43 protein-coding genes and 1 pseudogene (1 of these 44 running past the window's edge) are annotated in these 57671 nt (G+C 62.4%); 29 read left to right on the top strand and 15 right to left on the bottom strand.

Annotated features, from left to right (window positions below; translation table 11 throughout):
• The 7 genes in view from M0D66_RS33610 to M0D66_RS33580 are tightly spaced (at most 43 nt apart) and all read left to right on the top strand, a layout consistent with a single transcriptional unit that may run on beyond the window.
• A protein-coding gene (locus M0D66_RS33610) for an ABC transporter permease (RefSeq protein WP_093647174.1) crosses the window boundary here: on the top strand, window positions 1–755 show its 3' portion. Its footprint begins 361 nt before the window's first position; the window shows 755 of its 1116 coding nt (coding positions 362–1116); its start codon lies beyond the left edge, outside the window; the stop codon is at window positions 753–755.
• A complete protein-coding gene (locus M0D66_RS33605) occupies window positions 752–2413 on the top strand; it encodes an ABC transporter ATP-binding protein (protein ID WP_200621583.1) in 1662 nt (553 codons plus the stop codon). The genes M0D66_RS33610 and M0D66_RS33605 overlap by 4 nt, the downstream gene beginning before the upstream one ends.
• Window positions 2406–3842, top strand: a complete 1437-nt coding sequence (locus tag M0D66_RS33600; protein WP_200653225.1) for a TldD/PmbA family protein — start codon at window positions 2406–2408, stop codon at window positions 3840–3842. Before M0D66_RS33605 ends, M0D66_RS33600 begins: the two co-directional genes overlap by 8 nt.
• On the top strand, window positions 3842–5203 hold the full coding sequence (locus M0D66_RS33595) for a TldD/PmbA family protein (RefSeq protein WP_200653224.1): 1362 nt from the start codon (window positions 3842–3844) through the stop codon (window positions 5201–5203). The genes M0D66_RS33600 and M0D66_RS33595 overlap by 1 nt, the downstream gene beginning before the upstream one ends.
• A gap of 43 nt (window positions 5204–5246) precedes the next feature.
• Window positions 5247–5789 (top strand): GNAT family N-acetyltransferase, encoded by a 543-nt coding sequence (locus M0D66_RS33590; protein ID WP_307850281.1) that lies wholly within the window; start codon window positions 5247–5249, stop codon window positions 5787–5789.
• A 4-nt stretch (window positions 5790–5793) separates the two neighbouring features.
• Window positions 5794–6342 carry a GNAT family N-acetyltransferase gene (locus M0D66_RS33585; RefSeq protein ID WP_200653223.1) on the top strand — a complete coding sequence of 183 codons (549 nt, stop codon included), beginning with the start codon at window positions 5794–5796 and terminating at the stop codon, window positions 6340–6342.
• A gap of 13 nt (window positions 6343–6355) precedes the next feature.
• The gene (locus tag M0D66_RS33580; RefSeq protein ID WP_200653221.1) at window positions 6356–9556 is read left to right on the top strand and encodes a multidrug efflux RND transporter permease subunit; all 3201 of its coding nucleotides are present in this window, start codon (window positions 6356–6358) and stop codon (window positions 9554–9556) included.
• 57 nt (window positions 9557–9613) lie between these two features.
• On the opposite strand, the gene M0D66_RS33575 is transcribed toward M0D66_RS33580, so the two are convergent.
• Window positions 9614–9964, bottom strand: a complete 351-nt coding sequence (locus tag M0D66_RS33575; protein ID WP_200621589.1) for a DUF4148 domain-containing protein — start codon at window positions 9962–9964, stop codon at window positions 9614–9616.
• Between the two features lie 360 nt (window positions 9965–10324).
• Here M0D66_RS33575 and M0D66_RS33570 point away from each other — a divergent pair, with 360 nt between their 5' ends.
• The 4 genes from M0D66_RS33570 to M0D66_RS33555 all read left to right on the top strand — a co-directional run bounded on the left by M0D66_RS33570 (window position 10325) and on the right by M0D66_RS33555 (window position 15211).
• Entirely contained in the window at window positions 10325–11002 is a 678-nt protein-coding gene (locus tag M0D66_RS33570; protein ID WP_200621590.1) for a response regulator transcription factor, read from the top strand.
• A gap of 13 nt (window positions 11003–11015) precedes the next feature.
• Complete coding sequence (locus tag M0D66_RS33565) at window positions 11016–12413, top strand: HAMP domain-containing sensor histidine kinase (protein WP_200653219.1); 1398 nt, start codon at window positions 11016–11018, stop codon at window positions 12411–12413.
• Between the two features lie 35 nt (window positions 12414–12448).
• Entirely contained in the window at window positions 12449–13147 is a 699-nt protein-coding gene (locus M0D66_RS33560) for a response regulator transcription factor (RefSeq protein WP_093647190.1), read from the top strand.
• A 966-nt stretch (window positions 13148–14113) separates the two neighbouring features.
• On the top strand, window positions 14114–15211 hold the full coding sequence (locus M0D66_RS33555; protein ID WP_200653229.1) for a porin: 1098 nt from the start codon (window positions 14114–14116) through the stop codon (window positions 15209–15211).
• A 263-nt stretch (window positions 15212–15474) separates the two neighbouring features.
• On the opposite strand, the gene M0D66_RS33550 is transcribed toward M0D66_RS33555, so the two are convergent.
• Entirely contained in the window at window positions 15475–15756 is a 282-nt protein-coding gene (locus M0D66_RS33550) for a DUF4148 domain-containing protein (RefSeq protein WP_200653218.1), read from the bottom strand.
• Between the two features lie 326 nt (window positions 15757–16082).
• Between M0D66_RS33550 and M0D66_RS33545 the strand changes: the two genes are divergently transcribed.
• Complete coding sequence (locus M0D66_RS33545) at window positions 16083–17261, top strand: porin (protein WP_200653217.1); 1179 nt, start codon at window positions 16083–16085, stop codon at window positions 17259–17261.
• Between the two features lie 122 nt (window positions 17262–17383).
• On the opposite strand, the gene M0D66_RS33540 is transcribed toward M0D66_RS33545, so the two are convergent.
• The 6 genes from M0D66_RS33540 to M0D66_RS33515 form a co-directional block, all read right to left on the bottom strand.
• Entirely contained in the window at window positions 17384–18868 is a 1485-nt protein-coding gene (locus tag M0D66_RS33540; protein ID WP_200653216.1) for an efflux transporter outer membrane subunit, read from the bottom strand.
• Window positions 18861–20075 (bottom strand): efflux RND transporter periplasmic adaptor subunit, encoded by a 1215-nt coding sequence (locus tag M0D66_RS33535; RefSeq protein ID WP_200653215.1) that lies wholly within the window; start codon window positions 20073–20075, stop codon window positions 18861–18863. The genes M0D66_RS33540 and M0D66_RS33535 overlap by 8 nt, the downstream gene beginning before the upstream one ends.
• Entirely contained in the window at window positions 20065–23346 is a 3282-nt protein-coding gene (locus tag M0D66_RS33530; RefSeq protein WP_200653214.1) for an efflux RND transporter permease subunit, read from the bottom strand. The genes M0D66_RS33535 and M0D66_RS33530 overlap by 11 nt, the downstream gene beginning before the upstream one ends.
• A 248-nt stretch (window positions 23347–23594) precedes the next feature.
• The gene (locus M0D66_RS33525; RefSeq protein ID WP_200653213.1) at window positions 23595–24269 is read right to left on the bottom strand and encodes a response regulator transcription factor; all 675 of its coding nucleotides are present in this window, start codon (window positions 24267–24269) and stop codon (window positions 23595–23597) included.
• Window positions 24270–24285: 16 nt separating this feature from the next.
• Window positions 24286–25209: a LysR family transcriptional regulator gene (locus tag M0D66_RS33520; protein WP_093647019.1), complete on the bottom strand. Its 924-nt coding sequence runs from the start codon at window positions 25207–25209 to the stop codon at window positions 24286–24288.
• A 363-nt stretch (window positions 25210–25572) separates the two neighbouring features.
• The gene (locus tag M0D66_RS33515) at window positions 25573–25947 is read right to left on the bottom strand and encodes a hypothetical protein (RefSeq protein ID WP_093647021.1); all 375 of its coding nucleotides are present in this window, start codon (window positions 25945–25947) and stop codon (window positions 25573–25575) included.
• A gap of 764 nt (window positions 25948–26711) precedes the next feature.
• On the opposite strand from M0D66_RS33515, the gene M0D66_RS33510 reads away from it, so the two are divergent.
• Together M0D66_RS33510 and rfbC are read left to right on the top strand one after the other, a co-directional pair.
• On the top strand, window positions 26712–27707 hold the full coding sequence (locus M0D66_RS33510; protein WP_093647069.1) for a GlxA family transcriptional regulator: 996 nt from the start codon (window positions 26712–26714) through the stop codon (window positions 27705–27707).
• 151 nt (window positions 27708–27858) lie between these two features.
• Complete coding sequence (gene rfbC, locus M0D66_RS33505; protein WP_093647023.1) at window positions 27859–28410, top strand: dTDP-4-dehydrorhamnose 3,5-epimerase; 552 nt, start codon at window positions 27859–27861, stop codon at window positions 28408–28410.
• 55 nt (window positions 28411–28465) lie between these two features.
• Here the strand turns inward: rfbC and M0D66_RS33500 are convergent, their stop codons facing one another.
• The gene (locus M0D66_RS33500; protein WP_200652175.1) at window positions 28466–29362 is read right to left on the bottom strand and encodes a DMT family transporter; all 897 of its coding nucleotides are present in this window, start codon (window positions 29360–29362) and stop codon (window positions 28466–28468) included.
• Window positions 29363–29464: 102 nt separating this feature from the next.
• On the opposite strand from M0D66_RS33500, the gene M0D66_RS33495 reads away from it, so the two are divergent.
• Both M0D66_RS33495 and M0D66_RS33490 read left to right on the top strand, forming a co-directional pair.
• Window positions 29465–30367, top strand: coding sequence for a LysR substrate-binding domain-containing protein (locus M0D66_RS33495; RefSeq protein ID WP_234487764.1), 903 nt, complete (start codon window positions 29465–29467; stop codon window positions 30365–30367).
• A gap of 141 nt (window positions 30368–30508) precedes the next feature.
• The gene (locus M0D66_RS33490; RefSeq protein WP_200621567.1) at window positions 30509–31138 is read left to right on the top strand and encodes a GNAT family N-acetyltransferase; all 630 of its coding nucleotides are present in this window, start codon (window positions 30509–30511) and stop codon (window positions 31136–31138) included.
• A gap of 130 nt (window positions 31139–31268) precedes the next feature.
• On the opposite strand, the gene M0D66_RS33485 is transcribed toward M0D66_RS33490, so the two are convergent.
• The gene (locus tag M0D66_RS33485) at window positions 31269–31430 is read right to left on the bottom strand and encodes a DUF1328 domain-containing protein (RefSeq protein WP_042324250.1); all 162 of its coding nucleotides are present in this window, start codon (window positions 31428–31430) and stop codon (window positions 31269–31271) included.
• Between the two features lie 993 nt (window positions 31431–32423).
• On the opposite strand from M0D66_RS33485, the gene wecB reads away from it, so the two are divergent.
• The 5 genes from wecB to M0D66_RS33460 all read left to right on the top strand — a co-directional run bounded on the left by wecB (window position 32424) and on the right by M0D66_RS33460 (window position 41873).
• Entirely contained in the window at window positions 32424–33620 is a 1197-nt protein-coding gene (gene wecB / locus M0D66_RS33480) for a non-hydrolyzing UDP-N-acetylglucosamine 2-epimerase (protein ID WP_200652172.1), read from the top strand.
• A gap of 83 nt (window positions 33621–33703) precedes the next feature.
• Window positions 33704–35905, top strand: a complete 2202-nt coding sequence (locus M0D66_RS33475; RefSeq protein ID WP_244869549.1) for a cellulose biosynthesis cyclic di-GMP-binding regulatory protein BcsB — start codon at window positions 33704–33706, stop codon at window positions 35903–35905.
• Entirely contained in the window at window positions 35902–38121 is a 2220-nt protein-coding gene (locus tag M0D66_RS33470) for a glycosyl transferase family protein (protein WP_200652171.1), read from the top strand. Before M0D66_RS33475 ends, M0D66_RS33470 begins: the two co-directional genes overlap by 4 nt.
• A complete protein-coding gene (locus M0D66_RS33465; RefSeq protein WP_200652170.1) occupies window positions 38118–40820 on the top strand; it encodes a tetratricopeptide repeat protein in 2703 nt (900 codons plus the stop codon). The genes M0D66_RS33470 and M0D66_RS33465 overlap by 4 nt, the downstream gene beginning before the upstream one ends.
• A 153-nt stretch (window positions 40821–40973) precedes the next feature.
• Window positions 40974–41873, top strand: coding sequence for a hypothetical protein (locus M0D66_RS33460; RefSeq protein ID WP_200652179.1), 900 nt, complete (start codon window positions 40974–40976; stop codon window positions 41871–41873).
• A 15-nt stretch (window positions 41874–41888) separates the two neighbouring features.
• On the opposite strand, the gene M0D66_RS33455 is transcribed toward M0D66_RS33460, so the two are convergent.
• Complete coding sequence (locus tag M0D66_RS33455; RefSeq protein ID WP_093647040.1) at window positions 41889–42515, bottom strand: LysE/ArgO family amino acid transporter; 627 nt, start codon at window positions 42513–42515, stop codon at window positions 41889–41891.
• Window positions 42516–42612: 97 nt separating this feature from the next.
• Between M0D66_RS33455 and M0D66_RS33450 the strand changes: the two genes are divergently transcribed.
• The gene (locus tag M0D66_RS33450) at window positions 42613–43506 is read left to right on the top strand and encodes a LysR family transcriptional regulator ArgP (protein ID WP_093647042.1); all 894 of its coding nucleotides are present in this window, start codon (window positions 42613–42615) and stop codon (window positions 43504–43506) included.
• 65 nt (window positions 43507–43571) lie between these two features.
• On the opposite strand, the gene M0D66_RS33445 is transcribed toward M0D66_RS33450, so the two are convergent.
• Window positions 43572–44963: an NAD(P)/FAD-dependent oxidoreductase gene (locus M0D66_RS33445; RefSeq protein WP_234487763.1), complete on the bottom strand. Its 1392-nt coding sequence runs from the start codon at window positions 44961–44963 to the stop codon at window positions 43572–43574.
• A 155-nt stretch (window positions 44964–45118) separates the two neighbouring features.
• Here M0D66_RS33445 and M0D66_RS33440 point away from each other — a divergent pair, with 155 nt between their 5' ends.
• The 3 genes and pseudogenes from M0D66_RS33440 (at window position 45119) to M0D66_RS33430 (ending at window position 49534) form a co-directional block, all read left to right on the top strand.
• A complete protein-coding gene (locus tag M0D66_RS33440) occupies window positions 45119–46099 on the top strand; it encodes a LysR family transcriptional regulator (protein ID WP_093647048.1) in 981 nt (326 codons plus the stop codon).
• A gap of 267 nt (window positions 46100–46366) precedes the next feature.
• Window positions 46367–47983 carry a cytosine permease gene (locus tag M0D66_RS33435; RefSeq protein WP_234487762.1) on the top strand — a complete coding sequence of 539 codons (1617 nt, stop codon included), beginning with the start codon at window positions 46367–46369 and terminating at the stop codon, window positions 47981–47983.
• A 159-nt stretch (window positions 47984–48142) separates the two neighbouring features.
• A pseudogene (locus tag M0D66_RS33430) lies at window positions 48143–49534 on the top strand (NAD(P)/FAD-dependent oxidoreductase).
• A gap of 114 nt (window positions 49535–49648) precedes the next feature.
• On the opposite strand, the gene M0D66_RS33425 reads toward M0D66_RS33430, so the two are convergent.
• A complete protein-coding gene (locus M0D66_RS33425) occupies window positions 49649–50020 on the bottom strand; it encodes a cupin domain-containing protein (protein WP_200621573.1) in 372 nt (123 codons plus the stop codon).
• Window positions 50021–50226: 206 nt separating this feature from the next.
• Here M0D66_RS33425 and M0D66_RS33420 point away from each other — a divergent pair, with 206 nt between their 5' ends.
• Entirely contained in the window at window positions 50227–51663 is a 1437-nt protein-coding gene (locus M0D66_RS33420; RefSeq protein WP_266212606.1) for an aldehyde dehydrogenase family protein, read from the top strand.
• A gap of 129 nt (window positions 51664–51792) precedes the next feature.
• Window positions 51793–52251, top strand: coding sequence for a hypothetical protein (locus M0D66_RS33415; protein ID WP_200652167.1), 459 nt, complete (start codon window positions 51793–51795; stop codon window positions 52249–52251).
• A gap of 23 nt (window positions 52252–52274) precedes the next feature.
• Here M0D66_RS33415 and M0D66_RS33410 read toward each other — a convergent pair whose 3' ends face one another.
• On the bottom strand, window positions 52275–53651 hold the full coding sequence (locus tag M0D66_RS33410; protein ID WP_200652166.1) for a RimK family alpha-L-glutamate ligase: 1377 nt from the start codon (window positions 53649–53651) through the stop codon (window positions 52275–52277).
• Between the two features lie 108 nt (window positions 53652–53759).
• Entirely contained in the window at window positions 53760–54710 is a 951-nt protein-coding gene (locus M0D66_RS33405) for a LysR family transcriptional regulator (RefSeq protein ID WP_200566504.1), read from the bottom strand.
• 118 nt (window positions 54711–54828) lie between these two features.
• Here M0D66_RS33405 and M0D66_RS33400 point away from each other — a divergent pair, with 118 nt between their 5' ends.
• Both M0D66_RS33400 and M0D66_RS33395 read left to right on the top strand, forming a co-directional pair.
• Entirely contained in the window at window positions 54829–56001 is a 1173-nt protein-coding gene (locus tag M0D66_RS33400) for a M20 aminoacylase family protein (RefSeq protein WP_093647064.1), read from the top strand.
• 164 nt (window positions 56002–56165) lie between these two features.
• Entirely contained in the window at window positions 56166–57521 is a 1356-nt protein-coding gene (locus M0D66_RS33395) for an MFS transporter (RefSeq protein ID WP_200652165.1), read from the top strand.
• Window positions 57522–57671: the final 150 nt, after the last annotated feature.

Here is a 57671-nt window from a genome sequence, read left to right as displayed (position 1 = left end):
ATTTCCATTACGACACGATCGACTACTTCGCCGCCCATCCATATCCGGCGCCGCCCACCCGAAGCAACTGGCTCGGCACGGATCAGTACGGCCGCGATGTGCTTGCGCGGCTGCTGTACGGTTTCCGGCTCTCGGTGTTGATGGCGCTCGCGCTCACGGTGTCCGGCGTTCTGATCGGCGTATTGACCGGCGCGGTGCAGGGCTTCTACGGCGGCCGCACCGATCTGATCGGCCAGCGTCTGATCGAGATATGGAGTTCGATGCCTGACCTGTACCTGCTGATCATCTTCGCGTCGATCTTCGAGCCCACGCTATGGCTGCTCTTTATTCTTCTCTCGATGTTCGGCTGGCTCGTGCTCTCAGACTATGTGCGCGCGGAGTTTTTGCGCAACCGTTCACTGGACTACGTGAGGGCGGCACGCACCATGGGTCTCTCGAACTGGCAGATCATGTGGCGCCATGTGCTGCCGAATAGCCTGACGCCGGTGATTACCTTTCTACCGTTTCGCATGAGCGCGGCGATTCTGTCGCTGACCAGTCTCGACTTCCTTGGGTTGGGTGTGCCGCCGCCTACGCCGAGCCTCGGCGAACTGCTTCAGGAAGGCAAAAACAACCTCGACGCCTGGTGGATTTCGGTTTCGGCTTTCGCCGCGCTGGTGATCACGCTCCTGCTGTTGACCTTCATGGGCGACGCATTACGCAATGCGCTCGATACGCGCAAACGCGGTTCGGCCTTCGGCGGAGGCCCGCGATGAGCGACGTCAAACCAAACCGGCCGTTGCTGGAAATCGACCGCTTCTCCGTACGTTTCGGCGACAAGATCGCCGTGCATGAACTCAGCCTCTCGATCGCGCGCGGAGAGCGCGTCGCCCTGGTCGGCGAATCGGGCTCCGGCAAGAGCGTCACTGCATTGTCGATTCTGCGTCTTGTCGAGCATGCTGATCTCAGCGGCCGCATGCTGCTCGACGGTGAAGATCTGCTGCAGAAGACCGAGCAGCAAATGCGCGGTCTGCGCGGTGCCGACGTGGCGATGGTGTTTCAGGAGCCGATGACGGCGCTCAATCCGCTCTTCACGATCGGCAAGCAGATCGCCGAAAGTTTGCGCCTGCACGAAGGCTTGCGGCCGAACGCGGCGCGCAAGCGCGGCATCGAGTTGCTCAGGCGCACGGGCATTCCCGAGCCGGAACGGCGCATCGACAGTTTTCCGCATCAACTGTCCGGCGGCCAGCGGCAGCGCGCGATGATCGCCATGGCGCTGGCGTGCCGGCCACGTCTGCTGCTTGCGGACGAACCGACCACCGCGCTCGACGTCACCGTGCGTCAGCAGATCGTCGATCTGTTGATCGCGTTGCAGGAACAGGAAGCGGCCGAGCGTGGCATGGCCGTGCTGCTGATTACGCATGACCTGAATCTGGTGAAGCGTTTCGCGCAGCGCGTCGCGGTGATGGAAAAGGGTGTACTGGTCGAAACCAATACGACTGAAGCGTTGTTCTCCAACCCCCAGCATCCCTACACGAAGCGCCTGCTGGACAGCGAGCCGCAACGTGCGGTGGAGCCCGTCGAGCCCGATGCGCGGCGTTTGCTCGAAGTGCAAGGGCTCGCCGTCGACTACAGCACCTCCGCGAAAGGCTGGCGCTCCATGTTCGGCCGCTCCACGTTCCGCGCAGTGCACGACGTGGACCTGAGCGTGCGGCGCGGTGAAACGCTCGGCATCGTCGGCGAATCGGGGTCGGGAAAATCGACGCTGGCGGCCACCGTGCTCGGTCTGCAGCGACCGGCCGCTGGCCATATCCATATCGACGGTTTGCCGCTTGCCTCGCTGAAAACCGCGCGCTCCCGCCGCGAGTTGTATTCGCGCATGCAGGTTGTGTTTCAGGACCCGTTCGGCTCCTTGTCGCCACGTATGACGGTGGAGCAGATCATCGGCGAAGGCCTGACCATGCATCAGCCCGACATGGACGCCAAGGCGCGGCGCGCACGCGTGGGTAGCCTGCTGGAAGAAGTGGGCATGCCCGCGGACGCCATGTTGCGCTACCCGCATGAGTTTTCCGGCGGCCAGCGCCAGCGTATAGCGATTGCGCGTGCGCTCGCGGTCGAGCCTGAGTTGCTGGTGCTCGATGAGCCGACCAGTGCGCTCGATGTATCCATCCAGAAACAGGTGCTGAATCTGCTGACAAATCTGCAGAAAAAGTACAAGCTAAGCTATTTGTTCATTACGCACGATCTGGCGGTGATGCGAGCCATGGCGCATCGCGTGATCGTGATGAAGTCAGGACGCATCGTCGAAGCCGGCGACACACTCGATGTGTTGCACGCGCCGTCGCATCCTTATACCCAGTCGCTGCTCGCGTCGTCGCTGATCGTGTCGCCGGCGGGCGCAGCGAACACTCCTACGGGAACCGTTAATGATTGACGAACGTTGGGCGCAAGCGGCCCAGTCGCTTACGAGCCGCGCGGCGTTCTGGTCGCTGCGCATTGTCGACGAGCAGATCGACGATCACGAGATCCGCAACGACGTTGCGCAACCCATGCGCACGGTGCGCGATCGTGGCGCGATGCTGATCGCATGGGTGGGCGCGGGTGCAGGCTATGCGGCTACCGCGAATCTGAGTGCAACGGGTCTGCAGGAAGCGCTGGATCTCGCCACGGCTCGCGCCGAAGCGAGTGCGGCCTTGTCGCTGATCGACCATCGCGAGGTAGTGCGTCCTGCGATGAGCGGCCACTATGTGTCGCCGAACGCGCAGCTTGCGTTGCCGGGCCGCACCGAATGGTTGGACCGCTTGAGCGTGGAGTGCGCGGGTGCGAATCTCGATGCACGCATTGTCGAGCGTGTCGCGGCCGTGCAGATCACGCTAACCGATCAGCTCTACATCACCAGCGATGGCGTGCGCATCGATCAGCAGTTCCAGTTCGTGATGCCGCAATTGAGCGTGGCTGCCCACGCGGATGGCGATACGCAGGTGCGCACCCTCGGCGGCAACTACGGCACCCTGGGGCAGGGCGGCATGGAAGTGCTGACACGCTTCGGCTTCGACGGCTCGGGCGCGCGTGTCGCCAATGAAGCGCTGCAATTGCTGGCCGCGCCGAATTGCCCGTCAGGCAAGCGCGATTTGCTGCTGATGCCCGATCAGATGATGCTGCAGATTCACGAATCGATCGGCCATCCGCTCGAACTCGACCGCATTCTCGGCGACGAGCGCAACTTCGCCGGCTGGAGCTTCGTCAAGAAAGAAATGTTCGGCTCGTATCGCTACGGTTCGGAACTGCTGAACGTGACCTTCGACCCGGAACTGCGCGAGGAAGCCGCCACGTACGCATTCGACGACGACGGCACTGAAGCGAAAAAGCAGTATCTGATCCGCGACGGCGTGCTCGAACGTCCGCTCGGCGGCGCACTTTCGCAGCAACGCGCGCATATGGCGGGCGTGGCGAATTCACGCGCGTCGAACTGGAACCGGCCGCCGATCGACCGGATGGCGAATCTGAACATCGAGCCCGGCGAGAGTTCTCTGGAGCAGATGATCGGCAACATCGAGCACGGCATTCTGATGCGCACCAACACGTCCTGGTCGATCGACGACCATCGCAACAAATTCCAGTTCGGCTGCGAGTTCGGTCAACTGATCGAAAACGGCAAGCTCACCCAGGTTGTCAAACAGCCGAATTATCGCGGCATCTCGGCGAATTTCTGGCGCAGCCTGAGCGCGGTGGGGAACGCGGAAACGCGCGAGGTGTACGGTACGTCCATGTGCGGCAAGGGCGAACCGGCACAGATCATTCGCGTGGGCCACGCCTCGCCGGCTTGCGTGTTCAGCAATATCGACGTGTTCGGAGGCGCTTGATGAGCCAATTCATCTCCTCGCGCACCGGTCCTTCGATCGACTGGCAGCAGCATTTCACGTCGCTGGCCGATGCTATCGAACGCCTGCAGCAAGGTGCGGAAATCACGCTGAGTTCATTTGCCGGCGAGCAGTCCGACTTTATCCGCTTCAACTCGGGCAAGGTGCGGCAGATCGGCAGTGTCTCGCAAGGCAAGCTGACTTTGCGTTTGATCGACGGTGCGCGCCAGGCCTATTCGACGCTGACCGTCTGCGGCGATCTGCAACAGGATCTGGACGATGTGAGCGCGGCGCTCGCCACCTTGCGTGAAAGCCTGCGCGGTGCGGCGGACGATCCGCATCTGCTGTTCGACACCTCGCAATGGCAGCGCGCCACGCAGCGTTCGGGCAAGCTGCCGGAGCCGGGCGGCCTGTTGCGCACCGTTGCCGAATGCGCGCAAGGGCTGGATTTCGTCGGCTTTTACGCGGGCGGCACGATTGTGCGCGGTTTTGCGTCCACGAACGGCAGCCGCGGCTGGTACGAAGTCGACAACTTCAATTTCAGCTGGTCGCTATACGACCCGAGTGGCCGCGCGATCAAAACCACTTACGCGGGCGACGACTGGAGCGACGCTGTTTTCGCGCACAAGGTCGAGCAGGCCGCAACGCGTCTCTCGGTGCTCGCGCGCACACCGCGCACCTTGGCGCCGGGGCGTTATCGTTCATATCTGGCGCCCGCGGCTCTTGCGGAACTGCTTGGCGTGGCGGCATGGAGCGGTTTTTCCGCACGCGCCCAGGCCACGTCGCGCAGCGAGTTGTACAAGCTGCATGTGGGAGAAATCGTAGTCGACCCGCGCGTCACGATCAGCGAAGATCTGAACCTCGGCATCACACCCGGCTTCAACGACGACGGCTATTTGCGCGAGAGCGTCCCGCTGATCCAGGCCGGCCGCAGTGCCGAACGCCTGACCAATGCGCGTAGCGCGCGCGAATATGGTTTGACGCCCAACGGTGCGCTGGCGAACGAGTCGCCAGCGGCGCTCTCGATGGAAGCGGGCGATCTGCTGGAAGAGGATGTGCTGGGCAAGCTCGATACCGGTCTCTACATCGGCAATCTCTGGTACGTGAATTTCTCGGACCGGATGAATTGCCGCCTGACCGGCATGACGCGCTTCGCAACCTTCTGGGTCGAGAACGGGCAGATCGTCGCGCCGCTTGAAGCCATGCGATTCGACGATAGCCTGTACCGTGTGCTCGGCAGTGAACTTGAACAACTCGGCGCGCAAGCGGAATTGTTGTTGAGCGATTCGACATGGGGTGAGCGCGCCACCGGCGGCATGCAATTACCCGGCATTCTGACGAGGTCATTCGAATTGACGTTATGAGCCTATGAATCAAGAGATAAGAACAAAATCTAATTCTGGGAGCTTGCCTGAGGGCCTGACGCTGCGCGCGTTGCGCGTGGCCGACGTGGAGCAATACCACGCATTGCTGCAGTTGCCGGCGGTCGTGAACGGCAATCCACACGTGCCGTTTCAGACGATTGCCAGTACGCGCGAATACCTTGAAGAACTCGCGGCCCCCGAAATCGCGATCGCGGCGATGGTCGGCGACACACTGGTCGGTCAAGCGGAGCTCACGCCTTTCAAAGGGCGCCGCGCACATGCCGCGTCACTCGGCATTGGTGTACACGACGCATGGCACCGGCGCGGCATCGGCAATGCGCTGATGACTGAACTGATCGATCTTGCCGACAACTGGCTGGGTCTGCGCCGCCTCGAGTTGTTCGTCTTCGCCGATAACCATGCGGCTTTTGCGCTCTATCGCAAGTTCGGCTTCGAGATCGAAGTGCATCAGCGTGGCGCCGTGTTGCGGCGTGGCGTGCTGATCGACTGTTATTTCATGGCGCGGTTGCGTGAGCCTGCACCGTTGATGTCGGCGCCTTCAGCACTCAATGTCGCAACGGATTAAAGCCATGAAAGAAGAAACGTTGCAAAGCGACGCGGCGCTTGAGAATCGCATCACGGTGCGAGCGCTTGAATCGTCCGACATGGAGGCGTTTGCCGAGATCATGAGCCTGCCGGGCGTGCGGCGCGGCACACTCTCAGTTGGCTATCGCCACATTGAACAGCTCCGCGCGTGGCACGCGAAGCAACTCAAGCGCGGTGTGAGTGTGTGCGCGTGTCTCGACGGTCGCATGGTGGGGCACGCCGGGTTGGAGATTTACCGTCCGAGCCGTGCGCATGGCGCGCATTTAGGAGTGGCTGTGCACGATGCGTATCATGGGCGCGGTGTCGGCTCGGCCCTCCTGCGGGCGCTGACTGAATGCGCCGATGCGTCGCTCGGTTTGCGCCGCATCGAACTCTCGGTGTTCTGCGACAACGCGTCGGCGATCGCGCTGTACCGCAAGTTCGGCTTTGTCGAAGAAGGCCGCTCGCGCGGTTATGCAATGCGCGACGGCGTACTGGCCGACGTACTGCATATGGCTCGCCTCGTTGACGCGCCACGTCTCCAGACAATCTGAACGGATTTTTTGCGTGCCATTTTTCTTCATCGACCGCCCGGTTTTCGCATGGATTGTTGCGCTCGCCATTGTCGTGGCGGGCGCGCTTGCCATTCCGCAGCTGCCGGTCGCGCAGTATCCGCGTCTTGCGCCGCCGCGCATCGTGATCAGCGCCACCTATCCGGGGGCCGCCACTGAAGTGGTCGATGCCAACGTCGGCAGCATCATCGAGGAGAGTCTCGATGGCGCCGACAATATGCTGTACTACGAAACGACCAGCGACAACCTCGGCGATCTCGAGATCGACGCGACCTTTGCGCCAGGCACCAATCCGGATCTCGCACTGGTCGACATCCAGAACCGTCTCAAGCAGGTCGAGCCGCGCTTGCCGCAACAGGTCGTACAGCAGGGCATCACCGTTTTCAAGGCGGCCAATACGTTTCTGATGCTGGTTGCGCTGACCTCCACGGATGGCTCGCGCGATTCCGCGCAATTGGGCGACTACCTGAGCCGCTACGTGTTGCGCGAACTGAAGCGCGCGCCGGGCGTGGGCGCGGCGGAGTTGTGGGACGCGGACGAAGCGTTGCGCATCTGGCTCGATCCGATGAAGCTGCGCGAGTACGGCCTCGGCGCCGCGGAAGTGAACGCCGCGATCGCCGCGCAAAACGCCACGGTAACGGCGGGTACGCTGGGCGACGCACCGTTCGTTCCAGGGCAGCAATTGACGGCCTCAGTGAGCGTGAAAGGGCAACTGATCTCGCCCGCCGAATTCGGACAGATCGTGCTGAAGGCGCTGCCCGACGGCTCGGCGGTGCGCTTGCGGGACGTCGCGCGAGTTGAACTGGGACGCGACAATTACTCGTTCTACTCTCGCCTGAACGGCAAGGCCGCGGCGACCGTCGGTATTCAACTCGGACCGCGCGGCAATGCACTCGAGACGTCCAACGCGATCCGCGCGCGGCTTGCCGAACTATCGAAAGGCTTGCCGCCGGGTGTTGCCGTCGAAATTCCGTTCGACAACGCGCATTTCGTGAAGATCGCGATTCGTGAGGTGCTCGTCACGCTGGCTGAGGCGGTGGTGCTGGTGTTCTTCGTGATGTGGCTGTTCCTGCGAGATCTACGCTACACGCTGGTGCCGACGGTGGTGATTCCGGTCACGCTGATGGGGGCGTTTCTCGCGATGTACGCCTGCGGCCTGTCGATCAATGTGTTCACGATGTTCGGCCTGGTGCTGGCCATCGGGATTCTCGTTGACGACGCGATCGTGGTGGTGGAGAGCGTGCATCGCGTGATGGAAGAGGAGGGCCTGCCGCCGCGCGAGGCCACCCGTAAGGCGATGACGCAGATCGGCGGCGCGATCGTCGGCGTGACGGCGGTGCTGACTGCCGTGTTCGTGCCGATGGCGTTCTTTCCGGGCGGCGTCGGCGGTATTTACCGGCAATTCGCGGTGTCGATGATCGCGTCGATGCTGGTGTCATCGTTTATGGCCTTGTCGTTGACGCCCGCGCTATGCGCGAATCTGCTGAAAGCGCACAAGCGCCCGGTGAGTCAACGCGATGCCCGTCGTGGCCTGCTCGGCTTCGCGGCGCGAGCGGCGAGCCGCTTCACGACCGGCTTCGATCGGGCCGCGAGTGGCTATCGCGGGCTGACCGCGCGTACGCTGCGCCGTATCGGCCCGATGCTGGCGATCTATGCCGTGCTGGTCGGCGCGTGCGTCGCGCTCTATTGGCAGATGCCTGGTGGTTTTTTGCCGAGCGAAGATGAAGGCCAGTTGCAGGTGATGGTGCAATTGCCGGCCGGTGCGACGCAGGCGCGTACGCTCGCGGTGGTCCAACGCATGGAAACGATCCTGCACGCCGAACCGGCGGTCGCGCACGTCACCAGTGTGATCGGCTGGAGTTTTACCGGCAGCGGTCAGAACGTGGCGATGGGCTTTGTCGAACTGAAAGACTGGGGCAAGCGCGACATCGATGCGATGGCCTTGCGCGAACGGCTCAACGAGAAGTTCGACAAGATTCTCGACGGCAACGTGGAGGCGCAATTGCCGCCTTCCGTGCCGGGACTCGGGCATTCGGACGGTTTCGTGTTCCGGCTTGAAGATCGCGGCGGAGTCGGGCTGGATGCGCTGAAGGCAGCGCGCGAGCACCTGTTCGCGCAGGCCAAGGCGAGCCCGGTGCTGGCCTCGGTGCATTCGGAGGATCTGCCGGATGCGCCGCGCGTTGAACTTGTTATCGATCGTGCGAAAGCGTATGCGCTCGGCGTGCCGTTCGACCGGATCACCGACGTGCTGGGCAGCACCTTCGGCTCGACCTATATCGACGACTTTCCCGCCGGTGGCCGGATGCGCCGTGTGATGATTTCCGCCGACGCCGCCACGCGGATGACCGAGGACGATCTGATGGCGCTCGCCGTGCCGAACTCGTCCGGCGGCATGGTGCCGTTGTCCGCGATTGCGTCGCGTCATTGGAGCATCGGTCCGGTGATGCTGACGCGCTATAACGGCTACCCGTCACTCGACGTGAGCGGCCACGCGGCGCCCGGCTACAGTTCGGGCGCTGCGATGGCGGAGATGGAGCGGCTTGCGGCTTCGTTGCCGGTCGGGGTCTCGTATGACTGGGTCGACGCGGCGCGTGAAGAAACCGCGGCGGCGCAGCTCACGCCGTTGCTGATCGGCCTGTCGCTGCTGGCCGTGTTCATGGCGCTGGCTGCCTTGTACGAAAGCTGGACGATTCCGCTTGCCGTGCTGATGGTGGTGCCGCTCGGCGTGATCGGCGCAATCGCCGCGATGCTGCTGCGGGGCATGCCAAACGACGTGTACTTCAAGGTCGGCATGATTACGGTGATCGGCCTCGCGGCGAAAAACGCGATTCTGATCGTGCAGTTCGCACGCGATCTGTATCGCCGCGGCCTGCCGTTGACGCGCGCCGTGACCGAAGCCGCCGCCGCGCGCTTCCGGCCGATCGTGATGACATCGGCAGCATTCCTGCTGGGCGTCGTGCCGCTGGTGGTGTCGAGCGGGGCGGGTGCGGAAAGCCGTCGCTCGATCGGCACCGGTGTGTTCGGCGGGGTGCTGGCGGCCACACTGTTCGGCCTCGTATTCGCACCGGTCGCGTTTCATGCGGTCGCCTCGCTAACGTATAGCAAACGGCGACTTGCCGAGTTGCGCCGTAAGCGTGACGAGCGGCGCGCACCGCGGCAACCGAACGAAAGCGGCCGGTTGACGAATGGCCGGTGACGTGACGGCGGCCACGTTGCGCCTGGGCGCGGCCGCCGTCTGAGTCGAGCACGGCGTTTAGCCGGCCGGCTGATTCACCGCTTGCGCGGGCGCCGCACCGGCCGGCATTTGCGTAGCGGTTGTCGACGCATGCGCGGCCGGCAAGCAGTCCGCACGATACTCGGCTTGCAGCTTTTGCTCTGCCTGCTGCAGATCGCTGGGGTATTCGTCGTCGTCGTTGTTGGGGCTGTAGCCGACCGCTTCCAGCTCGCCAAGCTCGTTCATCAACTGCTTGTGCGTCACTTCGCCCTTGAGCGGTTTGAACGGGTAGTCATTGCATTGCTGCTGCGTGAGCGCCGGCGACGCCATCGCCGATGCGCTGCCGATCAGCAGAAGGGTGGTGACGAGGGTTCTGGTTGCGAGCTTCATTTTCATACCATCCACGATAAGGTTCGAATCGGACCGCAAAGAAAACGGCGGGATGGCATTAGGCTAGTGGAGGCGACCTACCGGAGCGGCGTCGGGAAAATGAAATTTGTTTTATCGTTCCGTCGTCAGTTTTAGCCGCCCTGTGGCGAACTTAAATTTTTCTTCATGAAGCGGATATTCATCCGCTATGCAACTGCGCGTAGCCTGCTGGCAGGCACTTTGGCAAAGCGGCGACACCCGTCGAATCGCACGCCCGTGCTCTGAACGCGCAAGCCGAATATGGCATCATGTCCTTCTACTGATAACCGGTCGCGCCCGCCGCTTGCATCGGTAGAGCTGGCGGTGGCGCATGCAATGATCATGTCGCGAGTACTGACGATCGAAGACGATGAAATTACCGCGAATGAAATTGTCGGTGAGCTGAAAAGCCGTGGTTTTACCGTGGATTGGGTGGCCAATGGCCGCGACGGCATGGCGCGCGCGATCAGCGAAGACTACGACGTGATCACGCTCGACCGCATGCTGCCGGGCGTGGACGGCCTCACGATTCTCACCACCATGCGCAGTATCGGCATTCAAACGCCGGTGCTGATGTTGAGCGCGTTGGGCGATGTGGATGAACGAGTTCGCGGCCTGCGCGCCGGTGGCGACGACTACCTGACCAAGCCGTTCGACCCCGAAGAAATGACCGCGCGTCTCGAGGTGCTGTTGCGCCGCAGTCAAACTCCGGCAGCACCGCTCGAAACCCATTTGCGGGTCGGCCCGCTCGAACTCGATCTGATTTCCCGCAAGGTTCAGCGCGACGGAGAAGAGATCGTCTTGCTGCCCACCGAATATCGCGTGCTCGAATTCATGATGCGGCATGCGGGGCAAACCATCACGCGCACCATGCTGTTCGAAGCGGTGTGGGGTTATCACTTCGACCCGGGCACCAATCTGATCGACGTGCACATGGGCCGGCTGCGCAAAAAAATCGACCCGCCCGGCGTCACGCCAATGATCCAGACCGTGCGGGGCTCGGGTTATATCCTCGCATGAGCAGGGCATTTTGATGGACACAACCTTCCCGGCTCAATCAGCGCTCGGGCGGCGCTGGCATTCCACGACCTTTCGCCTGCTTTCGGTTTACGCCGTCATCTTTTCGCTTTCGGTGATGCTGCTGCTGGGCTATATCGGCTGGGCCGTGACCGGCGACATGGAGCGCGAGACCGATGTGGTGATGGACTGGCAACTGGTCTACTTCGATTCGTTGCCCGACTCCGGCCTTGCCGACGCGATTCACCGCCGTATCGAACATGAGCGCATGCACACCAATTACTACGGCCTGTTCGGGGCCGACGGCAGTCTGCTGGCTGGGGACGTGCTGGTGTATCCGTCGCAACTGCCTATCAATCGTACTGGCAAGACGCTCGATCTCGTGCTCTCGATGGCGCGCAACGACGAGGCGCCGGTGGTCCGCGCCATGGCCGAGCGGCGCAAGGACGGCTCGACGCTCGTCATCGCGCGTGATCTGACGCACATCCTGCGGATTCGCGAGACCATCATCAACGCGCTGGTGGGCGGCGGGATCGTGTGCCTGCTTGCAGGCGTGGCAGGTGGACTGGCGCTGAGCGTGCGGCAGATGCGCCGGCTGAAAGCGATCCGGCGCGTCACGCAGCGTATTGCGCAGGGCGATCTCGCGCAGCGCTTGCCGATCGGTGGACGCGACGAAGTGGATATGCTCGCGCATCTGGTGAACCATATGCTCGCGGAGGTCGAACGCCTTATGAATGAGGTGAAGGGTGCCTGCGACGGTATCGCGCACGATCTACGCACGCCGCTCGCACATGTGCGAACCTTGCTGGCGCATGTGGCGGAGCGCACCGATACGCTCGACGACGCCGCGCTGTCGCAGTTGGTTGAGCGCGCGCGTATCGAGACCGATGCATTGCTCGACCGGTTTCGCGCGATGTTGCGTATCTCCGAGATCGGCACGCTGCAGCGGCGCGGTGGATTCGGCGAAATGCAGTTGGAGACGCTGATGCAGGAAGTCGGTGAACTATATGAACCGCTCGCCGAAAGCCGCTCGATTCAGCTGTCTGTGCATGTACAGACGGTCGATGCGGTTCATGGTGATCGTGCCTTGCTGTTCGAGGCGTTGAGCAATCTGGTGGATAACGCAATCAAGTTCACGCCCGAAGGTGGCGCGGTGCGCATGGAACTTCGACAGACGTCGGCAGGGCCTCAAGTAGACATTGTCGATAACGGGCCCGGCATCGCCGCGGATGAACGCGATGCGGTTCTGCAGCGGTTTTATCGCGGGGAGAGTACGCGGCATCTGGCCGGATCAGGGCTGGGATTGAGCATCGTGTCGGCGGTGATGCGGGTGCATGACTTCGCGATGAAAATCGGCAATGCGCAGCCCGGCACCAGGATTTCCATCGAATGCTGGTCGAGGACGCTCGCATGAAGGTGGTTTATTTCTTTGCTCTGGCAGGGTGGTGAATGCGCGTCCTGTTCGTTGGACCTTCTCATCCGGAAGCGGCGTGGCTGTTCAAGGCGTTGCAGGAGAGCGCCCATAGTCTGCAACGGGCCGACGATCTGCGGGATGGGGTTTTTCTTGCCTCGCAGGAACCGTTCGATGCGATTGTTTTGATGGTGCTCGAAGTTGGGTCTTATTCTGCGTTGCATGGGTTCATTGGGGAGTTTGCTACTGCCGGGAGCGGGGCGGCGATTGTTGCTGTGCTCGGTGCGGCGACCGCTCAGGATCGCACGAAGGTTTTGCGCGCCGGCGCGGATGCGTGCTTTTGCCAGCCTTATTCGTTTATTGAAATGCATGAGCGGATGGCTGCTTTGCAGCGGGTTGGGGGTGGTGGTTTTGCTTCTGCTGTCGCTTCTGTTTTACCGGCTGTGGGTGGGCCATCTTTGGATGCGGCTACCCGGGAGCTTGTTTGTGGCGCCCGGCGTGTTGGCGTGACGCGGCGGGAGTTTCTTCTGCTTGAGTGTTTGCTGAGGCAGGTTAATGCGCCGGTGGCCAGGGATCAGCTGATCCGCTATGCCTGGCCTGAGAAGGAGGACGTCGATCCTTCGAGTGTCAATCTTGTTGTGTCACGGTTGCGGCGCAAGCTTTCGGATGATGTGCCGGAGGTTCGGATTGAGACTGTTAGCCGGTTTGGGTATCAAGTTTCGGTTTTGTGTTTTTGAGGTTTTTTGCCTGCGCGGCGCTTTTGTCTGTGTTCCTGGGGCTTTGGCCTTTCCTTGATTTGTTAGTGGTTTATTAGCGTTGCCCCTGTGCGGGGCGGCACTTACTTTCTTTGCCGCCGCAAAGAAAGATAAGCAAAGAAAGCTAGAAGCCCCTGCTAAGCGGGCACCGTGGTCTGCTGCGGGTAGTGGTGCATCTGGAATCTGTGTTCGTGCCCGTGCATAGGTTTGTGACAAGGGCGTCATACTTCCGGCGGCGCTACGCGCGCCGAAGAGCCGTTCTTAAAACCGATCACTACGTTTTCGCGCTCACGCCTCGCGACCGGGCCGTGGCTCGTCACTGCGCCTACATATCGCGTTGAGGCGGGGTTCCCGCGCGGGTACAGAAGCGCCTCGCCGAGGCGAAGCCGACGGCCCCACAAACCTTAACCGAAGCCGGTGGTTTCCCCTGCATACCCGTCCGCGACGCACGTAGTGCGGAGTGGGAGCTGATGACTCCTTTGTCACTAACGCGGAACGTGGGAGAGCACGGATTCCAGTCGCACCACTACCCGCAGCAGACTACGGCGCCCACTTAGCATTAGCGGTTTGAGCTGCTTTCTCTTGCCTACTTCTCTTTGCAGCCGGCAAAGAGAAGTAGGTGCCGCCCCGCACAGGGGCAACGCTAATAGACCACTAACAATGCAAGGAAAGGCCAAAGCCCCAGGAACACTGACAAAAAGCGCCGCGCAGGCAAAAAAAACTCAAGCAAATCCCAACACCGTAGACAAACAGACAACACCCCGCTCCGCAAGTCAGGTCAACGGCTCGCTCATGAAAACCCTACAAAAAAACTGAAAGTCTGTATTGCAGACGCGGCGATTTCTGACCTCGATATATTCGTCCAGTGGTCACACTGCATAAAAAGTCTCCACAGCTATCAGGCATCCTCAATTAAATGAAAGGTGATTCATGAATCAGAAGATGAAGCTGACCCACTTGGTCGTGGCACTACTGTGCGTCGGCGCAGTCTCCACCGCCCATGCGCAAAGCAGCGTCACCCTCTACGGGCTGCTCGACACGGGTATCGACTTCGCCAGTAACGTGAACGGCAACCATCTCTATCAAATGGCCAGCGGCGTCAGCGCAGGTAGTCGCTGGGGCCTCAGAGGCAAGGAATATCTCGGCGCCGGGCTCTCCGCTGTGTTCGACCTGGAAAGCGGCTTCAATTCGACTAACGGCAGCTTGGGAAGTGGTCTGGCTTTTTCCCGTAATGCGTACGTTGGCCTCGCCAGTCAGACGGCCGGTACGGTCACTCTCGGGCGGCAGTGGGATCCGATCGTCGATCTCATCGAGCCGTTCTCGCTCAACGATAGCTACGGCGGCTGGTATTTTTCCCACCCCAATGACATGGACAACCTCGATAACGGCTTCGCCATCAGTAATTCGGTGAAGTACACGAGCCCCACCATCGGGGGCTTTACGGGCGAAGCCCTTTATTCGTTCGGCGGCCAGGCCGGGCAGTTCTCGAATGACTCCGCCTATAGCGCGGCAGCGTCCTATACGAACGGACAGTTCTCGATGGGGGCGGGCTATCTGCGCGTCAACGATCCGGAGACGGCAATCCAGAGCTATCAGAACGGCTCGGGCTTTACCAACGCGGTGTACGGCAACTATCTGGCCAATGCCCGCAGTCAAGGCATCTTTGCCGCGGGTGCGTCCTATCAGATCGGCAAGTTCAAGGTGATGGGCAACTTCACGAACGTGAATTTCCAGCAGGGCGATGCAGGACAGGACGTCAAATTCCAGAACTATGAAATTGCCGGTACCTTCGCGGCAACCGGTCAGCTGAATCTCGCAGCAGGCTACACCTACACGGATGGCCGCGATCACGCGACCAATCAGGAACCGAAGTATCAGCAGCTCAACCTGAGCGCAGAGTACGAATTGTCGAAGCGCACGGCGGTCTATGCGCTCGCCGCACTACAGAAAGCCAGTGGCGGCGCCGTCGCGCAGATCGCCGGCTTCGATCCGTCGTCTGACGGCAAGCAGGTAGTGGGACGCGTGGGCATTCGACACTCGTTCTAAAGCATCAGAATCAGGTGAAAGAGCGCGCTGCCCGAAGGGGTAGCGCGCTCTTTTTTGTTCACGAACCAAAATAGATATTGCAGTAACTCGGTGGCCCGACACAGTTGTCGGCGCTGGTGGAGGGCGACGTTGTCGCGCATCCGGATAACAGGAATCCGGCTGCAGCAGCGGCAACGGCAAACGAGGCCGTTCGTTTGATCGCGGTGCGAAGAGTCATTGATGTCAGGGCAGGAAATGCAGCGTGCTGCGTTTAGTGATAGATCTCAGTGTGCGTAAAGCGTCGAGTTCAAATAGGCGAGCTGTCCGTCCTTCTCCGCATGAACGAGTTCCTGATAAACCTGCGCACGCGTCTTCTCGCCGGTCGCCTGGCCGTAAGGCGGCATCCACGACCCAGCCGCGTTGACCGCGGCGGTGCTGGTCGCTGCTACCTGCATGGTCGGTGCGGCGTTCTGTTGCGCCGGCGAAGGCGCCGTGGTCGATTGAGCGAAAGCGGAGGCCGTTGCGGTTGCACCGATGAAAGCGATGGCGAGCGTCAGAGATTTCATGTTCGTAATCCTCACAAATCAAATTGGATGGAACCGATGCGCGAACCGCAATGCATTCGTGGATCGGTTGATAAGAAGGATAGTGACCTGGCGTTAGCGGATCGGCGGTGTGCGCATGAAAAGATATTTATCCGTTGGAGCGCCGGCGATCCGATGATTCTTGGGCTTGTCCGGTACATGTCATGAACATAAAAAACGTTTCATGAATCGACCGGTTTTGATCACGGGTATGTCACCACGCAAATCTACATTGCGGCTACCCGCACGGTGTGCGGGATCGGTCCGTCAATGCGCGGATCGGCGCCTTCTCTTACCCGGAATCAAACATGAACAAAGCATTGGCAACCACACTCGTCGCGCTGGCCGGCACCTTCGGCGCGGCGGCGCACGCACAAAGCAGCGTCACGCTCTACGGCACACTCGATACCGGCATCGACTACATCAGCAATCAGAAAACGGCTTCAGGCGGCAAAAGCAACTGGATGATGGAAAGCGGCAATATCAGCACCGACCGCTGGGGTCTGCGCGGTAACGAGGACCTGGGCGGGGGCTTAAGCGCGGTCTTCGATCTGGAGAACGGCTTTAATATCGACAGCGGCAAATTTTCCAACGGCGGCGATGAATTCGGCCGGCAGGCATGGGTCGGCATCGCGAGTAAGCAGTGGGGCACGGTGACCATGGGGCGGCAATACGACTTCCTGGTCGATTTCGTCGCGCCGCTTTCGGCCACAGGTTCGGGCTTCGGCGGCAATATCGCCGATCATCCGTTCGATAACGACAACCTCAACAACGATCTGCGCATGAACAACGCGCTGAAATTCCGCAGCGCGACTTATGACGGCTTCACAGTCGGCGGCGCTTATGCGTTCAGCAATGCGGCCGGTGGCTTCAGCAATAACAACGCCTATAGCCTCGGTGCGCAATGGGCGGGCGGTCCGTTCAATCTGGCGCTCGCGTACCTGCAGGTGAACCAGCCGGGCGGCGTCAATCAACCCGCCAACACCGGCGGCGCGGTGAGCAGCAGCGATGGCGACGCGACCTTCACCGGCGTGCGCCAGCGCATCCTCGGCGCGGCAGGGCGCTATACATTCGGCGCGGCGACCGTCGGTCTAGTTTTCACGCGGACCATGCTCGACGACCCGCATCAGATCACGCAGGGTGGCGCGTATGCCACGCTCAACGGCGATATGCTGACCTTCAATAACTACGAACTGAACGCGCGCTATGCCATCACGCCGGCGTTCACGCTGGGCGGCTCGTACACGTTCACCGACGGACATTTCAGCGACGACGGCAGGAGCGTCGCACCGAAGTGGAATCAGTTCATGCTGCAGGCGGATTACGCCCTGTCACGCCGAACCGATCTGTATCTGGAGGGCGTCTATCAACATGTGTCGGGGGCGGACGGTATTGCGGTGCTCGGTAATGCGTCGATCTATTCGCTAGCGGCTTCGTCGAGCGATCGGCAGGCGGTTGTGGCGGTGGGGATACGGCATAAGTTCTGAGCACCGCACACGCACTGAAAGGAAATCGTAATCGCGCCTGGAAGGCAAACGTCGCCGGTGAAGAACCGGCGACGTTTTTTAACGGCATGGGTGGATTCAACTGAAAGATTCAACCCGCAGTTTCACTCAGCGGACGCGAGCACCTTCGGATGCACCGCTTGCGCACTTGCTGCCTGAACGGCAGGCGAGCCCTTAGCGCCGTCCGCTGACCAACCGCCGCCCAAGGCCTCAATCAGCCCCACCGAGGCCAGCAGGCGCCGCGTATTGAGGTTCAATGCGTCGATCTGGGTCGTGAGTTCGGTAGTCTGCGCGGTCACGACATCCAGATAGCTGACCACGCCGTCGCGATAGCGCGACATCGAGAGTGTCAACGTGCGTTGCGCGGCGACCAGCGCCTCGTTCTGCTGCGTGGCTTCGTCGCCGAGATGATGCAATTGCGCGAGGTTGTCTTCGACCTGCTGGAAGGCGAGCAGCACGGCGGCCTTGTACTTCGCGCCGTTCTCGGCGAGGTTCGCGCGCGCCTGCTGCGTGATTGCCTCACGGCGGCCGCCGTCGAATAGCGTGAGCATCAGGCTCGGTCCGACCGACCAGATTTCGTTCGGCGCCATCAGCCACGGCGAAAGCGTGTCGCTCTGATAGCCACCGTCGAGGCCGAGCGAAATGTCCGGGAAGAAGGCGGCCTTGGCCACGCCGATTTGCGCATTGGCCTCGGCAACGCGCCGCTCGGCCGCCGCGATGTCGGGACGCCGTTGCAGCAGTGCTGCGGGTACGCCGGTTGGAATCGACGGCAGGTACGTCGTTTCGATTTCCGGCGCGAGTGTGAAATTCGACGCGGGCGCGCCGGTCAGGCTGGCGATCGCATGCTCGTACAGCGCGCGGCGTGCGGCGATGTCGTCGGCGGAAGCGCGTGCGGTGTCGAGCTGCGTCTGCGCACGCGAGACGTCGAGGTCGGATGCAATGCCACCCGCGTGACGGCTTAACGTGAGTTTGAGCGCGTGCTGGTAGGTGTCGATCGTATCGTTGAGCAGTTGCTGCTGTTCGTCCAGTCCGCGCAGATTGAAGTACGCGCTTGCAAGATTCGCCTGCAGGCTCAAACGTACCGACTCGAGATCGGCCTCGCTCGCCTGCAGCGCCGAGCGTCCCGCCGACACCTCGTTGCGGATCTTGCCCCACAGGTCGAGGTCATAGCCGATGCCGACGTCGACCGTATTCGCGCCGTACACCGCGGGCTGACCCACGCCACGCAGCGGGCGGTTGTCCGATTGCCTTTGGCGTTCGACCGACGCTTCGGCGCCGATGGTCGGAAACAAGCCCGAGCGGGCTTGCGACAGATAGGCGGTGGCCTCGTCGTGGCGCGCCATCGCCGCGGCCACGTCCGGGTTGGCGGCGGCCACCTTAACCTCGAGATGGTCGAGTACCGGATCGCGATACACCGTCCACCACGCGTCGCGCGGCACGCGGTCGGCGGGTCGGGCGAGCTGCCATGCGCCACCTTCCTTGAACGTCGTTGGGATGCTGGTGGCCGGCGCCTGGTAGGTCGGCGCGAACGAGCAGCCGCTCATCAGCGCCGCGGCCGCCAACGCGATGCAGATGCGGCGTTTATCCATGAGCGCTCTCCGCCGGCCGACGCGCGGCGAGCGACGTGTCCGTCGCACCGGCCGGATTGCCCGCGAGCCGCACTTCATCGCCCGAGGCAAGCGAGTCGGGCGGATTGTCGATGACACGGTCGGCTGGATTCAGACCTGAGGCGATCTCGACGTGCGTACCGAGATCGGTGGCGATCGATACCGATTTGAGCACCGCGCGGTTGTCGTGGCCGACCACGGCGACCTGCAAACCGTTCTGCCGGAAGATGAGCGAGCTGGCCGGGATCGACAAGGCATGCGAGTTGGTCGGCAGCGCAAAATGCACCTCGGTGTATTCGCCGGGGATCAGCAAACCGTTTTGATTGCCGACCGCGAGTTGCACCAGCAGCGTGCCGGAGGAGGGCGTGATCGCATCGTCGGTGTCGACGAGTTTGGCGTTGAACTTCACGCCGGGGCGTTCGGGCACGGTGAGCGTGGCGGTCATGCCGGGTTTGATGGCGGCCGCCTCGTCCTGCGGCACGCTCACGTAGACGCGCAATTGACGTGCGTCCGACACGGAAAACAGTTCGGGCCCATTGCCGCCGCCCGCATTGATGAGCGCGCCGATATCGGTGGTGCGCGCGGTGACGATGCCGTCGAATGGGGCAGTGATGCGCTTGAACGATTCGAGCGCTTCGAGACGCCGTACATTGGCTTCCGCCGCAGCTACGGTTGCCTGCTTGGCCACGAGGTCGCTGGTCTTTTCATCGGCGTCCTGCTGCGAGACCGAATCCTGTTGCAGCATCCTGGTCCAGCGGGTTGCCGTGGAGGCCGCGAGTTTTTCGTTAGCCACCGAGTTCTGCAAATCGGCGCGAGCCTGCAGCAATTGCTGATCGAGGTCGGGCGTGTCGATCACCCCAAGCAACTGGCCGGCTTTGACGTGCGTGCCGATATCGACGTACCACGCATGCAGATAACCCGACACGCGTGCGTAAATCGGCGCGTTGACGAAGGCGGACAGCCGTCCGGGCAACACCAGCGCCTGCGCATCGAGGTCGTGTTTGGGTGTGTATGCAATCACCGTGGGCACGGCTTGCTGGGCTGACCAGGTGGTGAGTTCCTGCTTCGCATGCACGCGGCTGGCAATGCCGCTCGTCACAATGCCCGCTGCCACCAGCAGCGCGACGATGCCGACCAGCTTCAGATGACGCAGCCGCTTGGGCGAATTGATCTCGATCTCAGTGGACATGATGGACTCCGGGTTCGGATGATGAGTGATCGTGCGAGGGGTCGTTGGATGAGTTGCGCGACGGGCCGTGCGATGGATCGTGACCAGCGGCATCGCGCCGATGCACGAGGCTGAACACGACCGGTACGAACAGCAGCGTGGCGAACGTCGCGCAGATCAGGCCGCCGATCACCGCGCGGCCGAGCGGCGCGTTCTGCTCGCCGCCGTCGCCGAGGCCGAGCGCCATCGGCGCCATGCCGATAATCATCGCGAGCGCTGTCATCAGCACCGGCCGAAAGCGCGTGAAGCCGGCCTCCATCGCGGCGACCAGCGCATTGCCGGTCACCGCCAGCCGTTCGCGGGCGAAGCTCACCACCAGAATGCTGTTGGCGGTCGCGACGCCCATGCAGAGAATCGCACCGGTCAGCGCGGGCACGGAGAGCGGTGTATGCGTGGTGAACAGCATCCACACGATGCCGGCTAACGCCGCGGGCAACGCCGTGACGATTACGAACGCGTCGCTCCACGAATGGAAATTCACGACAATCAGCAGATAGATCAGCAGAATCGCGCCGACCAGACCTAGCGACAAACCGAGGAACGCGCTGTTCATCGTTTGCACCTGGCCGCGCAGCGTGACGATCGAGCCCTTCGGCACATCTTTCGCGGTTGCATGGACGATGTTCTGAATCTTCGCCGCAACGGCGCCGAGATCCTGACCTTGAGTGGTCGCGAACACGTCGTAGAGCGGTTCGATGTTGTAGTGCGACACCACCGCATTGCCGACGCCGCGTGAAATGGTCGCAATGCCGCCGAGAATCTGCGCCTGGCCGCTCTTGCCGGTCACGGGCAGGTTGTTGAGATTCGACAGGGACGTCATGCGGTATTGCGGGGTCTGCGCGACGATCGGATACGACACGCCGTTCTTCGGATTCAGCCAATACGTCGGCGATACCTGGCTCGTGCCGGAAAGACTCGCTACCACGGAGTTGGTCACGTCCTGTTCGGTAATGCCGAGTTGATCGGCGCGCGAGCGGTCTACCGACACGGTGAACTGCGGATACGTCGACGCCTGCTGGATGCGCGTATCGGCAATGCCGGGAATCATGCGCATGCGTCGCATCACTTCGCTGGCGTAGCGATGATTGGCCGCCTGGTTCGGCCCCGCCACCTGCAAATCGATTGGCGCGGGGGCACCGAAATTCAGAATCTGACTGACGATATCGGCCGGCAGGAACGCGAAGGTCGTTCCCGGGAATTGACGCGGCAGCGTTTCGCGCAGTGTGTGCACGAAGCCGGCGATGGGGGCGTGGTTCTCGTTCAGCGAGATCAGAATGTCGCCGTCTTGCGGTCCGGTCGTGCCGCTGTTGTTATAGGTCAGGTTGATGCCGCTATTGGGCAGTCCGATGTTGTCGACAATACTGCGCAACTGGTCCGGCGGAATCGCGCGGCGCACGGTGTTCTCGATCAGATCGAACTGCGCGGCGGTATCTTCGATCCGCGTGCCGATCGGTGCGCGCACATGGATCGCAATTTCGCCGGAGTCGATATCGGGGAAGAAATTGCGTCCCAGCCACGGTGCGAGCAGGAACGACGCGCCCACGACGATCAGGAATCCCGCGACGAAACGCTTGCGATGCGTGAGCGCAAGGCCGAGTACGATCCGGTACACGCTGCGCACGCGCTCGAAACGATGTTCGAAGCCGCGTTGAAAGCGCACCAGCGGATTGCGCGACGGCGCCGGATGCGAGTGGCCGCCATGCGTGTCCATCACCGCGGCCAGTTCGCCGGAGGCGTGACCGCCCGATGCATGCGGACGCAACAGGTATTGCGCCAGCATCGGCACGAAGGTGCGCGAGAGGATGAACGACGCGATCATCGCGAAGATCACCGCTTCGGCCATCGGCACGAACAGGAAGCGCGCGATACCGTCGAGCAGCAGCATCGGGACGAACACGATGCAGATGCAGAGCAGCGAAACGAAGGCGGGCGCGACGATTTGCGCGGCGCCGTCCATGATCGCGCTGCGTACGTCCTTGCCCTGTTCGAGATGCCAGTTGATGTTTTCGATCGTGACGGTGGCGTCGTCGACCAGAATCCCCACCGCGAGCGCGAGACCGCCGAGCGTCATCACGTTGAGCGTTTCGCCCATGGCGGCGAGGCCCGCAATCGCTGCCAGTACCGCCAGCGGAATCGACGCCGCGATGATCAGTGTCGAGCGCCAGCTGCCGAGGAACAGCAGGATCATCAGTGAAGTGAGCGCGGCGGCGATCACGCCTTCACGCGCCACGCCACTCACCGCGCCTTTCACGAAGGTCGATTGATCGCCCATCGTCACGAGCTTCAGTCCGGGCGGCAGCGTTGCCTCGATGCGCGGCAATTGCGCCTTGACGCCGGCGATGATGTCGAGCGTCGACGCCGAGCCGTTCTTTAGAATACTCATCAGCACCGCACGATGACCGTCCACGCGCACCACGTTGCCTTGCGGCGGATAGCCGTCGCGCACGTGAGCCACATCGCGGATATAGATCGTGGCGCCGTCCACCGTCTTGATCGGTAGCGCGTTCAGTTCGTCGAGCGCGAGCGGGCTGTTGTTGAGCTTGATGTTGTATTCGAAGCGGCCGATCTTTTCGGTGCCCGCCGGAATGATCTGATTCTGCTGGGCGAGGGCGGTGGCGACGTCGTTGGCCGAGAGCTTTTTTGCCTGCAAGGCTTGCGGATCGAGATCGATCTGTACTTCGCGGGTCTTGCCGCCATACGGCGTCGGAATCGCCACGCCAGGCACGCTCAGCAATTGCGGGCGAATGAAGTTGGTCGCGTAGTCGGCGAGTTTCTGCTCGTCAAGTGTATTGCTGGTCAGCGCCAGTTGCAGCACCGGCACCGTGGACGCGTTGTAGTTGAGAATCTGCGGCGGCGTGGTGCCGGGCGGCATCTGCTTGAGCACCGTCTGTGAAACCGAGGTCACCTGCGCGGTGGCGGTGCGGATATCCACAGTCGGCTGAAAGAAGATCTTGACGATGCCGTAGCCGCGAAACGATTGTGACTCGATATGCTCGATGTCGTTGACTGTCGTGCCGAGCGTGCGTTCGTAGTAGGTGACGACGCGTCCGGACATGTCGTCCGGTTGCAGGCCGGCGTAGTTCCAGACCACACTGATCACGGGAATGCGGATGTCGGGAAAGATATCCGTCGGCGTGCGCAACGCGGCAAGCGGGCCGATCAACAGGATCAGCATCGCAAGCACGATGAACGTGTAGGGCCGGGTCAAAGCCAACCGGACTATTTTTAACATCGAAGGCTGCTCCGTTCAGAGGCGCGATTGAATCTGCGCGGGCGTGTGGCGGTTAGGGCTCGCACCAATGGTGCGGCTCGGTAACGGCATTCTGGAGAGCGGGTCCTAACAGGCGCGGACTAAACAAATGAAACTAGTTTTAGGAAGCCTGGAGGGTGTGCGCGATTGCGTTGAAAGCCGCGTTGCAACGGCTTTAGCGCTGCATGCAGCGCTAAAGCTCCGTCAGAAAACCTGCGAATGGGGCGGCGTCAGCCGAACAGATAGCCTGAGCCTCGAATGGTGCGAATCAACGGACGCTCGCCGGGCGTCTCGACTTTCTTGCGCAGACGGCCTACGTGTACGTCAATCAGGTTGGTGCCGGGGTCGAACCGGCAGCCCCACACGGCTTCGAAAATCATCGTGCGCGTGAGCACCTGGCCGGCGTGGCGCATCATGAATTCGAGCACGCGGAATTCGGTGGGTTGCAGATCGAGTTCGCGCTGCCGGTAGGTGACTTTGCGGCGCACGAGATCGAGTTCCAGTGCACCGTTGCGCAGCAGCGTTTCAGCTTTGGCATGACGTGGGCGGCGGCGCAACAGCACTTCCACGCGCGCGAACATTTCCTCGGGTGAGAACGGCTTCGTCAGATAGTCGTCGCCGCCGGCGCGCAGACCTTGAATGCGTTGATCGACGTCGGACATCGCACTCATCACGAGCACTGGCGTTTCCATGCCGACGCCACGCATCGTCGCCACGATGGTCAGGCCGTCGAGATCAGGCAGCATGCGGTCGAGCGTGACGACGTCGTAGTTGCCCGCCATCACTTTCGCCATGCCTTCGCGGCCGGTGCGCGCCACGTCAACAGAGAAACCGCTTGCGCTGAGCGTGCGCACGATGTCGTGGGCGATCAACTCGTCGTCTTCGATCGTCAGTATTTTGGGCATGATGCGCGGGCCCGGTTCAGGCCACCGCCCGCAAGGCAACCGGGCGGTCCGGCGCGCGATACTGGCTGACCGCGAAGTCGATGAAACTGCGCACACGCATCGACAGGTAATTGCGGCCGGAGTAGAGGATCGACACCTGGCGCGGGCCGCCGTTGATTTCGAACTGTTCGAGCACGGGGACGAGCGAACCTTGCGCAAGATCGTCGGCGATGATCGGCAGCGGCAGCAACGCGATACCCATATGGTTGAGCGCGGCCACGCGCACCATCGCGCTGCTGGTGGCGGTGAGCGCGCTGCCGGTGTTGACGCGATAGATGCCGTCGGCGTCGGCGAACTCCCAGGCACGCGACGAACCGTCGGAGACCGTCAACAAGCCGTGGCGGTTCAACGCCGACGGATCGCGAGGGGTGCCGTGACGCGCCAGATAGGCGGGGGACGCGACCGTCATTTCATGGACGCTGGTCAGCGTGCGACTCACCAAAGATGAGTTGGCAAGTCGGCGGTCGTCGGAGAAACACACATCGAAGCCACCTTCCACGAGATCGATATGCGTGTCGAACGTTGTCACGTCGAAATCCACGCGTGGATGCAGCGTGCGATACGCCGCCAGCAATGTGCCCAGGCCGGCGGTCGCGAACGTCATCGGCGTGGCGATGCGCAACGTGCCCTGCGGATCGCGTGTGGTCTCCAGCAGGTTCGATTCCATCTCGTCGAGCTTCTCGATGATCGTGCGGCAGCCGTCGAGATACTCGCGGCCCACATCGGTCAGCGAAAGGCTGCGTGTAGTGCGGTTTAGCAGGCGCATGTTCAGATGCGCTTCCAATGTGCCGACGCTGCGAGTGACCGCCGCCGCCGACATGCCTAACTGTCTCGCCGCAAGATTGAAGCTGGCAAGATCGACCACCCGTGTGAAGACACGCATCGCTTGTAGCTGGTTCATGTTGGAACAGTAGAGAAGGACGATGGCTGCATCATCGGCGATCGCGGATAAAACGGCACGCCCAGGTGGATTAAGTCTTTTTTAATTTTGTGCAATGTTCATGAACTGCGCGGGCAAAGCTGCATCCCGGTGCGTTCGTGAACGATCAGCAAGACTAAGCGACGCGCAAAAAAGAGCGCGGCCAGAGCCGCGCTTCGGAAAGAGACCTGAATGAAAGTAACCGCTATGGGGCGGCGGGGGAAGTATAGATGCGGAGCGCCGCGAGGTGCATGCGTTCTCTGAAACGCAGTGCTACGCGAAACGCAACAAGCGGTAGCCATTCGCGAACCGGCTGAATCAACTGATCCAGCCGGTTCAGCCGATTCAATTGAGCATGCCGTGTACTTCGAGCGAGGCTTCCAGCTGCTGGGTCAACGCGTGATGCAGTCTGGCAAGGCTCTCGGTGGGGAGTGCAAAACCGGCCCAGCCCAGGCCGGAATGCCGCAGGAACAGCACGGCGCCGTCGTGCAGCGGATGTTTTTCGGCGTGCCAGCACGGATCGATTTCAATCACGTACTGATGGGCGCGCAGGGGTTCCTTCGGTACTTCCGGGCGCATCGTGGCGCGCAGCGCGCTGAGGTGCTCGATCACGGCATCCAGATCGGCCGTTTCGAGCAGTACCGCACGGTCCTCGATGGCGATGCGAACCGCGTTCTGTCCGTATTCGTTGACTCTCTCGATGCTCATGGGGCGCGACATATCTCTGCTCCTTGCTGCTCTTACGGTGAGCAAATTATGGCGCCGCCTCTCTTAACCAGGTCTTAAAGAGCGCGATCAAGGGATGAAACTTTGTTTAAGGAAACCGCCTGGCACGATTTCCGCCGCAGCGCACAATCGTCTGACATTTTCCCTGCGTGCAGGTCAATGACCGGTGCATTGGTCATATGTAAAAGAGGCCGGATGTTTCAATATAGAAACATTTTTAGTCGTGTGGGAAATTAGTGTCGAAATGCTTAATCGGGAATGTTTCGATAAGTGTGCGGTTTGCCGCATTGGCACTGCCGATAAATTCCCGATTTGCGAATAAAAGCCTGATTGAATGTTCATTATTTGCGAGGTTTCGATTTCACGTTTGAAACATTTCTGTATGTGATTTCGATGAATCGCCATCGCGAATCCGGCAAGCCGTGCTGCGTCGGCGCGCCCGAGTAGAAGCCTTGAGCGTGGCTCTGTGCAAGGTTCTTCGACCTTCTGATGGTCAGACAGGCTGCTGCGGCCCGTTGCTATGCCGACTCATATGCCGACGGTCATATGAAACACACAATAATGGATTTCGTCGTACATCGAATTTCTCAATACGGATTTGTTTTTCAAATTTACTATAGGGCGGCATTCAGCTAACATCACGCATAATCCGTTAAGCGGCGTTGCCGGTGGTTTTCATCCGCCGTAATTCAATTCGTCCATATCGTCCGGCCGACGGGGCAGCGGGGTCTACAATGTACGACAGCTTGGGGAAGATCATGCCGCACTTGCATCTGGATACTGCGAGGATTACCTGGTTACATACGCCGACGCTAAACGTGCGTAGTGCAGCGCGGCGAATCGGCGTGTTGCTGTTCGACGGCTTCTGGCTGCTCGGGCCTGGCACGGTAGTCGAGATGTTCCAGACCGCCAACGAACTCTCGGGCTCGCGGGCTGGCGAAGAGCCGCCTTACGAAGTGCAGTTTCTGTCGATGGACGGGGGCAGCGTCGCGAGTTCTTCGTCGGCGCGGATCTGGACCGATCGTATCGACACACGTTATGGCAGCGGTTTCGACGTGCTGTTCATCGCAGGGGGCTACGGCGCGCACGAGGCCGCGCTCGACGAACGCTTGCTGGGCTGGTTGCGATCGGTGCAAACGCGCACCCGTGCGATCGAGACGATCGGCGAGGGCCGTCTCGTGCTGGAAGCAGCGGGTCCCGCGGAGCATGACGGCTTGCAGGTGAATCGCTATCTGGGCAGTGCCGCGGCCGATGCCGTGCGTAGCGCAGCCAACGATCGTAACGACTGCGCGCGCAGCGCGCTGATGTTCATCAAACGCGATCTTGGCGCGGAGCTGGCGCGCAGCGTCGCCGATCGGGTGATGCCGGGTATGGCCGCGACCTGGGTGCCACTGCCGGCTGAGGGCGGCACGCTCAGCGTCGCCGAGAAAATCCGTGCCGCCGCGCGCTGGATGGAGGCGAATTGCGATCGTCCGGTGTCAGTTGCCGACGCAGCGCAAGTGGCGGCGATGAGCGAACGCAATTTTCTGCGGCGTTTCAAGCATGAAATGCAGGTCACGCCTTCTGATTATCTGCTGCAGGTGAGGCTGCGTATTGCCTGCAACTTCCTGACCGAAACCGAACTACCGGTCGACAAGATCGCGCGCCGCAGCGGCACCGGCAACGGCGATCGCCTCGCGAAGATATTCCGCAAGCGTATGGCGCTGTCGCCCACCGAATATCGCGCGCGCAGCCGGGTGGCGACAGAGGCGTAAGCTTGAGCAGGCGCCGTGCAGATGGTGCAACTCAGGGTGCGACCTGGAGCGGGCGGGCGCGTGCGCTGCGGCGTGTGTAGCCGTGCGTGCACCGGTGCGTGCGTCGGCGGTCGTGTTTTCTGCTGGCTGGCTTCTTACGAGCATAGTGGCCATGGGCAACAAGGTAATGGCGACAGCATTGCCGGAGGTGAAACTCATCGAGCCCGAGGTGTTTTGCGACGAATTTGGCTTCTGTTTCGAGAGCTTCAGCGCGGATGAGTTTACCGACGACGTCTCGCAAGGTTTCAATTTCGTGCAAGACCGTCATTTGCGGGCAGTGCGTGGCGTGTTGCGCGGCTTGCACTATCAGGTGCATCGGCCGCAAGGTCGGCTCGTGCGCGTGGTGGTGGGAGAGGTGTTCGACGTCGCCGTGGACGTGCGGCTCAATTCGCCGACCTTCGGCAAATGGAGCGGCGCATACCTGAGCGCGGCCAATCATCGGCAGGTGTGGGTGCCGCCGGGTTTCGCACACGGTTTCGTCGTGCTGTCCGACGTCGCCGAATGCCTGTGGAAGACCACCGAATACTGGTTTCCCGAACTCGAGCGCTGCATCTTGTGGAGCGATCCTGACATCGGTATCGACTGGCCAATTGAAATCGAGCCGATCCTCGGCGCGAAGGACGCAGCGGGCCGGCGTCTTTACGAGGCGGAAAATATCGCCTGAGTGCTGCGCATGCACATGCTCATTGACATGCGCACGCAGCGGTTCAACGCCTTGTTCAGCGTGTCGCCACCACGGCGCCCACGCTCGCCGCAACCACCAGCAGCGTACCTGCGATCTGCAAGACCCCCATCGGTTGATGCAGCACCACGAAGCCGGCCAGCGCGCCGATCGCCGGTTCGACACTCATCAGTATCCCGAACGATGAGGCTGGCATATGCCGTAACGCCACCATTTCCAGCGCATAGGGTAACAGTGGGACCAGCAACGCTAGGCCCGCGGTTGCGGCGATCTGTCCTGCGGCGATGTGTATGCCGCTTTGCGCGAAGCCAAACGGCGTGGCAACCAGCGCCGCTGCGATCAGCGACACCGACAATCCTTCGAGTCCGGCGAACAGCGTGCCGGTCTTTTTCATCAACACGATATAGCTGCCCCAGCCGAGCGCGGCCCCGAACGCGAGCAATACGCCGAGCGGCTCGCCGATCCAGCCCGCGCGATCGCGCGAGAGCAGCAGCACGCCGGCAATCGCCAATGCAGGCCACAGTAACGCTCGCGCGCGGCGTACCGCGAAAGTCGCTACGGCGAGCGGCCCGAGAAAATCGATCGCGACGGCGAGCCCCAATGGAATCCGCTGAAGCGCCGCGAAAAAGCACAGCGTCATGCCGGCCATCGCGGCGCCCAACGCACTGGCCGCGAGCCAATGCGAGCGCGAGTAGGTGAAGAAACGCGGGCGCACCAGCAACGCAAGCACGACGGCCGCCCAGCAAAGACGCAACCAGGTGGTGCTGAGCGAGCCGTACTCGGCCATCGTCGGCGCGGAGAGCGCGGCGCCGAACTGCACGCTCGACATGGACAGCACGCACAGGAGGGCTGCGCCGGCTGCGGCACTGGCGGGCTTCACGGATGCTGATGTTGGCACAGGATTCAGCGCCGGTTTGATGGTGGTGTCCTGCATCTTGGCCTCGTTACCGCTCTTCGGATGGGGTGGCAGCTATCTTATCGGTGCAGGCGGTATTAAGATAAGTTGATATTTCTTATGACCACTTCAAGAAACGTGATGACCCGAGATCTCGACAGCAGTCTCCTGCGCGCGTTCGTCACCGTGGCGGAAGCCGGCGCCGTGGGTGTGGCGGCGGCCCGCCTGGCCCGCACCCAGGCGGCGGTGAGCATGCAATTGCGCCGGCTCGAAGAAGAGTTGGGGCAGCGTTTGCTCGACCGCTCGCCGCGTGGCGTGCAACTCACCGAAGCAGGGCATCTGCTGCTGCCGTTCGCGCATACGATCCTCGGCGCGGGCGCCGATGCGCGGCGGGCGCTGAGCGCGGGGCAGGTGTCCGGCACGGTGCGGCTCGGCATGCTGGAAGACATCGCGGTTGGTCGGCTGCCGCGCGCGTTGCGGCGCTTTTCGATCGCTTATCCGCAGGTGGCGCTGGAGATCGTGGTCGATACCAGCTCGGCGTTGTCGAGCCGGCTTGTGGACGGCGGCCTCGACGTGGTGGTGGGAGACCCCGCGCTGGTCGAGTCGGTACCGCTGCTGACGTGGACGCAGCCGCTCTTCTGGGTCGGCGCACGCGGGTTCAGCCGCGACGGTGACGCCGTGCTGCCGGTGGTTGCGTTCGGCGGCGCGTGTCTGTGGCAGCAACAGGTGTTGACGGCGCTGCGGCGCGCGGGGATTGCGTGGCGCATTGTGTGCACCAGCACCAGTTTGCCGGCGGTGCAGTCGGCCGTGGAAGCGGGGCTCGGTGTGTCCGTGCTGCTCGATGGCAATATCCGCTCGGAGTCGATGCGCGTGCTCGGCCAGGCCGATGGATTGCCCGATGCGCCAACCGCCGATTTTGGACTCTTCATGCGACCGGTTTCCGGTGCGCAGGCGGCCGCTGTGCAGACATTGCAGACGTTCCTGTGCGAGGAATTGCATCTTGGCTTGCGCGAGAGCGAGCCGCTTGTGGCTCCGGTGGGTTAGAGCGCGGACAAGCTGCGTCGACAACATGCTGGCACGCAGGTCGGCAGGCACATCCCATGTGAGTTTTTACGACATTTTTTCTTGAGACGCCTACGCGTGAAATCTACACTTCGTGCATCTTGATAGCGCGAGGTGCTCAACGTGAAGCGACGTGCAACGACGCAGCAATCCGTCCGTATCGATTACGTGTGTCACGGCGTAGGCCGTGTCGAACTGCGCCGCTTCGATCCATCGCGCGATTCTTATGTCGCGTTGACCGCGCTGCTGCATCGCGCTTTCACCCGACTCGGTGCGATGGGGCTCAATTGCACCTGTGTGGATCAAACGGTGGAAACGACACGCTCTCGCGCGACGCGGGGCGATTGCTATGTGGCGGTCTGCGAAGGACGCATTGTCGGCACGATGACGCTGTATGCGCCGGACCGTGAGTCGTTGTGCGATCTATACAGGCGCGACGATATTGCCAGCTTGCGCCAGTTCGGCGTGGAGCCGGTATGGCAGGCGCGTGGCATCGGTACGCTGTTGATCGCTTTCGCCGATCACTGGGCCGCGACGCGCGGCTACGCGGAGCTCGCGCTCGATACGCCGCAGCCGGCTGCACATCTCATTACGTTTTACAGAGGGCAGGGGTTTCGCATTGTCGATTTCGTACGCTTTGACGGCAAGCACTACGACAGCGCGATCTTGAGCAAGCCGCCGGTAGCGACGCGCACGCTCGCGAACTGGTCGCACAGATTGACCGTACCGACGAGGATCGCGCGCGCGGCATGATGAAGGTGCGCTGGCGATAAAAACCCCGGTGCGGGCAGCAACTATTGCAATACCGTGTGGCAAGTATTGCAACGCGCTGCTGATCCACGCACCGGGGCGGGTGTTTCTTCTTACCTGTTCGATGCGGAGGTCAGCGTCGCATCACGCCCATCAGCAAGGTGACGAGGAAGATCACCACGAAGATGAAGAACAGGATCTTGGCGATTTCCGTCGCGCCTGCGGCAATGCCGCCGAAGCCGAATACCGCGGCGATGATCGCGATGATGAAGAAGATTACAGCGTATCGAAGCATGGGGCCTCCCACCGATGGATTGCTGGATCGAAGTTGAAAACGGCTACTCGTTGTGGGCACTGCGTGCTTTGACGGGTTGTTGCCGGCGAGCGATATACAGCAATAGGTGTGCCCAGCAGCAGGACGAACAGGGCCGCTCCTGATCCGCGAGCTGGAACTCAATCAGCTGATGATCTTCGAACGCGTTCTGGAAACGCGCTTCGTCGTGCCGCCGCCTCATATAATTCGGAACCCTTATAAAGCGATTGATCGATGCCGATTCGTTTGGCTCGTGATTGCCTTGATCTGGGGAATTCAGCGTGCGTTGAACGGGCACGCTCCACGACGAAACCCATCCCGCCACCGGCGTCACTGTCGCGTTGCTGCAACAACGCGGCATCCGCGTATCCGCAGAGTCGCAGAACGCCGAACTGATCACGGAAATCGAAACCCCAATCCAGCAAGGCAGACATACACAGTCAATTTGAACGGGTAGTTCATGATATTGCCCGCACCACGTCGAATCCACCGATAACGTTTGCGCGGCCTTAATCTGCGGGCTATGCCACTTGAGCGAATGAAGCAGGGAAAATGTTAATTATAATTTAACATTTACAGATTTTAAAAATGATTGGCTCAAATTTAACGCTTTCATAAACATTCGGAAAACGTTTGCGCCGGTTTAATCCCCCGGCTTGGGCGGCAACAACCCCGCTTCACGGTTGCCACGGCCGCCGCGGAGCCGCCACATAGGGGAAAATCCATTGTGAGATAAGGTGAAATACGCGTTAGAATGCGCGTCGATTCACCATCAATGGCTGCTCGCTCAAACGACGCTCACGTGAATCCAGTCGGCAGTTATTGCATCCGATCGAATCGTTCCCGGCGCATATGGGAACTGCCAGTAATTATCGGCGATGGGCAAATCGGATCTGTAAATATCGGGGTGCGATGTTAACGCGTGCTTCGCATTACCTGTCGCAAATAAAACATTCAAATAAAGATCGAGGGCATATGCCAACGAGGGTTCTGTCGATTTTCGGCACGCGGCCGGAAGCCATCAAAATGGCGCCGCTGCTCAAACAACTGGAAGCCGATGCCGGCGTCGAGTCGGTGGTCTGCGTCACAGGCCAGCATCAGCAGATGCTCGATCAGGTACTCGATCTGTTCCAGATCAAACCGCATCACAACCTCGCCCTGATGACCGGCAACCAGACGCTCAACGGTCTGGCTTCGCGTCTCATCGCGTCGCTCGACGACGTGCTCGCAAGCGTTCAGCCGGATCGCGTGCTGGTGCACGGCGATACGACCACCGCGTCCGCGGCGGCGCTGGCCTCGTTTCATCGGCGGATTCCGATCGGTCACGTCGAAGCGGGGCTGCGTACCGGCAACCTGATGCAGCCGTGGCCGGAGGAAATGAACCGCCGCGTGGTCGATGTCATGAGCGATCTGATGTTTGCGCCCACCGCGAGCTCGAAAGCGAACCTCGCGCACGAAGCGCTGCACGGCGGGATCATCGTAACCGGCAATACGGTGATCGACGCACTGAACCTCACCACCGCGCGCATCGACAGCGACGCGGCGCTGCGCGCCGAGCTGGACGCGCGCTTGCCGTTCCTCGACGGCGCGCTGCCGGTGTTGCTCGTCACGGGCCATCGCCGCGAGAGCTTCGGTGCGGGCTTCGCGAATATCTGCGCGGCACTCGCGGATCTGGCGAAGACTAACAAGGTCCAGATCGTCTATCCGGTGCATTTGAATCCGAACGTGCGCGGGCCGGTGCAGGAAACCCTCGGCACGGCGCGCAACGTGCATCTGATCGATCCGCTCGACTATCTGGGTTTTGTGCGTCTGATGCAGCGCGCCTCGATCATTCTCACCGACTCTGGCGGCGTGCAGGAAGAAGCGCCCGCGCTCGGCAAACCGGTGCTGGTGATGCGCGACGTGACTGAGCGTCCGGAAGCGGTGGCGGCCGGCACGGTACGCCTCGTCGGCACGGAGCGCGAAGCGATCGTCCGCGCGGTGACGGGCTTACTTGACGACGCAGGCGAGCGCGACGATTTCGCGCATCGCGTCAACCCATACGGCGACGGCCATGCATCCCAACGGATTGTGGCGGCGTTGACCGGACGTCCGTTCGACGAGTTCGTAAGTGGCGGCATCGATGGGACGGGGCAGGTTCCGCACACACAATGCGCAAAAGCCGTGCAATAGCGCCGCGCGGGCCGCAGTTCCAGACAATCCATGCAGTGCGAATCAGCTTCACTGTTTGCGCGCTAATTAAGAGAAAAGACAACGTGACCTCCCATACGCCAATGCGCCGCCTCGCGCGCTCCCGCCTGAATGCACTTGCCGTGCTGCTGCTTGCCGCGACGGCCCATGCTCAACAGCCGGCCGACGTCGCCGGCAGCTTCGCGCAACTCGGCAGCGGCCGTCTCGCCACGCGTACGGTGTCGCTGGCCGAACTGGGAATGCGTGATCCGGTCGTGTTGCGCGCGCCGGACGGCCGTCAGGAACTGTATCTGCCCGTGCCGGCCGGTGTGCCATTGAGCGACGCGGCCTTGCAGATCGACGGCAGCTATCTGCGCGGCAACGGCGGCCGCACGACCATGCTGGTGTCGCTCGACGGCGCACCGGTGCTCTCGCGCAGCCCAACACAGGACCAGGGCGACGCGTCGGCGAGTCTCGGTGTGGATGGCGCGGCGCGGCCGGGCGGCTTCGTGCGCGTGGGCCTCGACTGGTCGTCGGTGCTCAGCGATAACGTCTGTACCGATCAGACCGCGATCGGCAACGTCTGGCGCATCGCGCCGACTTCGCGCCTGACCTATCGCTACGATCCGGACGCGATCGTCGATCTGCGCAGCGCGTGGAGCGCCTTGCCGCAAAAGCCGGTGGTGATGCTCGGCGCGAGCACGCTCGCGGCGCCGGCGTTCGACGCAGGCTGGCGCGTCGAAGCGCTGCTGCAACGCGAAGGCCGCACGCCGGCAACGCGGACCTGGCCGGCGGTGGGCGATACGGTCGATCTGGGCGACACCGAGGTGCCGGCGCCGCTGCGCGCGATTCCAGCTTTTGCGGCGCTGGCCGCGGGCGGTTCGCACAAGCTGGCGAACCCGGCGGAAGCGGGCGCCTTGATCGCACTCACGCCGCGCCCGGCGTTCGCGCCGGACGTGATCGTCGCCGACGACACGGTGCGCAACACGCTGAAGACATCCCTCGATGCCTTGCGCGAACAGGTCGTCAGCGCCTCGCCGGGTGCAAGCGAGGCATTCGATGCATGGCGTGCTCGCGCGATTGATCCGATCGCCAAGCCGCTCGCCGCGGGCGAAGTGCGCCTTGCTCACCTCGGCGGCCAGACCGCGATCGTGATCGGCGATAACGACGGCGTGGCGGTCCTCGCGCGCTCGTGGCGTCCGATCGACGTGACGAGCCGTCTTGTGGTCCATCAGATCGACACCGCGCCGAACACGCGCGGCGACGAAATCGCGCTATCGCTGCTGGGCGGCCAGCCGCGCACGCTCGACGTGCAGGGCCGCGCCACCTGGGACGCGAGTTTCGATCTGGGTGCGGCGTCGGGCAACGGCAAGTTGCCGGGCACCGTGGTGCTCGACGTGGCTGCGTCGCCGGCGCTGAACAACACCGCGCAAACCGCCTCGATCTATTTCAACGACGTGCTGATCGGCTCGCAATTGCTGACCGCCAACGGCAGACCGCAGCGCATCACCGCGCGCGTGCCGCATTACGCGCTCGCCCCGAACAACGTGCTGCGCGTGGAGTTCCAGCGTCAACCGGAAGGCGGCTGCCAGGCGCGCGGCCAAGGTCATCCGATTGCCGTTCTGCCGAGCAGCCATCTCACGCTCACCGATGCGAAAGTCGGCGACGACTTCACCGGCATGGTGGCGCGCTTCGCGTCGGAAGCGAATGTGATCGTGCCGGCCTCGTATCTGAACGACGCCACACGAGTGCTGCCGCGCGTCGCGCGACTGGTGAACGCGAGCGGCATCGCGCCGACCCGTGCGACCTTCAGCGTTACACGTGACGGCGAAGCGGCGAGCCCGAAGGGCGCCTTCCTCGCAGCCGACGTCACGCTCGCCGATGAGAAGAGCCTCGCCCATCTGTCGAAAGACCGTCTGTCGCTCACCGATGCATCCGGCAAGATGCTGGCGGATATTTCGGGTTTGAACCGCGTCGGCGTGATCGAAGCGGTCAAGTCGGGCAGCGTATCGGGCATCGTGTATCGCACGGTGGGCGATACGGCGGCGATTCTGCCTGCCTCGCTGCAACTGTCGCGCGGCGACGTCGCGATCGTCGACGGCAGCGGCACGTTGCGCCAGTTCGATACGCGTCATCCGGGCGAAGTGGTTGGCGCAGACGACGTTGAAGGCCCGTGGTTCATGCAGAGCTGGGTGCGTTGGGGCATCCCGGCCGGCCTCGTCGGCTTGCTGATCGTGTTGCTGCTGGTGGCCGGCGTGGCGCGTCGCAGGAATCAGGACAAGTCGTGAGCTTCGCGCTAATCAAATGGTATGCGGGCTACGCGGTAGCCCACTATTACCAGGGGCTCGAATACGTCGCGGCGCTGGTGGCGTTCGTTATCCTGCTGTCCAGCCTCGACGATCTGTTCATCGACCTCTGGTACTGGACCCGCACGCTCTATCGTCACTTCACGGTGCAGCGCGCCTACAAGCCGCTTACCAGCGCGCAGCTGTATCAGCGAGACGAGCAGCCGATCGCGATCATGGTGCCCGCGTGGCACGAGTACGACGTGGTCGCGGCAATGATCGAAGACCTGGTGCGGGTGCTGGATTACCGCAACTATGTGGTGTTTGTCGGCACCTATCAGAACGACCCGCAGACCATCGCCGAAGTCGAACGGATGCGCCGCCGCTATAAGCAGCTGCGCCGCGTGGAAGTGCCGCACGACGGTCCGACCTGCAAGGCCGACTGTCTGAACTGGGTGATCCAGGCAATCTTTAAGTACGAGGCAGAAGCGGGCGTCGAATTCGCCGGCGTGGTGCTGCACGACAGCGAGGATGTGCTGCATCCGGTCGAGCTGCGCTTTTTCAACTATCTGCTGCCGCGCAAGGACATGATCCAGTTGCCGGTGGCTTCGCTCGAGCGCAACTGGTTCGAACTCGTGGCCGGCACCTATATGGACGAGTTCGCCGAATGGCACGCGAAAGATCTGGTGGTGCGCGAGAGCCTGGTCGGCTCGGTGCCTTCAGCGGGTGTCGGCACGTGTTTTTCACGGCGTGCGCTCCTCGCGCTGAACGCTGAAACCGACAACCAGCCGTTTAACACCGAGAGCCTCACCGAGGACTACGACGTCGGTGCGCGCCTCGGCAAGATGGGCATGCAGTCGATCTTCGCGCGCTTTCCGGTGCAATTCGCCACGCGCCGCAAGGCGTGGTTCGGTCTTGGCCGCGAACGCGACATCACCGTGACGATGCCGCTCTGCGTGCGCGAATTCTTCCCGGATACGTTTCGCACCGCCTATCGGCAGCGCGCGCGCTGGACGCTCGGCATCGGCTTGCAAGGGTGGAAGCAGACCGGCTGGAGCGGCTCGTTCGCCAATCGCTATCTGCTGTTCCGTGACCGCAAAGGCATCGTTACCGCGTTCGTCGGCATCATTGCGTATGCGCTGGTGATCCAGTTTCTGCTCTTCGCCGGCGCGGATCTGCTCGGCTTGATGCCGGAGCTGATCGCTTCGCCGTTCGCCGATTCGCCATGGCTGCAAGCGCTGCTGTGGGCCAACGGTTGCGCGTTGCTGTTGCGCGTGGGGCAGCGGATCTATTTCGTGACCCGTCTCTACGGCTGGGAGCACGGGGTGCTGTCCGTGCCGCGCATGGTGGTGGGCAACTTCATCAACTTCATGGCTGTCTCGCGGGCGTGGAAGATGTTCCTCATGCACCTTGTGACCGGCAAGCGGCTGGCATGGGACAAGACCATGCATGACTTCCCGTCCGCCGACGGTTTTAACAATCGCCGTCAGCGTCTTGGGGAATTGCTGCTGTCGTGGCAGGCCATCGACCCGGACAAGCTCGAACAGGCGCTCGGTGAAAGCCATGCGCGTGAGGCGCCGCTCGGCCGCGTGCTGATGGCCAAGGGCTGGCTCGACGAGGAAACCCTCGCGGAAGCTATTGCGTTCCAGTCTGACTTGCCGCGTGGCCACGTGGCGCTCGAACGCATCAAGGACGATGCAAAGCGCTTGCCGCTCGAAGCGATCGTGCGCCATCGCGTGTTGCCGCAGGCCGACGCTGCAGGTCGCCGGACGATTCTGCTGACTGCGAGTCCGCTCGCCGAACCGGTGTTCGCGGAACTGAGCGCGCTGGTCGGTGGAACGGTCTCTCAGGAGATCGTTCGTGAGGGCGAGATCGCCGCGGGGCTGCGCGTGTTGCGCGGCGTCGAGATCGCGGCGCCGGCGGGCGAGGGCGGGCAGCTGGGTATGGGTGCCGTGGAAGGTGGGGCAGAGGGCGCATCGTCGGCCGGGGGCGCCGAACCCGTGCCGGCACGCAGCGTGCCGCTGATCGGCGATCTGCTGATCGAGCACGGCCACGTGCGCCGCGAGGCCTTCGAAGCGGCGATGCAGGACTACCGCCCGGATCGCCATGGCCGCATCGGCGACTACATGGTGGCGCGCGGTGTGATCTCGCGTGCCGCACTCGAGAACGTAATTGAGCAACAGCGCCGCCTTCAGGGCGCTCTGGCGGCATCCGAATGAGCGATTCTTTTTTCTTCCGGCGTGCGTGGATGGCGCGTGCTTCTTTGGGGGCTTCGGCTTCTGGTTCAACGGTGGCTTCCGCTTCCTCGTGCGTTGCAACGACAGCTTCAACGGCAACTTTAACTACGGCTTCGATTGCGGCTTCCGCATTCACGTTGCGTGGCGTCACCGCTGCAATGGTGGCCGGCGCGTTGTGCTTGAGCAGCGCCGCGGCGTTTGCGCAGAGCGCAGCGGTGGTCTCATCCGAACACAATGCGCTGCCGTTGAGCGGCGCAGCGTATCGGGTGGCGCAGGACGCCTATGCCGCCTATGGGCGCGGCGACTACAGCGGCGCGATCGCGCGGGCGCGCGAGGCGATTCGCCAGCGCCCCGATGTCGTGTCGCTGCGCGTGCTGCTTGCTAACGCGCTTGCCGCGCAACGTCGTTATGGCGAAGCAAGCCGCTCGCTCGGCGACGCGATCGCGCAGATCGGCCGCGATCCGGCGCTGGTCTCGCGTCGCAAGCAGATCGACGCGTTAAACGTGTCGACCCGCGCGGCCTCACGCGCCGGCCGTCAGCAACCGGGCGACCCGGACGCGCTGACCGGCGCCGCGTTGACGGCCGCGCAGCATGCCTACAAGGCGTACGCAGCGAAGGATTTTTCCGGCACGGTCCGGTACGCGAACGAGGCGATCGCATTGCGTCCCGATCTGCTGCGCCTGCGCTTGCTGCTGATCGACGCGGCGAGCGCGGCCGGTCAGGACACCGATGCATGGAACGCCGATCTCGATGCAAGCAAACGCTTCGGCGACAACGACGAACTGCGCGTGAGGCGCAGCTTTATCGGCAGCCGTCTGGCGCCGAAGTCGTCGAGTGCGTCGTTCGCGGCGCGCAAGAAGGGCGACTACGTGGAAGCCGCCGCGCTCGCGCGTGAGGCGGTCGCCTATGCGCCGGACTTGGTCGGCTACCGCATCCAGCTGATCGACGCGCTGTTCGCCGCGAACGATCTGCCTGGCGTGCAAGCGGCGGCGAGTGCGGCCATTGTCGCCGACGATACGGAAATCATGCCGCTTACGCTGCGTGGTTATACGCTGGCCGCGCAGGGCAAGACGGCGGAGGCCGAGGCGGACTTCGCCAAAGCGCTGCACGCCAACGCTGCGACCCAGCGCAACAAACGCGTGGCGCGCGTGATCATCGCCGATGTGTGGATCGCGGAAGGGCAGCCGCAGCGCGCGCTCGATCTGCTCGCGCCGCTGAAGACGAATGGCGATGACACTGATGCGCCGATTGCGTTGCGCCGCGCGCAGGCACGACGGTTGTTGACGCAAGCGCCGGCGGTTGGAGCGCATGCTGCGAGCGCGTCTGATGCGATCAGCGCCGCGAGCACGACGGCCGCCATGACCGCTTCGTCTATGTCGCCCGTCCCCACCACACCGATTGATCCCGCACGCCGTCCGGTCTTCGACTGCGTCGTCGATCAGTTCGGCGCGAGCTGCGACGTGTACGCTGCCGATCCCGGCTTCGCGGCGGCGCGTGCGGCGGCGACGGCGGCGACCGCGAACGACAAACCCGGCGCGGTCGGCTATGCGCGCGAAGCCGTGAAGGCCGCGCCTGACGATCCACAGCATCGCGTTGAACTGATCAATGCGCTGAGCGCCGCCGGCGACGACCGCGCCGCGGCGAGCGAAGCGCAGCAGATGGTCGATGCCGGCATGCTCGACGCGATACCCGACATGGCCGCCGCGTACATCGCGCGACGGGCCGGCAACAACCGCGTCGCGTACCAACGCTTCACCATGGCCGACAAGGCCGGCACCATGCCGGCCAGAGCGTATGCTGACGCGGGCTATGCGGCCGTCCAGGCACACCGCAATCGCGAAGCGGCGCAGTACTTCGAGCGCGCGATCGACGCAAGCGCCACGCCAATGGACGACACGCCGCCGGCCACACCGGCGCAACTGAACGAGATGCGCAGCGCGCACGCCGAGGCCACGCGCAACTGGGGCTTCGACACATCGCTCAACTATCGCGGCGCGGGCATGCAGCCGGGCTATGCGTCGTCGCCGACGCCGGGCACGTCGAACAACTGGCAGGCCGGCGTGGAAGCCTACTGGCGTCCGTTCGGCAGTCTCGGCGACCGGATGTTCGAACTCTACGCGCGCGGCTACGAAAGCTTCGGCGTGAAGAACGGCGGCGCGAGCGGCATTGATACCTTGCAGGCCACCGTCGGCGCGCGCGCCAAGCCGTTCTCGCAGATCGACGCGATCGTCGCTTTCGAACGGATCATTCCGATCGGCTCGCGGGTCAATGCCGACTGGCTCGCGCGGCTCGCGTATTCAGGCGGTTATGGCATCGAGCGCCGGGTGGACGTGCCGTCGTGGTGGACCGCGCAGGTCTACGCCGAAACGGGCGCCTATCTGAACGCGGGATCGGTCTATGCGACCACCAATCTCGAACTGGGCCGCACCTTCCGCATGGACCGTTACAGCCCGAAGTGGACCGTGTTCCCGTATGCCGTGATCGGCGCGGACTACGACTCGAGCGTCAATCACAGCATTCCGCTCGGAGCCGGTGTAGGGATTTCGACGCGTTACTGGTTTCGCGACAGCAAATACGACGCACCGCGCTCGTATGTCGATCTGTCGGTGCAGTACCGCCTGAAAATCACGGGTGACGAACGCGCGCGTGGCGTGTTCTTCGGCGCGATCTACTCGTATTGACTCAGGACGATGTCGCGCGCCTGCCGTCGTATATGATCCCGTCAGAATTGCTCGCGTGCCGGTCCTTGCCGGTATCGGTCAACGTCAAGATCGATCGCGCGCAACTTGTTCAGGATTATCGTGACGTTCATTTCAAAGCACAGCGCCAGCACAATGCGTAATCCACACGACGTTCAGACTCGAGAGGGCGAGCCGGTCTCCCCACGCCGCCGCGCGCTGCTGGCGGCGAGTGCGTGCGCCGCGCTCGTGTACGGCTGCTCGGCGCCAGGTGCGGGCGACGCCGGCGCGTTGGCGCAGGGCGTGGTGTGGCAGCTCGACGATGATCATGTCGACCCGCGCGGCGACTGGAATCGCCTCGGCGTGACGGATCTGCTGGTGCAATGGACGGCGGTGGACGGCATGTCGTTTCTGCCCGGCACCGCCATGCAAACGGTTCGACGTCTGCCGGACTGGACACGGATTGCGGGCGAACCGTGGGCGCGCAATGTGATCGTCGGTCTTGCCGGACGTTTCGACGAAACCACGGCCCGTGCGCAGGTGGCGCAACTGGTCGAGCAATCGAAGCAGCTGGCGGCCGTGCGGCCTGCGGTTCACATCGATGGCTATTACTTTCCGGTGGAAGTCGACCCGACCTGGAAGGACGCCGCCGCGCTCGCGCCCTTGCTAAACAAGCTGCCACGGCCGCTGTGGATCAGTGTCTACGACAACGCGAATATCGGCGGCACGGCGCTGGCAGCGTGGCTGGACGGCTGGCTGCCGCGCGATGTCGGCGTGTTTCTGCAGGATGGCTGCGGTGTCTATGCGCGCGGCCCGGCGGCTGCGCGCGAGTATGCGGATGCGTTGGCTGCGCGGCTCGGCAAGGACCGTGTGCGAATCATCGCCGAGGCATTTCGTCCCGCGCAAGGTGGTGCGTTCCGCGCGGCGACGGCTGCTGAACTGTCGCCGCAATTGCTCGCGTATCGCGGCTACCGGACCTATCTCTTCGACGGACCGCATTACGTGTCGGCGCAACTCGTGCAGGATCTGCTCGGCATGCAGCAGGTGCAGAAATAGGGCGCCCGCCGGCAATCACCGCAACTGCGTCACCGCCAGCAGCAACACCATGCTGCCGATCGCGCCATCCAGCACGCGCCACGCCGTCGCGCGGCGAAACAGCGGCGCCAACGCGCGGGCGCCATAACCCAAACCGATAAACCACATTCCGCTCACCGCCATCGCGCCGAGCGCAAACGCCACCCGTGCGCCGTCCGGTTCGCGCGCACCGGCCGTGCCGATCAGCAGGAAGGTGTCGAGATATACGTGCGGATTGAGCCACGTGAAGGCCAGCGTCATCAGGATGATCGGCAGTGCGCGTTGCACGGGTGCTGCTGCGCTCGTGCCGTCCGCATTGGCGTCCAGTACCGCATGGCCCGGGCGCACCGCACGGCGCAGCGCGTTGATGCCGAACCACGCCAGATAAGCGAGCCCGACATACAGCATCGTGTGGACGAACACCGGATAGCGCTCCACCAGAACCGATGCACCACCGACACCCGCGCCGATCAGGATGCAATCCGACAGCGCACACAGAGCGACGATCTTGCCGACGTGCGAGCGCATGATGCCCTGACGCAGCACGAACGCATTCTGGGCACCGATCGTCACGATCAGCGACGCGCATAGGGCAGCACCGTGGGAAAAAGACAGCCAATTCATAGTCGATCCAGTAGACGGGGAAAGCGAACGAGGCTAGTCTGCGGTTTTGCTACTCATAAGAGAAGCTAATTTACTTAATGCCGATTAAGGAACGCTAATGCTCGACTATGCGTTGCTCGATGCGCTAGCCGCCGTGGTGCGGCACGGCTCGTTCGACCGTGCGGCCAGCGAACTGAATGTGACGCCCTCGGCCGTCTCCCAGCGGGTCAAGCTGCTGGAGGAACGGGTGGGGAGCGTGCTCGTGAAGCGCGGCCAGCCGTGTGTCGCGACCACCTCGGGGGCGCTGCTGTGCCGCCATACCGAACGCGTGCTATTGCTGGAAGCGGAGCTGAGCGGCCGGCTGCCGGCGCTGCCCGGCGCGCTGGTCGAACCGTGGCCGGCGCTGCGCGTGGCTGTCAACGACGACAGCGTAGGCACCTGGTTCATCGACGCGGTGGCCCAGTTCTGCGTGGAACGGGAGATGCTGCTCGATCTGGTGATCGACGATCAGGACCACACCGCAGAGCGGATTCGCGACGGCAGCGTGCAAGGCGCGGTTACTACGCAGGCCGAGCCCGTGCAGGGCTGCCGCTCGACCCGCCTCGGCCGGATGCGCTATCTGGCGGTCTGCACGCCGGCGTTTCGCGAGCGTCATTTTGCCGACGGTGTCACGCGCGAGTCGTTACGGCGCGCGCCGTGCGTCGATTTCAACCCGAAGGATCAGTTGCAGAAGCGCTTCATGCGCCGCATCACGCGGGCCGACCTGGATCCGCCCTTGCACTGGATTCCGCACGTCGCCGGTTTTCTGCGCGCCTGCGTGACGGGAATGGGCTGGGGCATGTGTCCCGAACGGATGATTGCACCGCATCTGGCCAGCGGCGAGTTAGTCGAGGTGGCGCCTGGCAAGCATCTCGATGTGGATTTGTACTGGCAGAGCTGGCGCCTGTCGATCGGCTGGCTCGACGATTTCGGCGCGATGCTGCGCAAGCGGGCGACGGAGTTTCTCGATTGAGCGTCGCGCGGGCGGTGTTTTTCTGAATCTGAGAATCTGAAAAACGCCGCCCGCGCTTGCCAATTTCAATGCAGCCGGATCACCGGATGCACGCGTCGCCGCAACCAGTGGCTCGCCGAATCGAGCGCCATGCGTGCGAAGCCCGTCAATGTCATCACGTGACGGCGATAGATGAGCTTGTAGACGGCAGTGGCCAGCCAGCCGTCGACGAACACCGGCTGCGTCAGCAAGCTGTTGCTCAGGCTGCCGATCGTGCCTTCACGGCCGAAGCCGACTAACGTGCCCGCGTCGCGATAGACGAACTCCGGTAAAGGCTCGCCTTCGATTCTGCACTTCAGCGCACGCGCCAGAAACTGCGCCTGTTGGTGCGCGACCTGAGCGCGCGGCGCCAGGAACGCGTCCGCGTTTTCCGAAGAAGGGCAGGCCGCGCAGTCGCCGAGTCCAAATATGTTCGCGTCGTTCGTGCATTGCAGCGTGCGGTTCACCTGCACCTGTGCGTTGCGATTTACCGCGATGCCGTCCAGCGTGCGCAACACCGGCGGCCCGGCGATGCCGGCTGTCCAGATCGCGATGTCGCTGGCGAGCGGCGCGCCTTCATTCGTCAGCACGGCGTCGGCGCGCACTTCAGTGACGCGTGTGGCGTTCAACACGTCGACACCGAGACTGCCGAGCATCTTTTGCGCACGCGCCGAGATCGTTTCGGAGAGGGCAGGCAGCACGCGCTCGCTGCTTTCGATCAGACGGATGCGGAAGTCGCGCACGGGGTCGAGCGAAAACGGGCTATAGCGGTTCAGCAGGCGCACCGTATCGCGCAACGCAGCGGCGAGTTCAACGCCCGTTGCTCCAGCACCGATGATGTTGATCGACACCGGCGTGTCCGCCTGCGCGGTCCGTGCGCGTCGCGCATGATTCGCACGCAGACAGGCGTCGAGCAGCTTGCGGCGAAACGCTTCCGCATGTGCGACCGATTCGAGCGGCAACGCGTGTTCGGCCGCGCCGGGCACGCCGAAATATTGCGTGACGCTGCCCATGGCCAGCACCAGCGTATCGAATGCAAGTTGCCGTGATGGCAGGATTTCGCGGCCGTCGGCGTCGTGGAGCGCATTCAGTGTGATGTGCCGGTTCGTGCGATCGAGCGCGGCGAGTTCGCCCTGTTCGAATTCGAAGCCGTGCCGTTGCGCCTGCACGGCGTATTGCAATTGATGCGTGGCCGGGTCGAGTTGGCCCGACGCGGCTTCGTGCAGCAAGGGCTTCCAGAAATGCGTCGGCCAACGATCCACCAGCACGATCTGTGCGAGACCGGCGCGTCCGAGCGTTTCTGAGAGTCGCGTAGCGAGCCCAAGGCCGCCGACCCCACCGCCGACGATCACGACGCGATGCGCTGCCGCTTGCGCCGCTTGTTGCCCTTGCTCCCTGCGTTGCGCGGTAGAGGCTCCCTGCTGATCGATTGCAGCCATGATCCGTATCCTCCTGAAGTTATCTGTGCCGAGCCGGCGAAGGCGTCTCGGGGCTATGTCCGGTATTCGTTCGCCTCATCTGTCAGGGCCAGTATAGAATCGGCTGAAACCGCAGCACAATTTAATGTTTCTGCACAACATATAGGTTTTCACTTATGTTAAAAGCCGCCACGTTTCGTCAATTGAAAGCCTTGCATACGGTCGCGAAGCTCGGCAGCGTGTCGCGCGCAGCGGAAGAATTGAAGCTCACGCAGCCGGCGGTGTCGCTTCAGGTGCGCCTGCTCGAAGAGGCAGCGGGTGCGCCGCTATTGCAGCGGGTGGGCCGTGGCGTGCAGTTGACTGCAGCGGGCGAAATCCTCGCGCGCTATGCGCTGGAAATCCTCGATCTGTGGAACGGCGCGGCGGATGATCTCGCCGCCTTGCACGGCGAGCAGGGCGGCACACTGCGCATTGGCGCGATCACCACCGCCGAATATCTGATCCCGCCTTTTCTGGTGCGCTTCACGGAATCGCGCCCGCAAGTGAAGGTGCAATTCAAGGTCGGCAATCGCGCCGACATCATCCGCATGCTGGCCACGCACGAGATCGATCTTGCGGTGATGGGTAGCGCGCCGCGTGAATTGCGCACAGTGGCCACGGCGTTCGCCAAGCATCCGATGGCGTTCGTCGCCTCGCCTGCCCACGTGTTGATGAAGAAAAAGCGCTTGTCGCTGGACGATCTGCAAACCGCGAATCTGTTCGTGCGGGAGCGGGGCTCCGGCACGCGCTCGACGGTCGAGAATCTGTTTCGGCTCGCCGGTCACAAGCTGCATATCGGCTCCGAACTGTCCAGCAACGAAGCGATCAAGCAACTGGTCGAAGCGGGTCTCGGCATCGCGTTTCTGTCGCTGCATGCGTGTTCGCTGGAATTTCAGGCGGGTCTGCTGGCGTTATTGCCTTTGCCCGCGAATCCAATCGAGCGCGATTGGTACGTGATGCATGTGTCCGACAAACGCCTGCCGCATGTCGCCGGCCTGTTCCGCGATTTTCTGATCGAGCACGGCATGTCCGGCGCGGTGCCGATCCCGCTGCCGACTGTCGCCGCCGCGAAACGGCGCCGCCAGGCGCGTGATGCGCGTGAAGCGAGCCCGATTTGAGGCGCGGATTCTCGCTATTCGCTTCGACGTTTGCGTTAGAGCAAGCCCGGAGGAGGTCCTCGCGCAGTCTCCAGTTGCATCCGTAGAGCCTTATAGGATGGGCATTTCAGCTTACATCGCCCGCGATCGAAGTAAAGGTTGGGCGGGCGATATTTTTGCCCGCGCCGATTGTCTTTACAGTGACGTCCAGATATCCGAGAAAAGTGGACGCCGCATCCTCGTGGCGAGCCATTGTGATTGACCTGGCCGTTACAGGAGTTGGAGACAATGAGCAGCAACAGCATCACTCAAGTCGAAACATTCGGTTTTGAACGCATTCCGGATCGCTCGCGTTATGCGCGGCCGATCGATCTGTTCCGCTTGCTGTTCGGCGGTTGCAATACCTTTTCCACCTCGGTGCTCGGCAGTTTTCCCGTGCTGCTCGGTCTGTCGTTCAAGGCGGGCGTTTATTCGATCGTGCTTGGCGTGGTGATCGGTTCGTGCATTCTTGCGCCGATGGGCCTGTTCGGTCCGCGCAACGGTACGAGCGATCCGGTTTCGTCGGGGGCGCATTTCGGCATTCATGGCCGGATCGTCGGCTCCTTTCTGGCGGTGTTGACCGCCGTCGCGTTCTTCTCGCTGGCGGTGTGGAGTTCGGGCGACGCGCTCGTGGGCGGTGCGAATCATCTGCTCGGCCTACCGGTCAACTGGATGACGCTGAGCTTCGCGTACGGTCTCTTTGCGGTGCTGGTACTGACCGTTTGCGTCTACGGTTTCCGCTTCATGTTGTGGGTCAATAAGATCGCCGTGTGGGCCGCGAGTCTGCTGTTCGTGGTCGGCATCGTGGCGTTCGCCGGGCCGTTCAATAGCGCGTACGCCGGCAAGGTGGCGCTCGGCTCGGTGGGTTTCTGGCCGGCGTTCGTGAGCGCCGTGCTGGTTGCGATGAGCAATCCGGTGTCGTTCGCCTGCACGCTCGGCGACTGGGCTCGTTATATTCCGCAGAACACGCCGAAGAAGCGCACGATCCTCGCGGTGATGCTCGCGCAACTGGCCACCTTCGTGCCGTTCTTCTTCGGCCTCGCCACGGCGACAATCATTGCCAGTAAGGCGCCGGATTTTATCGCCTCGAATAACTACGTGGGCGGGTTGCTGGCGATCTCGCCGAACTGGTTCTTTCTGCCGGTGTGTCTGATTGCGATCATCGGCGGGATGTCGACGGGCACCACCGCGCTGTACGGCACCGGGCTCGATATGTCGAGCATGTTCCCCAAGTTTCTGAACCGCGTGCGCGCCACGCTGCTGATCGGCAGCCTCGCCATCGGCTTCATTTTTCTCGGCCGTTTCGCCTTCAATCTGGTCGAAAGCGTGTCGACGTTCTCGGTGCTGATCAACGTCTGCAGTTGCCCGTGGATGGTGATCATGATCATCGGCTTCGTGACGCGACGCGGTTTCTATCTGTCCGACGATCTGCAGGTATTCAATCGCGGCGGCCGTGGCGGTCACTACTGGTTCACGCACGGCTGGAACTGGCGCGCGATGGGCGCGTGGATTCCGAGCGCGGTGGTCGGCCTGTGCTTCGTCAATTTGCCGGATCAGTTCGTCGGTCCACTCGGGCAGCTCGCCGGTGGTCTCGACATCAGCATGCCGGTTTCGCTGACGCTGGCCTGCGCGTTGTATATCGCGTTGCTGCAGTGCTTTCCTGAACCGGATGGCGTGTATGGGCCGCTCGGCCGACGTTGGTTGCGTAGCGGTCCGCAGCGCAATGCGACCGTGCACCCGGTGGTGCCGGCGACTAAGCTTAAGGCTGGCGGCGCGCAAATGAAGACGCCAATGAAGACACAACCGCAGCAGCACGCCGTACGACGTGAACGCGAAGAAGTGCTGGACACGCAGGACGCGGGTTGAATCGTGCGGTTCGAGGTGTTCAATGCAAGGCGCAGGGACACGGCGCCGAACGCAGCATCGAGGTGGCATTAGAAGCTGCGTTCAAGTGTCACCAAGACCGCACCGAAGCAACAGTCGCGCAGTAAATGCAATGGTATTCAAGTTGAGTAGGCAAACAAAATGAGCGAGTCAGTAAAGCGCGCGTTTGAAGGTGTAAAGCTGTTTCCGTTCTGGCTGGACAATCCGCGTGCACCGGCTGTCGAACGGGAATTGATCGGACCGACTTCCGCGGATCTGGTGATCGTTGGCGGTGGATTCACCGGCTTATGGGCCGCGATTCAGGCGAAAGAAGCAGACCCGTCACTCGACGTCGTGCTAGTCGAAGCAGGGAAGGTGGCCTACGGCGCATCGGGCCGCCCGGGCGGGATCATTTCCACGTCGGTGATGCATGGTCTGCCGAATGCGACGCGCGTCTTTCCTCAAGACCTCGACGTGCTGGAAAAGCTGGGCCAGGAGAATCTCGACGGCTTCAAGGAGTCGTTGACGCGTTACGGCATTGAGGCAGACGTCGAATGGAATGGGGAGATGACGGTTGCCGTCGATCCGGGCCACCTCGATCATCTGAAAGGCGATTACGAACTGCACGTAGCCCACGGGCATGATGTCGTTTTGCTCGACAGCAAAGGCGCGCGCGAACAACTCGATTCACCGCTGTTCGCAGGCGCGATGTGGTCGCGCAATCGCAGCGGCACGATTCATCCGGCGAAACTCGCGTGGGGCCTTAAGGCCGCCGCGCTGAAACTCGGTGTGCGTTTGCACGAACACTCGCCGATCACGCGCATGGAAGATCGCGGCGCAACGATGATGGTGCACACCCAGGCGGGCAGCATCGAAACGCCACGCGTGCTGCTTGGCACCGGCACGGCGGATGTGGGCGTGACCGACATCAAGCGCCGCGTGATGCAGGTGCGCGATCACATCATCGCGACTGCGCCGTTGAGCGACGAGCAGATGGCACGGATCGGCTGGAACAATCGCCAGGGCATCTACGATACGCGCACGCAGCTCAATTATTTCCGTCTCACCAAAGACAACCGGATCATTTTCGGCGGCCGTGTGAGCTATCACTTCGGCGGCGATCCAAATCCGGCCGCGGATCGTGACGAGAGCACATACTACAAGCTCGCCGAAGCCTTCTACCGTACGTTCCCGCAACTGGACGACGTGCGCTTCACCCATGCATGGGGTGGTCCGATCGACTACTGCTCGCGTGGCGCCGTGTTCGCGCGCCGCTATCACGGTGGCAAGAGCGTGTTCGTCGCGGGCTATACGGGGTTCGGCGTGGCGGGCAGCCGCTTTGGTGCGAAGATGGGGCTCGACATGCTGTGGAATCGCGAGACGTTGATTACGTCGCTGGATATTTCGCGCAAGGGGCCGTCGTATATTCCGCCGGAACCATTGCGCTGAATCGCCGCGAAGATTACCTTCAACGCATTCGACGGGGCCGACGATCGCGGTGGCTGGCGGCGTCTCTGGATCAATTCGATCAAGGCGCTGGGCTTCCCGATGTAGTTGCTGCGGTAGGTGTCGATGTGTCCGGCGGTTTTTTTGATTGCCGCCAGAATAAAAAAACCGCACCTTAAGGGGTGCGGTTCATGTTGAAGCAACGCTGCGATGCAGTATGAATCAGCCGCAGTAGACGATGCTGTACTTCTTGGTCGCCACCGGCATATGCCACGTGCCCGAGAAGCCCTTGTGCAGGATGAAGGCGTCGCCGGCGGCATAGCGTTCGCTGCGGCCGTCGTCGCTGGTGATGACGACTTCGCCTTCGATCAGCACGCAGACTTCGTGGATCGGCAGGTCGGCCAGCTTGAGCGTGCCCGCGTCGCATTGCCATACGCCTGCGGACAGCATGTTGCCCGCGTCGGAGAAGGCGTTGAGGGCGTGCGGTGCTTTGGCGCCTTCGAGAATGACGTCGGCGGGATCGTGCAGGGCGGGGTTCAGGCCGGAAGCGCCGGGGCCTTTAGCGTCGATGCGGGTGAAAGTGATGGTGCTCATGTGTCTCTCCTGGTTATGTGATCGAAAACAAGTGATTCGAAGACGGAATCGAAGCAGAACCGGAGTCTGAGCCAAAGCTGCGTAGCGATGAATTTCGATTTGAAGACATTCAGATTGAGCGGCGTCGATGTAAAGCATTCGATACCGCTCCCGGGCGCTTTCTCGGCCCAAGGTCTGACCCAACCATTCATGTAAAGGACAAGCCCATGCAACACGCCAAACAGTTTTATATCGACGGACAATGGGTCGATCCGCAAAACCCGGCAGGCGCTGCCACGCTCGACGTGATCGATCCGTCCACGGCTACCGCGTTCGCGCAGATTTCGCTCGGCAGCGCGGCCGATGTCGACCGTGCCGTGGCTGCGGCGAAGCGTGCCTTTCCGGCCTACAGCGAGACCACGATCGCGCAGCGAATCGATCTGCTGCAAGCGATTCTCGACGTCTACCGCAAGCGCTACGACGACATGGTGCACGCGATCAGCCGCGAGATGGGCGCACCGCTGCAGTATGCGAACGATGCGCAGGCATGGACCGGCGTCGCGCATCTGGAAACGATGATCCGCACGCTCGATACGTTCGAATTCGAGTACGTGAAGAGCAGCATTCTGATCCGCAAGGAAGCGGTCGGTGTGTGCGGGCTGATTACGCCGTGGAACTGGCCGGCCTTGCAGATCGCCACCAAGGTCGTGCCCGCGCTCGCGGCCGGCTGCACGATGGTGCTTAAGCCTTCGGAACTGGCGCCGCTCTCCGGCATCATCTTCGCCGAGATCCTTGACGAAGCGGGTGTGCCGGCCGGCGTGTTCAACCTCGTCAACGGCGAAGGCGCAACGGTGGGCGAGGCGATGTCGCGTCATCCGGACATCGACATGATGTCGTTCACCGGTTCGACACGTGCGGGCGTGCAAGTCGCGAAGGCCGCGGCGGATACGGTCAAGCGCGTGCACCAGGAACTGGGCGGCAAATCGGCCAACCTGATTCTCGAAGATGCCGATCTGAAGCAGGCTGTGATGCGCGGCGCCCGTGCATGTTTCGACAACAGCGGCCAGTCGTGCGATGCGCCCACGCGCATGTTCGTGCCGCGCGCACGCCTCGCCGAGGCATTGGGCTATGCGAAGGAAGCGGCTGAAGCCCTGGTCGTCGGTCCCGCGGATGCGAAGGGCATCGATCTCGGGCCGGTCATCAGCGAGCAGCAGTTCGACAAGATCCAGCGGCTGATCGGTGTGGGCGTCGAAGAGGGCGCCACGCTGGTGGCCGGCGGCCCGGGCCGGCCTGAGGGATTGAAGGATGGTTACTTCGTGCGCCCGACGGTGTTTGGCAACGTTACGCCGACCATGACGATCGCGCGCGAAGAGATCTTCGGGCCGGTGCTGTCGATTCTCGGCTACGACTCGGAAGATGACGCGATCGCGATGGCCAACGACAGCCTCTACGGCCTCGCGGGCTATGTGCAATCCGCCTCGATCGAGCATGCGCATGCCGTGGCAAAGCGCCTGCGTACCGGCACGATCTATCTGAACTACGCGGACTACAGCCCCGATGCGCCGTTCGGCGGCTTCAAGCAATCGGGCAATGGCCGTGAGTACGGCGAGTTCGGTCTCGAGGATTTTCTGGAGATCAAAGGCGTGGTGGGTTACGCAAGCTGACGCTGCGCGACGGCCGGGCGGTGAGAGACCCCAAGGCACCGGCCGTTTTTCGATGGCGGTTCCAATCTGCGAACGCTGTTGGCCGGCGTCTATAATCTTTGCCGGAATTCGCCATCGGATCTTGAACCAGTGAAAAAGACTATCGCTATTGCGCTTGCTGCGCTTGCCCTGGGCGGCTGTTCATCCACAGAAAAACAGGAAGCTCAGGCGCGCGACTTTACCCGCTCAGAGAACCTGCTCGATAGCGCCCAGCGTAACGCCGCTGTCGGGTGCGCGGATCAGGCGCAGTGTGACAAGGCCTGGTCGCTCACGAAGGACTACGTGGCGGCGCATTCTTACACGTTGATCGTTCGCGCGGACGCGGTGGCGATCGAGACCGATGTGCCTAGCCGCTCGGGGCATGCGGTTTATTCGGCCACGCGCGTGGCCAAGGGCAGTGGGGCGACGATCACGCTGTACGCGCAGTGCCGTGGCATGTACGGCCAGGATCGCGCGATGGGCTCCGACTACGATGATTGCGTCAAGCAGATCGGTCCGACGCAAAACGGCTTCGTGCCGTATCTTCAGCAGCATCTATCCAGCCAGTAACGGACGAACCTTCGGGCGAACCTTCAGGTCGCGGAGTGACGCGACATCATCCGTTCGAACGCATCGACGATACGCTGCACGTACGGATTCTTGTGGGCGACGGTGCCGGTTGCGCGCTCGAAGTGGGCCAGCATGGTCGCGTTCGCTTCGAAGACCAGCACCTGTCCGTCGGGCAGCACCGTGAAGTCGATTCCGCCGTAGTCGAGATCGAGCCGTCTGCCGATCGCCGCGATCGCACTCATGACGCGCTCGCCGAGTGCGACGTGCGGATTGTCGAGGAAGCGCCGCTCTTCCTCCAGCTTCCACGGATACTGTTCCATGTCGGCGGAGTAGTAATGCACCATCCAGTGTGGCGAAATCGCCAGATGGTAGGGAAACGGCTCCCGGTCGACAAAAATGATCCGGTATTTGCGGTAGAAACCGTCGGCGCTGCGATAGTCGCGGAACGCTGCGAGATAGCAAACCTCGGTTTGTGCCGAGCGCCATGATTCGAGCGCGGTGGGACTCTCGCATAGCGTCAGCCCCTCGCCGCCGTGTGTCGCGGCAGGACGCGCGAGGACCGGAAAGTCGATGCCAGCCGCCGCGAGCAGCGCGTCAAGCGCATTGCGTGAAGCCGGTGCGGTTTCGCTGCGTACGCAAGGTGCCGCCTGCACGTCCGGCAATCCGTCGAACAGGCTCGCGGTACGATGCCGTTGGGTCCGAGCGATAGCGTCGGGCGGATTGAGCACGGGCCGCGCACAGCGCGAGACGAAGCGCGCGAGTCGTCCGGAGAGCGGGGCGGCGATATCCGCATCGCCGATCGCGTTGAACACGAGGTCGTAGGGCGGCAACTGCTGGTCTTCTGAGTCGGCGGCGTAGTCGATAGCGTATTTGATGCGGCAGCAGGTCGTGCTGGGCAGCAGAGCATCGAATGGCACATTGCCGGCGGTGTGTGCCGCGCAGAGGATCAGCACGCGGCGCTGCCCGGCGCCACTTCCCTCGATAAAGACACGCTGGATCCGGTAGGCACGTTCCCGATATACGGCGGCTTCGCTCGCGCGTCCGCTGCCTGCGAGGATGGCGGCCAGATTCTGGCAAGCAACGGCGACATGCGGATCAAGCTTCAGAACGAGGCGGTACCAGTATTCGGCGATCTCATGATCGCTTTTCATGAAATATCCGGTCGCGACATCGCAGAGATTCGCGGCACTGGCGTTGGGTGCCGCAGCGGCGTAGGCGTCTAGCGTGTGGGCGGCGATCAGATGCGCGACGGCGGCCAGTTCGTCGCCGTCGGCGCGTCGCGCTTCAGCGAGCGCGCAGTGATGGGACGGATCGAGCGAGGCGCTGTCGTCGGCATACTCCGCTGACGTGCCCGGAGGCTGTGCCTTGCGGTCGGCTTCGTTGTCAGGATTCTGGGTCACGGTCGCTCGGGATAGCGGCAGGGCGACGCGCCGCTGCGCACTCGAAGCATAGCGGGCGTGCATGCGATTCAGCTTACAGCGCCGCGGGTCCGTCACCCCACCACATCACTACAGCAGCAGTTCAATCGAATGAAACAGCCGGCGCAGTTCAGGGTCTTGCGAGCGCGCGCCTTCGTCGACGACTTCGCGCAAACACTCCAGAAAACACGTGGCCGCCGGACTGGTCGGCGCGCCGCGGCGTGACGTGATACTGACGATGGTTTCATCCACCGTCTCGCGCAAGGGGAGCGCCCACAGGTTCTCCTTTGCGATGAGCACTTCGACGAGCGGCCACGGAAAAATGCTGACCATGTCCGTTCGTGCGAGCAGGCCGAGCACGACCGAGAGCGAATGCGCGAGATGGATCGTGTGCGGCACCTTCATGCCGCGCTTGCGAAACAGATTGTCCGAGATCGACTCGCGGCTTGCCGGGTCCCAGTTCAGCACCCATTCGGCGTCTTCCAGTTCGAGCAGCGTGCGGCAACCCGCCTTGGGATGATCGCGCCGCGCGCACACCGCCGAATGCGTTGAAAACAGCGGTACGTTGTGAAACTCCGATTGCGGCGAAGCGGGCGGCGGACGGCCGATCGAGAAGTCGAGGCTGCCGTCACGCAGGCGTGGTTGCACGACGCCCAGCAGCCCCTCAAAAAATTCCAGTTGGACTTCCGGCATGTGCTGCCGGAACCGCTGCACTGTGGGCGGCAGAAAAGTCAGCGCCACCCACGGCGTGACGCCGATCGACAGTTTGCCGGCCGCCGCGCCGCGCATCGCCTCGATCTCTGCTTCCGCGCGCTGCAACTGACCGAGCACCAGCCGCGCATGCACGACCAGCGCGCGGCCGAACTCCGTGAACGCGACCCCGCTCGCGCCGCGCACCAGCAATGGCGCTTGCAGATCGGCCTCCAGTTCGCGCATGGCCTTGGTCACGGCGGCCGGCGAAAGGTCGAGCGAACGGGCGGCAGCCCGGATACTGCCGGTATCCGCAATGGCCGCTAAGGTGCTGAGTTGATGCAGTTTCATCTGGAAAACCCGTACGTGGGTGGCAACCACTGGTTGCTGGTGCAACGATTCTACGCCTGCCGCTGGAAAATCGGCGTGGTTATGCTCGGTTCACGCTTTCATCGACGGAGACAACATCGTGAACACCATGGCCATCCCGGCGGGCATCGCCGAACTCGAAGACGAAATGATCGCGCTGCGCCGCCGCATTCACGCGCAGCCCGAACTGGCTTACGAAGAGTTCGCCACTGGTGACCTTGTCGCCGAGCGCTTGCAGGAGTGGGGCTACACCGTGCATCGCGGGCTGGGTCAGACCGGTGTTGTAGGGCAACTGAAAGTAGGCAGCGGCACGCGCAAACTCGGCCTGCGCGCCGACATGGACGCACTGCCGATTCACGAGACCACCGGCCTGCCGTACGCGAGCACCGTCCCCGGCAAGATGCACGCATGCGGCCATGACGGCCACACGGCGATCCTGCTGGCGGCCGCCAAGCATCTGGCGCAGGAAAAGAATTTCGACGGCACGTTGAACCTGATTTTCCAGCCCGCTGAAGAAGGTCAGGCCGGCGCGAAGAAAATGCTCGAAGACGGCCTGTTCGACAAATTCCCGTGCGACGCGGTCTTCGCGATGCACAACATGCCGGGCTTCCCTACCGGCAAGTTCGGCTTCCTGCCGGGCTCGTTCATGGCTTCGTCCGATACGGTGATCATCAAGGTAACCGGCCGCGGCGGTCATGGCGCGGTGCCGCACAAGGCGGTCGATCCCGTGGTGGTGTGCGCGCAGATCGTGCTGGCCTTGCAGTCGATCGTATCGCGCAACATTGCGCCGCTCGACATGGCGATCATCACGGTCGGCGCCATCCACGCCGGCGAAGCACCGAACGTGATTCCTGAAACCGCGGAGATGCGCTTGTCCGTGCGCGCGCTGAAGCCTGAGGTTCGCAACTATTTGCAGGAGCGCATCACGGCGGTCGCCTGCGGACAGGCGGCGGTGTTCGGCGCGCGTGCGCACGTCGACTATCAACGACGTTATCCGGTGCTCGTCAACGATGCGCAGATGACCGGTCTCGCACGGCAGGTCGCGCTCGACTGGCTCGGCGAAGACGGCTTGATCGCCGACATGCAACCGTTGACCGGCAGTGAAGACTTCGCGTTCCTGCTGGAGCGTTGCCCGGGCAGCTACCTGATCATCGGCAATGGCGACGGCGAGGGCGGTTGCATGGTCCACAACCCGGGCTATGACTTCAATGACGACTGCCTCGCTACCGGCGCGGCGTATTGGGTGCGGCTTGCGCAGACGTTCCTCGTCTGAGGCAGGCGGCATCGCGTTGAACTGAGGCCATGCAAGGCTCCGAGGGTCACGAAGACCCGCGGGGCCATCAAGGCCGTGTTGGGGCCAGTCAGACCGTCCATCGCTTTCAGGCGCGCAAGGCCGCAGGTCCGCGCATTGGCAGGAAGGACACCATGGAGAGACAGATGGACTATTCCGCTACACCGCAACCCGCAGGCACCGACGCTTTGAATCTAGGCGACGCGTCGACCATGCCGCCGGCCAAACGCACGAGCCACGCCAAGGCGATTGCTGCGATCACGCTTGGCAACGGCCTCGAGTTTTTCGATTTCACGATCTACAGTTTCTTCGCGACGATCATCGGCAAGCTGTATTTCCCGGTGGAAGGGCAGCTTGCGCAACTGATGCTGGCGGTCGGCACGTTCGGCGTGGGATTCATCATGCGTCCGGTGGGCGGCATTGTGCTCGGCGCCTATGCCGACCGCGCCGGCCGCAAGGCCGCAATGAGTCTCACACTGTGGCTGATGACACTCGGCTCGGCGATCATCGCGTTCGCACCGACGTACGCGGCGATCGGCATCGCCGCGCCGCTACTGGTGATCCTTGCGCGATTGATTCAGGGCTTTGCGCTAGGCGGCGAGATTGGTGCATCGACATCGTTGCTGCTTGAATATGGCAGCGATAAGACGCGTGGATTTTACGGAAGCTGGCAGTTCGTGAGCCAGGGCTTGAACACGGTTTGTGGCTCGCTGCTGGGTGTTGCGTTGGCGGCGGCGCTGTCCACTGCCGCGTTGGAGAGCTGGGGCTGGCGTGTGCCGTTTGTGATCGGCATGGCGATGGGTCCGATTGGCATTTACATCCGGCGGCATCTGGACGAAACCTTGCCGGGCGTGGAAGACGGTACGGTTTCTGCGGCCCAGGCGCCTGATGCGCAGCCGGTTCGCAAGTTGTTCCGCGAGCATTCGCGCGTGATCACGACGGGTGTGTTGACGACGATTGGCGGCACGGCCGCGAACTACATCGTGCTGTTTTATCTGTCGACCTACGCGATTCGGATTTTGCATTTCCCGATGTCGTCGGCGTTGTGGGCCGCTTGGACGGCGGCGATTGTGACGGTGATTTGCTCGCCATTTGCGGGATCGTTATCTGATCGCGTGGGGCGCAAACGCGTTTTGTGGATTTCGCGGGTGATGTTGATTGTTGCCGTGTATCCGGCCTTCATGATTATTAATGCTTTGCCCACGGTGCCGGTTTTGTTGTCTGTTGTTGCTGTGCTGGCTGTGTTTGTCGCGTTTACCGCGGTGCCTAATATCGTCATGTTGCCGGAGATGTTTCCGCGCGAGATTCGCGCTACGGGGATGTCGATTGTTTATTGTTTAGGGGTTTCGATTTTTGGTGGGTTTGCGCAGTTTTTTGCTACCTGGTTGATTCAGGTGTCGGGGAGTAATTTGGCGCCTGCCTGGTATTTGATTGGGTGTGGGGTGGTGTCGTTGTTGCCGTTGCCGTTTATGAGGGAGACTGCAGGGAGGGCTATAGATTGATGGTTTTTTTGCCTGCGCGGCGCTTATTGTCTGTGTTCTTAGGGCTTTGGCCTTTCCTTGAATTGTTAGTGGTCTATTAGCGTTCCCCCTGTGCGGGGGGGCACCTACTTTTCTTTGCCGCCGCAAAGAAAAGTAGGCAAAAGAAAGCGG

The sequence above is a fragment of the Paraburkholderia sp. SECH2 genome (assembly GCF_030464795.1).
Taxonomy (GTDB): Bacteria; Pseudomonadota; Gammaproteobacteria; order Burkholderiales; family Burkholderiaceae; genus Paraburkholderia; species Paraburkholderia aspalathi.
Note: the sequence above shows the minus strand (reverse complement) of the source record. Positions and strands in the feature narration are given on the sequence as shown.

Excerpts from the sequence above, each read along its gene's own strand:
- M0D66_RS33550 (WP_200653218.1), bottom strand. The coding sequence starts at position 15,756 with ATGAAATCTCTGACGCTCGCCATCGCTTTCATCGGTGCAACCGCAACG.
- M0D66_RS33525 (WP_200653213.1), bottom strand. The coding sequence starts at position 24,269 with ATGCCCAAAATACTGACGATCGAAGACGACGAGTTGATCGCCCACGAC.
- M0D66_RS33425 (WP_200621573.1), bottom strand. The coding sequence starts at position 50,020 with ATGAGCACCATCACTTTCACCCGCATCGACGCTAAAGGCCCCGGCGCT.
- wecB (WP_200652172.1), top strand. The coding sequence starts at position 32,424 with ATGCCAACGAGGGTTCTGTCGATTTTCGGCACGCGGCCGGAAGCCATC.
- M0D66_RS33465 (WP_200652170.1), top strand. The coding sequence starts at position 38,118 with ATGAGCGATTCTTTTTTCTTCCGGCGTGCGTGGATGGCGCGTGCTTCT.
- M0D66_RS33520 (WP_093647019.1), bottom strand. The coding sequence starts at position 25,209 with ATGAACCAGCTACAAGCGATGCGTGTCTTCACACGGGTGGTCGATCTT.
- M0D66_RS33560 (WP_093647190.1), top strand. The coding sequence starts at position 12,449 with ATGCGCGTCCTGTTCGTTGGACCTTCTCATCCGGAAGCGGCGTGGCTG.
- M0D66_RS33515 (WP_093647021.1), bottom strand. The coding sequence starts at position 25,947 with ATGTCGCGCCCCATGAGCATCGAGAGAGTCAACGAATACGGACAGAAC.
- M0D66_RS33605 (WP_200621583.1), top strand. The coding sequence starts at position 752 with ATGAGCGACGTCAAACCAAACCGGCCGTTGCTGGAAATCGACCGCTTC.
- M0D66_RS33445 (WP_234487763.1), bottom strand. The coding sequence starts at position 44,963 with ATGGCTGCAATCGATCAGCAGGGAGCCTCTACCGCGCAACGCAGGGAG.
- M0D66_RS33460 (WP_200652179.1), top strand. The coding sequence starts at position 40,974 with ATGCGTAATCCACACGACGTTCAGACTCGAGAGGGCGAGCCGGTCTCC.
- M0D66_RS33545 (WP_200653217.1), top strand. The coding sequence starts at position 16,083 with ATGAACAAAGCATTGGCAACCACACTCGTCGCGCTGGCCGGCACCTTC.
- M0D66_RS33570 (WP_200621590.1), top strand. The coding sequence starts at position 10,325 with ATGTCGCGAGTACTGACGATCGAAGACGATGAAATTACCGCGAATGAA.
- M0D66_RS33585 (WP_200653223.1), top strand. The coding sequence starts at position 5,794 with ATGAAAGAAGAAACGTTGCAAAGCGACGCGGCGCTTGAGAATCGCATC.
- M0D66_RS33450 (WP_093647042.1), top strand. The coding sequence starts at position 42,613 with ATGCTCGACTATGCGTTGCTCGATGCGCTAGCCGCCGTGGTGCGGCAC.
- M0D66_RS33600 (WP_200653225.1), top strand. The coding sequence starts at position 2,406 with ATGATTGACGAACGTTGGGCGCAAGCGGCCCAGTCGCTTACGAGCCGC.
- M0D66_RS33405 (WP_200566504.1), bottom strand. The coding sequence starts at position 54,710 with ATGAAACTGCATCAACTCAGCACCTTAGCGGCCATTGCGGATACCGGC.
- M0D66_RS33540 (WP_200653216.1), bottom strand. The coding sequence starts at position 18,868 with ATGGATAAACGCCGCATCTGCATCGCGTTGGCGGCCGCGGCGCTGATG.
- M0D66_RS33395 (WP_200652165.1), top strand. The coding sequence starts at position 56,166 with ATGGACTATTCCGCTACACCGCAACCCGCAGGCACCGACGCTTTGAAT.
- M0D66_RS33535 (WP_200653215.1), bottom strand. The coding sequence starts at position 20,075 with ATGTCCACTGAGATCGAGATCAATTCGCCCAAGCGGCTGCGTCATCTG.
- M0D66_RS33435 (WP_234487762.1), top strand. The coding sequence starts at position 46,367 with ATGAGCAGCAACAGCATCACTCAAGTCGAAACATTCGGTTTTGAACGC.
- rfbC (WP_093647023.1), top strand. The coding sequence starts at position 27,859 with ATGGGCAACAAGGTAATGGCGACAGCATTGCCGGAGGTGAAACTCATC.
- M0D66_RS33595 (WP_200653224.1), top strand. The coding sequence starts at position 3,842 with ATGAGCCAATTCATCTCCTCGCGCACCGGTCCTTCGATCGACTGGCAG.
- M0D66_RS33510 (WP_093647069.1), top strand. The coding sequence starts at position 26,712 with ATGCCGCACTTGCATCTGGATACTGCGAGGATTACCTGGTTACATACG.
- M0D66_RS33575 (WP_200621589.1), bottom strand. The coding sequence starts at position 9,964 with ATGAAGCTCGCAACCAGAACCCTCGTCACCACCCTTCTGCTGATCGGC.
- M0D66_RS33495 (WP_234487764.1), top strand. The coding sequence starts at position 29,465 with ATGACCCGAGATCTCGACAGCAGTCTCCTGCGCGCGTTCGTCACCGTG.
- M0D66_RS33565 (WP_200653219.1), top strand. The coding sequence starts at position 11,016 with ATGGACACAACCTTCCCGGCTCAATCAGCGCTCGGGCGGCGCTGGCAT.
- M0D66_RS33485 (WP_042324250.1), bottom strand. The coding sequence starts at position 31,430 with ATGCTTCGATACGCTGTAATCTTCTTCATCATCGCGATCATCGCCGCG.
- M0D66_RS33455 (WP_093647040.1), bottom strand. The coding sequence starts at position 42,515 with ATGAATTGGCTGTCTTTTTCCCACGGTGCTGCCCTATGCGCGTCGCTG.
- M0D66_RS33530 (WP_200653214.1), bottom strand. The coding sequence starts at position 23,346 with ATGTTAAAAATAGTCCGGTTGGCTTTGACCCGGCCCTACACGTTCATC.
- M0D66_RS33440 (WP_093647048.1), top strand. The coding sequence starts at position 45,119 with ATGTTAAAAGCCGCCACGTTTCGTCAATTGAAAGCCTTGCATACGGTC.
- M0D66_RS33500 (WP_200652175.1), bottom strand. The coding sequence starts at position 29,362 with ATGCAGGACACCACCATCAAACCGGCGCTGAATCCTGTGCCAACATCA.
- M0D66_RS33420 (WP_266212606.1), top strand. The coding sequence starts at position 50,227 with ATGCAACACGCCAAACAGTTTTATATCGACGGACAATGGGTCGATCCG.